Origin of the sequence: Sphingomonas sandaracina (genome assembly GCF_036663695.1) — a bacterium.
GTDB lineage: Bacteria > Pseudomonadota > Alphaproteobacteria > Sphingomonadales > Sphingomonadaceae > Sphingomonas.
Genome location: NZ_JAXOJK010000009.1, coordinates 1 through 56,748, shown reverse-complemented (window position 1 = coordinate 56,748; position 56,748 = coordinate 1). Strand labels below are relative to the sequence as shown.

Here is a 56,748-nt window from a genome sequence, read left to right as displayed (position 1 = left end):
AACGGTGAGACCTTCGGGGCTCGCGTCGCTCGGCTGGTCGTTGACCGACACGGATTGACGTTTCGTATGAGAATAGCTGGTAAGCCAGTCCCTTGCACGATCCATAGACGTGAATATCCGGGCGTTAGGATCTCGAATACGTCCAGCCTGAAGCTTGGCGAACCCGAGCAATGACACCACGGCGGTTCTATCTGCCTGAAGCTGTCCAAGACGCTCGATCATCGAGCGCAGTGCCTCAGTGATATTATGATTTCTGACGAAAGTGTCTCTAATATCGACTATTAACGCTGTTGGCCGGCCGGAAATCTGCAGCAATGCAAGCTCTCTGCGAAACTCTGACTCGAAATCGGAAACCGTAGCGACCGTCCATAGTCCCGTTTGCGTGACGGTCAGCAGCGGTATTTCCGGCTCAAGCTGGAAACTAAACATTCGTCACGCTCCCAGTGTAAGCGGGAGCACTCCAGTGTCTCTCAGCCAACACGGTGTCGTCGTTAGTCGCGTTGATGACGTAGCGTTATATGACTGGAATTAACATTTGGTGAAGCGCCCTATCGGTGCAGCTTAAACGGTGGCGTAAAGTGTCCATCGATTATGCATCGTTCCTCGGCAGCGGTACGCCCGCGATAGTCTCTATTGGCACCGGCTTGCAGTGACCGGACGGCTGACAGGCCCACGCCGAGCGATGCAACGTAACTTTCAAGGCGCATAATCCTGACCCGGTCCCTTGCTGACGACCGGCGGGTAGAGTCTGATCTATGTAGTCGGTCGAGACGGTCGCGTCTAAAAGTGCAACACTGCCGTTGTTCCAAAGGCCGTAGTAGGTCGCGGCGAGGTCCGCGAGCTGGGAAGTGGCGCCGTCACTGGCACCGACCAGCACGTCGGGGCTTGCGAACGCCACGACCTCCGCATCGTCAAGCCGCGGGTAATGGGCAGATCGTGAAAGGCTCATTTCAGGCGGCCTCCCGCCGATCTAGCCATGCCGGCACATCGGTCACTTCTATGCCCTGCGCAGCGTTAAACGTGTGCGCCTTGTCCCAGGCGACCCCGGTATCGCGCGCGAAGGCAAGTTGGTATTTCCGCATTCCGTCGTCCGAGTGTGCCGCGACTTCGGACCGCAGCTGATCCATGTCCCACAATACCCTCTCCACGTCGCGGCCAAGGTGATGCTCCACCATGTCGGCAAGCCGGGTGTAGGAGAACGTATCTCCCGCGACATACACCACCTCGTTCTCGGGGCGCGGTTCATGCGCGAGGATCGCGGCGGTCAGCCTTCCGATATCGTCGGAGGTGGTCACGGTCAGGCGGTTGTCCCAGCTGCCGAGCGCATGGACCTTGCCGTGTTCGAGATCGACCACGCCGAAGGCCGGTTCGAACAGGAAGCTGGTGAACATTCCCGTCGAGACGATGACCCATTGCGTAGCGGTTTGCCCGCGCAGCATGTTGCGCACGTCCGACTGCTCATCGAACACTTCCTGACCGCTGCCCCGGCCGACCACATCGTAATCGACGCCGAACTGCCACGGCACATAGCGTTTTACGCCAGCTTGCAGGACCGCCAAGGTGATCTTGCGCTGCGTGCCGGGACCACCCACGAAGCCGGTGCAGCAGATAACCGTGTCGAACCTGACAAAGATTTCGGCAAGGCCGTCCACCGTTTCCGTCGCAAGGTCGCCGTGAACGATCCGAAGTCCTGTGTCCTCCAACTGCCGGACAACCCGCTCTCCGGCTTCGTTGGCGGGTGGACGGAGAAGGACGCTGATCGATTGGGCGCTTTCCGGGTTCTGCTTCAACAAGCCGCTGATAACAGCGAGTCCCAGTTCTCCCGCGCCAATGACAAGGGTAGCGGCGGAAGGGGTTTTTGTTTCTGGCATCAGGCACTCCATATGATCCTGATGACAAATGAGTCGCAGGGTCGGGATGCTGAAGAAGGCACACGCGTGATACCGCCTGATAATTCAGACTTCGATGCGGTGATTGCCCGCTCGCAAGCGGCCTGCGATGCGGTGAGCGACGATGATGACGGGCTGAAACGGGAAGTGCTTGCCCATGCCGGCAACCGGTGGTCGCTTGGTATCGTCCATGCTCTCGGCGTGGCCGGTACGCTGCGGCATGCCGAACTAGCGCGACGGGTGGAAGGCGTCACGCAGCGTATGTTGACCCGAACCCTACGTCACCTGGAACGCGATGGCCTCATTGTCCGCCGGGACTACGCGGAGGTCCCGCCCCGGGTAGATTACACGCTCACAGCCTTAGGGCGGGGATTGCTCGTGGGAATGATGCCGCTTTGGACATGGATTATCGACAACGCCTCGTCGTTCAGGGCGGCACGCAAGCAGTTCGATCATGACACATCAGACACTATCGATACCGTGGAGGTTGGCGGCCTTCCCGATTAGGAACGGCGATCGAGATAGCGCGAGCGTTCTCAGAATCGATCGGATTTTGGGAATGGTTTTGTCTGGAGGAAAGCGGACCGGCGGCTATTGGGAAGGCAGATGGCGTTAGCGGACGTCGCCTGACGCTGCGGCCTTTCCCGAAAAGGATCGAGTTTCGGGAATGTCCAGGTTGGAGTGGTTAGATTAGACCGCCTTCGCCATGATGCAGCAGGCTGGGAATGACGACGTCCTCCTCGTCGTCAAGGTGACGTTCGATGAGTCCGCCGAGGTGATCGGCGTCCGTCAGGTGAGCATCCAGAGCGAACCGCATCGCATCGCCCCCGAGCGGCAGCGATCTCAGCAGCCGATCCATGCCCGCTCCCCACCGTACCAAGCTTTCGTGGATGACCTCGTGGTCACTCTCCAACAGGTCGAAGCCGCCTTGCATCTGGGTGTCGCGGCGCCGGAAGCGAGGAAACAGGACAGTATCCTCGACCTGGTGGTGGCCCTCGAGATGCTGGTAATGATGGATCGCGAGCGGACGGAATGCCCGGTAGAACACGCTCGCCTCTTCGGGATTGTCGCGGAACGCCGTCGCCAGTCTCAGAAGCTCGCCACCGCTGCCGCGCAGGTCGTCGTGCATGGCGAGCCAGCGCCGCGTCATCGGGCCGCGGCGCTCATGCGCGTCCCAGCCCACACGCGGATAGCGCGGCAGGAGGTGCGCCATGCCACCCGGCAGCGTCCTGCGGGCAGCCAGATCCGTGGATGTCATGCGATCAGGCAAGCTCGTACGCCTGCTCCAGCGCGTGCGCCATAGCCTCCCGCCGCTGCTCGTCGCCCTGAGCCACGCCCTCAGCCGTCACAAATTCCGGCTCGGTGCCGAGGAAGCGAAATACGGCTCGGAGCAACGTCTCGGCATGTTCGAACCCCACCATCGGGGTGTCGGGCCGATAGACGCCGCCGCGGGCGAGCGCGACGATCACGCGCTTGTCGGTGACGAGGCCGACCGGTCCCGTCTCGCCATAGGCAAAGGTCTTGCCCCGCACGCAGATGCGATCAATCCAGGTCTTGAGCTGGCTCGGGATCGAGAAGTTGTAGAAGCCCGCGCCGATCACGACGATGTCGGCGTCAAGAAATGCGCCCAGTTCGTCCGCCTGTTCGAGGCGGGTAAAGGCTTGGAAGTCGAGGTGCGGGACCGGCTGCGCGACAAGATCGCGATAGGTGACGTTGATGCCGGAATGGAGCGCGCGCAGCCTCTCGACAATGGCGGCCGAGATGGCACGGCTCGCAGAATTGTCGCCGAGGATGCTGGAGTCGAGGTGCAGGAGGTTCATAGATCGGTCCCGGTCAGGATTGATGACCTGCACCAGCTATGGCACTGAGAAAGAGGCCACAAGAACGCACACGAACAGGACCAGGTCACATGCATATGACCCACCCGCACGGCATCGGTCCCGACTGCCTGCGGATCAACAGTGTCGTGAGCACGATCGGCGACAAATGGTCGGTGATGATCGTCATGGTGCTGATCGTACGGTCTCACCGCTTCAACGAGATGAAACGGGCGATCGGCGGGATCAGCCAGCAGATGCTCGCGCGCACGCTCCGCGCATTGGAACGCGACGGCCTGATCGCGCGCACGGTGCACGCGACCGTACCGCCGCAGGTCGAATATGCGCTGACCGATCTTGGACGTTCGCTGGCCGAGCCAATCTTGGAGCTCGGCAATTGGGCGCAGATGCATATCGACGAGATAGAGAAAAATCGGGCGAGTTTTGACGGGCGACCTTTGTAGGGCTCTGAAACTGGAAAACACGGGACGACCGCGGCCGCACCAGATCAACCATGGTTGATCGGAAACACCAACGGCTTCCCAAAACCCCGACAGACGAGGTTTCGGGCAGGCCGGGACCACCTACGCAGTGTTGCTCATTTGCATCCGCGCCTGTCGAATATTGCGGGCGGGGGGCATCCCGAACATGCGGCCATACTCGCGCGTGAACTGCGGCACGCTCTCGTAGCCAACGCCGTAGGCGGCGTCGCTGATAGCCTCACCGAGCGCGAGCATCCGTCGCCGCGCCTCGATGAGCCGGAGTTGCTTTTGGAATTGCAGCGGCGACAGCGACGTGATGCTGCGGAAATGGACGTGGAAGGCGGACAGGCTCATACCGGCCGCTTCGGCCAGCGCGTCGACCTTCACGGCCTCGGCATAATGCGTGCGAAGCATGGTAACCGCACGCGCGACCCGCTGGGCGTGGCTATCAGTGACGCCAAGCGCCCGAATTGCACCGCCATGCCGCCCGCTGAGCAGCCAATAGTGCAACTCGCGGCTGAGCTGCGACCCCAGCACTGCCAGCGTGCCGGGGCGATCGAGCAGACGGAGCAGGCGAAACGCCGCGTCGGCGACCTCCGCCTCGGTCGGATCGACCCTGACCGGGCGATCCGCCTCGAACGGAACCGGGCCAATCTCGCCTACCAGACCGCTGATGATGGCGGGATCGAGTTCGAGAACGAGCGAATAATAAGGCACGGTGCGATTGGCGGTCGTGATCTGGCTGACCGTGGGCACGTCGGTGGTGATGATGAGGGAGTCGCCCGCGCCGAAGTCGAAGGTCTGGTTACCCATCGTCACGCGCTTACGGCCTTGCAGCACCAGTGCCACCAGCGGTCGGGACACCGCATATTGCAGCATCGTCGGTGCCGTCTCGCGGAGGATCACTAACCCATCGACAGGGGTAGTCGCAACCCCGCTCCGGTCGGCATGAGCGTCGGCATAGCGTCGGGCATAGTCGAGAAGCTGTTCGGTCATCGATTCCTCAATACGGATGGCACGACTATGCGGCAACGCATGTGGACGATCAGGCAAGTTTTCCAGATGATCGCGCAACACGGCTCGGGCGGATCGATGCATAGGACCGGCAACACCAACCGGAGGCATCCATGACCACCATCTCTCTTGTGACCGGGGGCAGCCGTGGCCTCGGCCGCAACACCGCGATCAGCATCGCTCGCCATGGCGGCGACGTGATCCTCACCTATCATAGCGGCAAGGATAATGCCGATGCCGTCGTCGCCGAGATCGAGGCGCTGGGCCGTAAGGCCGTGGCATTGCAACTCGACACCGGCAACGTCTCGACCTTCCCCGCCTTCATAGACACGCTCCGTGGCACCCTGACCGAGACCTTTGGCCGTGACACGATCGACCATCTGGTCAACAACGCCGGCCATGGTGAGATGGCGGACTTCGCCACTACGACGGAGGAGCAGTTCGACATGCTGTTCGCCGTTCACGTCAAGGGCGTGTTCTTCCTGACCCAGGCGCTGCTGCCGGTGTTGGCCGATGGCGGGCGGATCATCAACTTCTCGTCGGGCCTAACTCGCGTATCGTTCCCCGGCTTCTCGGCCTACTCGGCAGCCAAGGGTGCGGTGGAAGTCCTGACCATCTATATGGCCAAGGAGTTGGGCGCTCGCGGCATCACCGCCAACACAGTCGCCCCCGGCGCGATCGAGACCGACTTCCTGGGCGGCGCGGTGCGTGACATCCCCGACTACAACACGGCGTTCGCCGGCATGACCGCGCTCGGTCGTGTCGGCCTGCCCGACGATATCGGCCCGATGGTCGCAAGCCTGCTCGGTCCCGACAATCGCTGGGTCAACGGTCAGCGCATCGAGGTGTCGGGCGGCCAGACCATCTGACGCCCACCGGCGGGTGCCGTCGTGCGGCACCCGCCCTCCATGTCGGGAGGCAACACCATGCCGAAGCTCATTATCCACTCGCCGGCCGGCACCTTCGATGTGGCCGATCGGCAGCGCGTTGCGGGCGCCCTGACGACGCTGGGCCTCGATTGCGAGGCGCTGCCGTCCTCGCCGATGGTGCGCAGTACCGTGTGGACCTAGTTCGCTGACTATGCGGCCGATGCCGTCTTCATGGGCGACGAACCCGCCCGGTTGCCGGTCGTTACGCTCCAGATATATGTCCTAGCCGGCGGCTTGGACGATGCCGCCAAGCGTAAGCTCATCGAAGCCGCGACCATAATTCTCGACCGACGCCCGGACGGAACGTCGGTCGCGCCGGTGTACGTCGTCATCCACGAAGTTAAGGAAGAAAATTGGGGCTTCTTCGGTAAGCAGGCCGATCTCGCCGCTTTGCGCGCGAGCGCACCCGATGCACCGTCCAATCTGACGTTCGTGCTTTCCCGATAACGAACGGCCAGCGAGACGGCGCAGGCGTTCTCGGAATCGATGCTATTTTGGGAAATGGCTTCGGAAGCACCGCGCGCCACTGCATAATGCATCAGGAACGATAATTACTTGATCGCCGGCACCGCAGCGATCACCACCTTGCCCGCAGCGTCCTTTAAACGGGTCGCGGGTGGTGTGCTGGGATTTGAAGGATATGTACGCCCATTGAAGCTAAGGCGCGCCTCGTAACCGGAAGTGATGCCTCCACCGGCAACCAGCACGCTAATGTCGTGCCACCCATGCGTAACCTTGGGCAACACGCGGACAGGGGGACGGCTAATCGAAATGCTTGCCACTTGCCGATAACCAGTCGTGCTCAACGACAAAACATACAGGGCGCATCCGCCGCTACCGCATAAATCGACTTGCCCGCCAGTTGTTGCCATTGCATAGATCAACGCCTCGGGGCGATCGTCCCCGTTCAGATCTGACAGCGCAACGCTGTAGCGCGACAGCCGATGTTCTAGCACGAACCTCGCGACATCAGGAGGGGCGGTTGCGCTTGCCGTCGGTGCCGTCATCTCCGCAACGCCGCGCAATTTGGCACTCAGCCAAATACTAACCGGTTTGAAGCTGTCTTCGAGTTGTCGGTTCAGCGCATGCGCAGCAGGGGTCCAGCATTGGTACGAACGTGCAGCGCGGTAGACCTTCCCCCCCATTTTCAACGTCAGTGATGGCACACGACCATTACCGACTATCAGATGGTTTTGTTGTGGGTCCCCGTCACATTCGCCGTCAACCAAACCCCGTGTCAGCGCGCTACTATAGGCTGGCTGAATTTTGCGCAATTCGTCTCGGCTGAGCATGCCGTGCTGCGATATGCGTGCATTGGGCTTGGTCGGCGGATACGTATTGGGAAAGGCTGTGACCGTGTACTCGCCAGTCCGCATGTTTAGCACGAGAGATTGGGACGCACCCCATTCCGACACCGCGAGATCCGTGGTGATTACGCCGTCCGTTGCAGCCCTCGCCGGTGTGCTCGCTGCGACGACTGCGAGCAGCACGGCAGATGAGCAAGACAGGTTCCTGTCCCACATAACTATCACCTCGTTCTGCGTCGTGGCATCATGCGATCAAAGGACTCGCGGTCAGGGCTGACGCGATCAATCATACCCGCAAAGATAACAACTATCGCGCAAAACATTACACCAGTGGATGCGTTCACCGACTATCGACATGAAAGCTTTGGCTGCAACCGGCTACGGCCCCCCACAGAATCTTCGAATCATCGACCTGCCGGTGCCAATGGCGGGTCCCGGGCAAATCCAGGTCCGCATCAAGGCGACGACGATCAATCCTACCGACCTGCGGGTCATCACCGGCGAGTATAAGGATATGCTTCCGGTCGAGTTTCCCTACATACAGTCCCCTCGGCCGCGGCTTCCTGACCGGCCAGTCCAAGTCGCCCGACGATCTGGACCAGAGCGACAGTCGTCGCAACCATCCCCGCTTCCAGGGCGACGCATTCCAGAAGAACCTCGACCTCGTCGCCGCGATCGCCGCGATGGCGAGCGACAAGGGCTGCGCTCCAGCCCAGCTGGCGCTCGCCTGGGTGCTGGCGCAAGGTAAGGACATCGTGCCGATCCCCGGAACCAAGCGTCGCAAATATCTCGAAGACAATCTCGGTGCGCTCGATGTGGCGTTGTCCGATGCCGACCTTGCACGCATCGACGAAGTGCTGCCACCGGGCGCCGCGCAGGGGACCCGCTATCCCCAGACCTCCATGGCGAGCATCGACCAGTGAGCGCGCCCTCTTTCGCCGCGATCGCGCCGGGCAGGCTCGCTGTCGTCACGGGCGCCGCCGGCGGCATCGGGCTCGCCGCGTCGCGCGCGTTCGCCAATGCGGGCATGAAGGTTATCCTCGTTGATCGCCCCGGCGCCGTACTTCAAGACGCCGCGAATACAATTGACGGCGCCACTGCGCTGGCGGCCGACGTTTCGGATCGGGCCACAATGACCAAATTGGCGCGCACGGTAGCGGAGCATCATGGCCCTGTGTCGGTACTGATGAATAACGCCGGCGTTGGCTCGGGCGGTGACGTGTTTGCCGATCCGACGGCGTGGGACCTGGTGATCGGGGTCAACCTGCTTGGCGTGTTGCACGGCATACAGGCGTTCGTTCCCGCGATGATCGAGCGCGACGCGCGTGCGGTCGTCATCAACACCGGCTCCAAGCAAGGGATCACCCAGCCGCCGGGCAACACTGCCTACAATGTCAGCAAGGCCGGCGTGAAGGCGCTGACCGAGGGGCTGGCGCACAGCCTGTGCGAGCGCACGGGCGACCGAGTCAGCGCACATCTACTCGTCCCCGGTTTCACCTGGACCGGCATGACTGCGCGTGGCGCCACCCAACATTCCGCCCCAAAACCCGACGCAGCATGGACGCCGGAGCAGGTCGTGGCGCTGCTGTTCGAGCGGGTCGCGGCAGGTAATTTCTACATCCTGTGCCCGGACAATGAGACCACGCCCGAACAGGATGCGAAGCGTATCGCTTGGGCGGCCGGCGACCTGATCGAGAACCGTCCGGCGTTGTCGCGGTGGCATCCCGACGGGAAGAATGCATTTGCGCGGTTCATGCAAGACTGATCGCCTTTACTGACCGGCCGTCGCTTTCCTGAACCGGTCGGAATTTGCTAGCCGACGAACGCATACTGCAATTCACGCGGAACCCCCTGCCCGTTTCTCAAACCCGATCGCCAAAACAGCTCCCCTATCGAAAGGCCGACGATGCTTCGTCCCACTCTGATCGGTTTCGCCCTGGTATCGCTCGCGGGGTGCGGCTCGTCCGCCACGACCCCGACGCCCGAAGCGCAGCCGGCTGCCCCGCCGGTAAATTATGGCGCGTCGACGCCGGCCAAGGTCAAGCCGTTTAAGGCGACACCGGTCGCGACCTTCGACACCCCCTGGGCGCTCGCGTTCCTACCTGACCGCACGATGCTCGTCACCGAGAAGCCCGGTCACCTTTGGCTGGTTTAACCAGCCCGCCCGGGTGAGCAGATCGATGGCATCGTTGACGCGCCGTGATGATGTGGCATCCAGCTGCTCGCGATCGTCACCGATCAGTGCGCGCATCTGCTGGGGGACGAAAACCATGTCGATGAACCGACCCGCAATGTCCGATGCTCGCTCGATCCGGTCCGGCGTAGCGTCTGCCCCGGCGATCGCCTGAGCGACGCACGCGATGCCGCCATCGCGGCCGATCCGGTCCACCAACCGGGCAAGATCGGGCATCCGGTGCGCGGTGGTGACGACGACACGCATCAGGGCGACCGCCTCTGGCGTCAACGCATGCTCGAGCAGGCTATGGCCCACCGCGCGCAGCCGATCCTGGACGGACAGATGCCACGGCACCACGCCTGACGGCACCAGCGTGTGATCCACCATCCGCCGCACCACGGCCGCGAAGAGCTCCTCCTTGTTGGCATAGCGGGCGTAGAGGCTCGCCTTCCCCGCCCCCGCCAGCACCACGACCTGATCGCAGCTCGTTGCGTCGAATCCCAGCCGGAGGAAAAGGTCCGTGGCGGCGTCGAGGATCCGGCGATCAACATCGCCGGCCTGGTCGGCGGATGGTCGACCACCGCGTCGCCGCTTTGCTGGATCACGCTTCATGTCGGTACGCATTTGCATCACGCAACCACATAGGGCATTGGCCCGTCAAATAGAACTGAACGGTGTAGTTCAGTTATCTGTATGAAGGTTGGTCATGGCTGCAACGACACAAGGTAGTGCTGTAAACGACGGCACGCAGCGGACGATCGCGTTGGCGGGTGCCACGGGCGATCTTGGCGGACGCGTGCTGTTGGCGCTGGTCCGGCGTGGTGTGACGGTGCGTGCGCTAGTCCGTAGCGGCACCCCGGCCGCGGCGCAGGATGCCGTGCGCGCCCGGGGCGGCACGCCGGTCGCGGTCGATTTCTCCGATAACGCTGCGCTTGCGGCTGCGCTTGGTGGTGCAGAATGCGTCGTCTCGGTCCTGAACGGACTGGAGCCGGTTATTCTCGATCTCCAGGGCGGCCTCCTCGATGCGGCGGTAGCGGCGGGCGTACCCCGTTTCATCCCGTCCGACTTCTCGCTCGATTTCACGAAGACCCGCCCCGGCGAAAATCGCAACATGGACCTTCGGCGCCGCTTCATGGCGCGCGTCGATGCGGCGCCGATCCGCGCGACCTCGATCCTCAACGGTGCCTTCGCCGACCTGTTGACCGGCGAAGCGCCGATCGTGCTGCCGCGCTTCCGTCGCATCCTTTACTGGGGTGACGCGGATCAGCCGCTGGACTTCACGACCAAGGACGATGTCGCGGACTATGCTGCCGACGTGGCGCTCGATACCGATGCGCCTCAATTCCTGCGGATCGCCGGCGACGTCGTGTCCCCACGCGACCTGGCGATCCTGATGACGCGGCTGGAAGGTCGCCGATGGAAGCCGTTCCGTGCGGGTGGGCTCGGGCGTCTCTCGGCGCTAATCCGCATGGCGCGCGCGCTGTCGCCGGCCACCGATGAGCCGTTCCCGGCCTGGCAGGGCATGCAATATGTTCGCGACATGTCGAGCGGGCGGGGCAAGCTCTCTCCCCTCGACAACAATCGCTACGGCAAGACCGACTGGACGCGAGCCGAAGCCGTCCTCGCCCCGACACTCTGATCGCATCTCCGGAGTCCTACGATGAGCGACGCCATTCAACCGTTCCCAATCCACGTCCCTCAAGCCGTGCTCGACGATCTGGCCGATCGTCTCGCCCGCACCCGCTGGCCGGATGCCGGCACAGTGCAGGACGGTTCGCAGGGGCCACAATCGGACCGCATCCGCACGCTGACGGAACGATGGCAGGGTGGTTACGACTGGCGTGAGACTGAAGCGCTCCTCAACGGCTGGGGCAGCAGCCGCACTGTGATCGACGGGCTCGGCATCCACTTCCTCCATGTCCCCTCCCCCGAACCGGACGCGACACCGCTGCTCCTGACGCACGGCTGGCCGGGATCGGTGCTGGAGTTCCGCGACGTGATCGGCCCGCTCAGCGATCCGCGCGCTCATGGCGGCGACGCGTCGGACGCCTTCCACCTCGTCATTCCCGCGCTGCCTGGCTTTGGCTTCTCCGACAAGCCGACCGAGCCCGGTTGGGGCGTCGGCCGTACCGCGTCGGCGTGGGGTGAACTAATGCAGCGGCTCGGCTATGGCGATCGCTGGATGGCGCAAGGCGGGGACTGGGGTGCTGCGGTCACGACGGCGCTATCGCATATGCGTGTGCCGGGTCTCGTCGGTATCCACCTCAATATGGTGATGTTTCAGCCGACACCCGAGGAACAGGCGAATGCTACGCCGGCCGAGCAGCAGATGCTGGACGATGCCGCACGCTATGACCGTGACTATTCGGGGTACATGAAGCTACAGTGCACACGCCCGAAGTCGCTTGCCTTCGCGATCGCGGACTCGCCTGTCGGACTGGCAGGCTGGATATATGCGCTGTTCCAGGATGTGTCGGACAGCGGCGGGCAACCCGAACGCGTCATTCCGCTCGACCATCTGATCGACGACATCATGCTGTACTGGCTGCCGAACGCCGGGCCCAGTTCGGCACGCTTCTACTGGGAGGCGGCGCAGGAGATGGCGAAAGGGATGCCGAGAGCGCCAGTGCCGCTACCGGCCGGTGTCAGCATGTTCCCCGGCGAGCAGGTACGGCTGTCCCGCCGTTGGGCGGAGGCGCGCTTTGCCGATCTGCGCTATTTCGGAGAGGCCGCGAGCGGCGGGCATTTCGCGGCAATGGAGAACGCCGAAACGTTCGTGGAGCATGTCCGCGCGACGTTCCGGGTCACATAGCGCCCGATGATGCGTGGCCCTTTGTGGCAGCATACCAGCGCACGCGAGAGGTCACGCCGTTCGGCAATTGCCGAAGTAAGACCTCGGACTGGGTTGGAAGAAGTCTAGCAGTTCACGACCGCGAGGACCCAACTGCCGACGCTCGTGACGGCTTCTAGGCTTCCCACATTAGGACATTCGTTCACCTCGTCATACCTGCGCCGGCTGGCTCGCAAAGCGAGTGCGGGTACACGTCCGTACTCCACGAGGCGCTAGCCTTGACGTGGTGATGGACGAGAATGTGGCGGCACTGCGCACGGCCGAGGGCTGGGGGACGACCGTGATGGAAGGCAACGCGACGCGCAACGCCGCCCTGGAAGCCGCCCGTCTGGCGAGTACGCGTGCACTTATCGTCTCCGCCGGACGCGACGACACGTCGATCGTGATCGTCCTGACGGCGCGGCGGATCGCGCCCGAGCTGCCGATCAGCGTCGTGATCCGGTCCGAGGACAATGAAGCGATCGCGTATCAGGCGGGCGCGACCGTCGTCATCAATCCTGCCAGTTTCGCCGGCCTGCTGCTCGCTGGTTCCACTCACGGTCCGCATATCGCGAGCTACATGACCGACCTCGCGGCCACTGGCGGCCGGGTCGCGCTGCACGAGCGCACCGTGACCGCTGACGAGGTCGGCAAGCCGCTTGCCGGAATCACGACGGGGCTAGCCACCGCATCTATCGCGGGGAACGGGATTTCGGCTTCTGGGAACCTGAAGCGCGCCGCCTGCAGGCGGGCGATCTGATCGTCGAAGTTGTCCCTCGCCACTGATACGCCGAAACCCCGGATCAGTGCCGCTGTCGCTTCGTCTTGCTCGGTAACGCTGCACAATGCAGGACTACCGGCATGAATGGCGAATATCTGGCAGGCCGAGGTGTCTACATCCTGGGTCAGATTACGAAGCGGATCTGGTTTCGGGCGTCGCTGTTCAGCGTTGCGGCGATCCTGACGGCACTCGTCGCCGGCTGGGTGGCACCGTTCATTCCCTACGAACTAAGCCTGACGGTCGGCGGCAAAGCCGTCGACAATATTCTGACGATCCTGGCATCGAGCATGCTGGCCGTCACGACCTTTGCGCTGTCCGCCTCGGTGAGCGCTTATGGATCTGCGGCAAGCACCGTGACGCCGCGCGCGACCCAGTTGCTGGTCGACGATCGCTTCACGCAGAACGCCTTGTCGACGTTCGTCGGCACGTTCCTGTTCAGCATCGTCGGCATCATCGCCCTCACGACCGGGCTGTACGGTGCGGAAGGACGCGTCGTCCTGTTCTTCGCTACGATCGTGATTGTCGCGGTCATCGCCATCACGCTGCTGCGCTGGATCCAGCACCTCTCGAGCTTCGGACGGGTTCGGGATACGATCGAACGGGTCGAAACGGTTGCCCGGCGCGCGATGCAGGCCTGGGCCGAGGCGCCGCATCTCGGTGCCCAACCCCCGGTCGCCATCCCTACTGGATTATTGTCGGTATACCCGGCGGACACCGGCTATGTCGCGCACATCGACGTGGCCGGACTGGCGCGTATCGCAGACCGATATGGACTGACTGTCCATGTCGCCGAACTTCCGGGCGCCTTCGTTTATCCGGAACGGCCGGTGGCGCACGTCTCGGGGACGGTCGACGACAAGACGCGCATGGCGATCGAAAAGACCTTCTCGATCCTGCCCGATAGGGGGTTCGAACAGGATCCCCGCTTCGGCCTGATCGTCCTGTCCGAAATCGCTTCGCGGGCATTGTCCCCTGCGGTCAATGATCCGGGAACCGCTATCCGCGTGCTGGGTGCCGGACACCGAACGTTGGCGGACTTCGTGGATACCGAGCGGGGCGCAAAGGCGGGCGTTCATCTTCGCGTGCACGCGCCCGCTCTTACGGTCGATGATATGTTCGACGACTTCTTCCGCCCGATCGCCCGTGACGGGGCGTCCGTTGTCGAGGTGCAGTTGCGTCTTCGTGCGACGCTCAGCAGCCTGGCTGCACACGCGCCTTACGTTTTTGGCAAGATAGCTCGCGATCATGCAGACGCCGCGACATTGCGCGCCGACGATGCCCTCTCGTTCGAAGGCGATCGTGCGGCATTGCGCATGAGCGGCTTTTAGTCGGGCTTCGCCCACCTATCGGGTTATTCGGACACAGGTACGATGCGATAGCATGCGCGGGTGTTCGTGGGTTCCTGCGGACAGGTTTTGCGCTGGTCGGGCCGCCAGCGGAAAAATCTGTGTCCGGAGAATTTGATCATGAGCCGAACGCGCTCTGCAATGCCCAGTTCAATTCGCCGCTTCCTCGAAAGCCAGTCCTCGGCGGGACTGGTGCTTATGGGGGCCGCGGCTCTGGCCCTCATAATCGCCAACTCTCCCCTGGGGTCGAACTACGAAACCATTCTTCACGTGTATGTCGGGCCGCTGTCGGTCGGGCACTGGATCAACGACGCGCTGATGGCTGTGTTCTTCCTGCTCGTCGGCCTGGAAATCAAGCGCGAGATGCTGGATGGTCAGCTTTCGACCTGGCCGCGCCGTGTTCTGCCGGGGATCGCCGCGGCTGGCGGCATGATGGTCCCCGCCTTGGTGTATCTCGCGCTAAACCGCGGTCCGACGGCGGCGGGTTGGGCCATTCCAGCTGCCACGGACATCGCGTTCGCACTTGGCGTGATCGCACTTCTAGGCAACCGGGTTCCCGCGTCGCTCCGGGTATTTCTGGCGGCACTCGCGATCATCGACGACCTTGGCGCCGTCATAATCATCGCCGTGTTTTATACGGCAAAACTGTCGCTACCGGACCTGGCCGGGGCTGCGGTAGCGATCGCCGTCCTGATAAGCTTCAATCGCTTCGGCGTACGCCGCCTGACGCCATATCTGCTGGTGGGCGCGGTGCTTTGGGTCCTTGTGTTCCGTTCGGGCATTCATGTGACCCTCGCAGGCGTGGTGCTCGCGTTGACGATACCCATGCAGTGCACCCCCGGTCGCCCGGACGGGGATTCCGATAGTCCGCTGCACAGGCTCGAGCATGCGCTGCACCTGCCAGTCGGTTTCATGGTCGTGCCAATATTCGGGCTGGCCAACGCCGGCGTTGCGGTGCTTGCTCTGCCCGCCAAAGCCCTGGTCGCACCCGTCACGCTCGGCGTCGCGCTGGGATTGCTGATGGGGAAAGTCACAGGCGTCTTCGGCTTTGCCATGCTGGCTGTTCGTCTCGACCTGGCCGATATGCCGGCGCACGCAGGCAAGCGGCAGCTGCTCGCGGTCGCACTGCTCTGCGGGATCGGCTTCACGATGAGCATCTTCATCACCTTGCTGGCGTTCCCGGGCAGCCAGATCCTGCAGTCGGAAGCGAAGCTTGGCGTGCTGACCGGCTCGTTCGTCTCGGGCCTTCTGGGCTACGCACTGCTGCGCAGCGTCGGTCCCGCGCGGCCGAAGGCCGATCCGGCGGTCTAGAACGGGAAGACAATGCGGATCGCGGCCACTGCAACGGCGCAGGTGATGATGTTGAGCGGCAGGCCGACGCGGACGAAATCCATATAGCGGTAGCCTGCCATCTGGTAGACGATGACGTTGGTCTGATAGCCGAACGGTGTCGCAAAGGCCGCGCTCGCCGCCATCATCACCGCGACCAGAAACGGACGCGGGCTGACCGACAGGCTGTCCGCCAGCGCCACCGCGATCGGCGTCACCAACACCGCGACGGTGGCGTTCGACAGCAGTTCGGTGAGCACCATGGTGACGACGTAGAGTACGACCAGCGCGATTAGCGGGTCCAGACCATGGACGCTCGCGATCAGCGTCTCGGAAATGCCGGCGGCCAGGCCGCTTTCCTCCATCGCGGTGCCGATCACGACCATACCGGCGATAAGCACCAATATCTCGGGCTTCAGGCCGTGATACGCCTCGTCCGCGCTGATGACGCGCAACAGGATGAGAAGCACCGCACCCGCGAACGCCGTGGCGGCAATCGGCGCGATCCCTGCCGCGGCGAGCGCGATCGCGACGCCGAAGACGGCCAGCGCCGCGATCGCCTTGCGCGGCTGGAGCGGGCGATGCTCCGCGAACACGCCCGCATCGCCGACCGACGCACTGGCAATGCGGGTCGTGTCGACCGCAGCAGGTCCGCCCTCCGGCACCTCGTCCGCGTGGCGCCCCCCGAGCAGGCGATTGCTGAAGAGGAAAAGATAGAGCCCGCCGACGATCGCCATCGGCAGGCCGACCGGCGTCACTTCGAAGATGCCGAAGCGTGGCTGCCCGGCGACGCTCGCCATGTCGTCGACCAGCAGGTTGGTCGAGGTGCCGATCAGCGTGCAGCAGCCGGTCAGGATGGTGACGTAGGAGAGCGGGATAAGGTAGCGCTTCGGGCTCTGGCCAAGCGCCATCGCAACGTCGCGCACCACAGGCGCGCCGAGAACGACGATCGGCGTCGAGTTCAGGAAGCAGGACACACTGCCGATCATCGACAGGAGCAGCCAGATGCCCGCGGTGCCGAGCCTGCGGCACATCGCAACGGCGCGCTCGATCGCGCGGTCGAGCAGGCCGGACAGCTCGAGCGCGTAGGCGATGACGAAGAGCGAGGCGAGCGCGACGATTGCCGGGCTGGCGAAAGCACCCTGCATCGCGACCGGGCGGACGACGCCCGCCATCAGCAGCACCGCGGCGCCGGCGAGCGCGACGACGTCGGCGCGCACCTTGTCCCAGACAAGGGCTGCGACGACCGCAACGAGGACGGCAAGCGTCAGGATCTGGTCGAACGGCATGGCAGCGAATGCGTCGGACGGGGCGCGCGCTGTGTCAACGTCCGGGTCTGCGCTTTCGGTGTGGAGCGGCGAGCGATTATCGCTATCGTGCCGTCATGCGCGAACCCAGCCCCCGATCCAGTCGTCTCGCCTTGGGTGGTGGCTTGGCCGCAGCGATTGCAGTGGGCACGGCGGGGTTCCTGCTCGGCCGGGAAAGCGTGCCACTGTCGGTACCGGTCGCCGCCGTAGCCCCCAAGACGATCACGCCTGCCCCGTCGCCACAACCCACCGAAGCCGCAGCGACGGTGCTCGGCCGCGCCGACCTGCTGGCGTTGGCAAATGCCGCCGCCGACGCGTTCGCATCCGGCAAGGCGGTGCCCGGTGACGTCGGTTCGGCGGCGGGGCGGCAGTTCGACCTCGTGCTGCCGTTCGGCTGCGCTGGTCCGAACGATCCCGCCGCGACCGCGATGGGGTGGCAATATGACGCCGGCACGGGCACGCTGCGCGTCTCGGTGACGCCGGTCACTTGGAGCGGTGCGGACTGGCACGTCCGCCAGGGGGACGAAGCGGCGACCGCGACCGGTTTCTGGATCAATCGCCCCTGGTCGAGCAACGAGCGCTGCCCTGAGCGTGTCGGCGAAGCCGCGCCCACCGGCACTGAGCCGGTAACGCTGCCCGGCCAGGCGTTGGCGATCGCAACGTTCGGCGCGAATGGTGCGCTTGGCCATGAGGGACGCGCCTTCGAAACGGTGCAACGGGTGCCCGAGTTCGATGGATCGCTGGGCTTCCGCCTGCGTATTACCGGCCGGCTGAACCGCGCGGTATCCGGCGGGCCCGTGCGCTGCGTACAACCCGCTAGCGTAGAACAGCGACCGATCTGCGTGATTGCTGCGACTATGGACGAGGTTCGGATAGAGAACCCCGCGACCCGGGTGACGTTAGCGACCTGGACGGTCGGCCGCCCCAGTTGATGTGGCCGGCGACGCTATCCAGCTCAACCTAACGATACGTGCAATCGCGCTACCAAGGCCGGCGGCGATAGGGGAAGCTTCAATAGCAAAGACCCAAACCCGGTCGCTCTCGACCTGATTGGTTCCAAAAAACGACGTCCGTTCATCTTCCTCCTTCACGCGTTATCGGAGCGAGAACAGCGAAAAGGCGCGGCCTTCGGTATGATGGCCTTTGCGCCGCGAAGTGCCGTATAACAAATCGATGCAGTCTAATTGCCAATCAGATCATTGATCGGAAAAGGGGCCGCGACCTGAATATAATCGCAAACGAGATCGCGGACGCTATGGGGTCAATCGGTGTATTTCACCCTCCTGCAGTATCGAACCGGCTTCGGCTGGCATACCAACCATGCGGAAGTGGTTTCCGACCGGATCGGTTGAAGCGTTAGAAGAAGCATACGTCGTTGCGTCCTGCCCTAGCAAAGAACGGAGATTGCGATGATCGGCGCAGAACGAGTGCTTTCACAGGCCCCTCACCGTACCATGGGCAGGCCGGCAGCGCGCTGACGCCACCGGCCTGTCGATAGTTACTGCGGATCGCGGCTCATGCTGCCGAACCCATTGCCCGAAGCCGAGCCCGAGACGCTACCGGCAAGCGACCCTGTTGCATCGTTGCGAGCATTCGAAGCCGCATCGTGTGCGCTGCCGACCGCTTCACCCGCCCGGCCGCGGGCGGCGCCCACGGCGCTGCCTGCCACCTCCCGCGCCGTGCCAGCCGCAGCCGACGCGCGATCGCGTGCCTGCCTGACCGCACGCGTCGCTGTATCGCGCGCACCACCGAGCGACGAGCGAACCTGATCGGTCCCGACGAGTTGCGCGTCGGCCTTCGCGCTGCGATCGACGCTGGCGCTGCCCGAGTTGCCCAGGTTTCCCGCCAGCGCGCCGCCATTCGCGTCATTCGCCCCGATCGCCGCGCCGGTGCTGCGCGTCACCATGCCGGCTAGACCGGCATCTGCTGCCACCTTGCCCGATTTCGAATTGACCGACTTGTCGCCCCTGACGCTGCCCGAGCCATCGATGCTGTTGGTGACGCCGCCTGTGACCGAGCCGAGCGTGCCGCTCGCCGTGCCCGAGCCGCCGAGCGTGTTGGTTACCGCCCCCCCGAGGCTGCCGGTCGCACCGCTCAGAACACCACCTGTACCACCACCGAGCAGCTGCGCGCTCGCCGGCATCGCCGCGCCCAGCAGCAGCGTGGCAATACCGATCCGCATGACCTGGTTCATCGTCTTTCTCCTTCTATCGCGACCAGCATTGTCCAGCTGGTCTCAGGAGAGCAACGACACCGCCCATCCGATTCATCCCCAGCAGATCGAATTATTTCAGCCCCATCGCGCTCGGCTCAGTGCGGCAGCTGCCACAGACGATCCCGTGCCCCAGCTTTCCGCTGCCCGGCTGCGCCTCGCTCGTCAGCGCCGCCACGCTCCCGCGCGCGGCCAACCGCGCAGTGACGAGCGGCGCAGCGAATGACGTGCCGCGCAACGCTTCCCAGCCGCCGCCGGGCAACGCGCCGACCATCTCCGCGCCGGGCGCGGCGAAATCAAGATGAGTGGGCCGTCCCGCCTCGATCAACGCGCGTCCTTTGCGGTCAACCCCCGTGACCGAGACGACGCCCGAATAGGACGCCGGAAACTGCGGAGGTGCCGCCGGGCCATCGTTGCCGACTGCCGCGACTACCGACACTCCCTTCGCAGTCAGCGCCTTCACCGCCGCCGCTAGCAACGGATTGGGTGGCCCCACGAGGCTGACGTTGATCACCTTTGCACCCCGCGCCGCCAGCCACCCCATGGCGCGCACGATCGCCGTAGCCGAGCCGTTCGCAGCCGAACCGCCGTAGACGTCGGCCACCAGCAGCGAGGCCCCCGTCGCTGCCCCGCGAAATGCCCCTGCCGAGCCGACCAGCAGCGACGCGACCGCCGTGCCATGCCCGGTCGGCTTCGGTGCGCCGCCGAACCCACGCTGCTCGATCTTCGCACCGGCAAACGCCGGGTGACTGCCGACGCCGCCATCGATCAGCCCGATAACGGCTCCGCCGGTGCCGCCCGCGGCGAGCCGTCCGTCGATGGGCGCCAGCGCGGCTCCGGCGGGCTGATAGACATGATCGAGCGCATACGCCCCCTCGCGATCCGCCGCCTGCAGCCGGGCGAGCGCCTTGCGTGCGCGTTCCTGTGTCGGCACCGCGAACAGCGTGATCTCCAACCCCAGCTCCTCGATCCGCTCGCCGCCGATGACACGGAACCCCGCCTGCTGCGCCGCCGCCAGCGAGGCCGATGACAGGCCGATCCCCAGCAGCGCGCTGCGCCGCACCGGCTCGCCCTCGTCGTCGACGTCAAGCGTGTCGCGGTTCTGCCGCACCAGTTGCCGCAGCCGGTCGCGGCGCTGCACCAAGAGGCTCGATGGGGAGGCGTTGCTCACGGTCGATTGAATTCGGGCGAGCGGCGCCTGCACGATCGTTATCGGGTCGCCCTGTGCACGGCCCGGCAGCGGCCCGGTCACGCTGCCCAGCGGCTGCCCCAGCGCGCGCTCCACCCCGCCACCGAGCAATTGTGCCGAGAGCGGCGTCGCAACGCCGGTCGACAGTACCGCCGACGCCAGAAAGGATGTGAACACCAATCTATGCATGCGCTTTCCTTTTCATCGCTATGATTGGATGAAACGAGCCGCAGGCGTCGTTTCATCCGCATGGGCAAGGGACGAGCCATTGGACGCATTCGAACGCGAGCTCGCAAGCGTGATGCCGCGCCTTCGTCGCTTCGCGCACGGCCTGTCGCGCGATGCCACCGATGCTGACGATCTGGTGCAGGCCGCCGCCGAGCGCATGCTGCGATCGCGGACGCAACTGCAACCCGGTACCAGCCTCGTCGCCTGGGCCTATCGCATCACGCGCAACCTGTGGATCGACACCGCGCGGGCACGACAGCGCCAGACTAAAATACTGGCGCCGGAGGAACAAGGGCTCGGCGTCGGCATGGCCGGCGCGGCGGAGGCCATGGTGGAACTGACCTATCTGATGCGCGCCATGGGCCGCCTGCCCGACGAACAGCGCGAAGCGGTGGCGCTCGTGATGCTCGAGGGGCTGGGTTATGCCGAGGCGGCGGCGGTGCTGGGCATACCCGCGGGCACGCTGACCAGCCGGTTGGTGCGCGGGCGCCAGGCGCTGCTCACCATGCTGGAGGATTGAACGATGGCCGATACTGACGAGGCGCGGATCATCGCCTGGCTCGACGGCGAGCTCACGTCCGCCGAGGCCGATGCGGTAGCGGCAGACGTCGCCGCCTGCGCCGATCTTGCGACGCTCGCGGAGCGCCACCGCCGCCTGCGCGCCCGGTTCGCCGCGGCGTTCGATCCGCTCGCCCTGGCGCCTACCCCGCAGGTGATCTCGCTGGCCGACGAACGGGCTGGGCGGGCAACGAAGCCGCAGCCTCGCCGATGGTGGATTCCCACCGGCGCGATCGCCGCGGGCTTGGCGATCGTCGTGGCGTTGTCGCAGTTTGCAGCGGGCAAGAGCGGTCGCCAGGACGATACGCTGGCGCCGCAGGTCGCACAGGCGCTCGACAGCCAGCTCTCGGGTGATACCGGCGCAGTGCGGGTCGCGCTCTCGTTCCGGGATCAAAGCGGCGCATATTGTCGAGTCTTCGCGGGTGAGGCGCAATCCGGCATCGCCTGCCGTGCGAAAGCCGGCTGGCGTCTCCGCGAGACTGCGCCAGCCATCGGCAACTCCACCGACTATCGCATGGCCAGCAGCGCGCACGACACGATGGCCGCGGTGGAGACGATGATCGCCGGCGATCCGCTCGACCGGGCGGGAGAAAAGCGCGCGCGGGCCAGCGACTGGCGCTAGGCGAACGCGGATGACTATTAGCGAATAGATGCACCGACGCGAAATCACGATAGGACAACGGGCTCGGACGCTATCGTATATCCGGCCCACAGTATCGGTCTTCACGCGTTATCGTTGCAGGATCGAATAGCGCATCAACCAGCGGTGTGCGATTTACCCCCTCCAAGGTCGACAAGACCCAAGAGACGACTTTCGCGGCCGTTTAGACATTTCCGAAGAACGGACATCCGTTCACTTTTATAGCTCGCAGGCGTCACCACTCGGATCAGCGTTTGCAATCCCGTCACCCGGAAACGGCGTACGACGTCGCTTGCCGGCTCGGCACTCAGGCCAGCAAGCGAGCAACGTCAGTCGATCAAGCGTCAGCGATCGCCGAGAAGTCCATCGCGGCGAGGTCCGTGAGCAGATCAGGCCCCGTCGGCTCCCATCCAAGGCGCGCGCGCGTCCAGCCATTCGATGCGATCATGTCGAGTGCCGCGAACGGTGCCATCCAGCCGAAATAGCGCTGGACCTCGTCGGCTGCGACCGACCGGACGGGTAGCCCGGTTCCCTTCCCGATCGCCTCGGCGATGGCGCGTGCCGTGACGCCCTCCTCAACCGACGCATTGTAACGAGCGCCGGGCTCGCCTTTTTCCAGTGCGAGGACGTAAAGCTTTGCCACGTCGCTGACGTGTGCTGCGGACCAGCGTGTCTGTCCCTCGCCGAGATACGCCGCCGCTCCCGCCCGACGCGCCTCGGTTACCAGCGGGGTGATCAGCCCAGCCTTGGTGGTATCGTGCACCTGCGGCAGTCGGATGGTGCGCACGTCGATGCGGCGCGCAATCAGCGCCGCGCCAGCCAGCTCGGTCGCGATCCGCGGATTGGCGTGGCGCGGGTTGAGCACGTCCTCCGTCGCCGGGCCGCCGTCGAGCGGCGTGCCGATGCCGACGCCCGACGTGATGAGGATCGGCTTATGCGTCCCCGCCAGCGCCTCACCCATCGCGGCGATGTTACGTTCGTCCTTCTTGGTGTTCTCAAAGAAGGACGCGAAATTGTGGTCGAACGCGCAGTGGATCACCGCGTCGGCCGCCGCAGCGCCTCTCGCGAGCGTCTCGGGCTGTTCCAGGTCGCCGCAATGGACTTCGACGCCTGCCGCTTTGAGGCGCCGGGCACCGGTGTCGGAACGGGTGAGGCCAAGCACTTGATGACCGCGATTGCGTAGCTCTTGAATGACGTGCGAGCCGATGAAGCCGGTTGCGCCGGTTAGAAACACACGCATGGGGAATCTCCTTGTTGCCAAGGAAACGTATCAAGATCCGTACGACCGTGTTAAAGTGGTGATCTTATCGTGGTATAAAGTGTAACAGGATTAATTATCGCCAGCGAGGCGCCAAACCCGCTCGGAACCTATCTGCGGGACCGTCGAACCCGGCTCGACCCGGTGGCATTCGGGTTCGGTAGCGGGCGGCGGCGTACCCCGGGGCTGCGCCGCGAAGAGGTGGCAAGCCGAGCCAACATAAGCCCGACATGGTACACGTGGCTGGAACAAGGTCGTGGTGGCGCGCCATCAGCCGACGTGCTCGACCGCATCGCCAAGGGCTTGATGCTTACTGAGCCGGAACGCGAGCATATTTACATGCTTGGCCTCGGCCGTCTGCCCGAGGCGCGCTACCAACCGGTCGACGGCATCAGCCCCCGGCTTCAGCGCGTGCTCGATGGAATGGCGCTGAGCCCTGCGATCATCAAGACCGCGATGTGGGACGTCGTGGGCTGGAACCGGGCAGCCGCGCTGTTGCTGACCGACTATGCCAAGCTGCCGCGTGAAGGTCGGAACATCCTGCGCCTGATGTTCGGCAGTGACCATGTCCGCGCCCGGAACGAGGATTGGGACGGCATCGCCCGCTACGTCGTCGGTGCGTTCCGCGCCGACGTTGTGCGGGCGGGCGCGAACAACAGCACGGCAACGGCTGACCTGGTCGCCGAACTGTCCCGGATCAGCCCCGAGTTCGAAGCACTGTGGCGAGACAACGATGTGGTCGCTCACACCGAGGGGGTGAAGCGCATCCATCACCCCGATGCCGGACTGCTCGCCATGGAGTTTTCCTCGTTCGCCGTCGAAGGGCGGCCCGAACTTGGAATGATCATCTACAACCCCGCATCGTCGGCGGATGCAGAGCGACTGCGCGCCCTGTTAGACGCTCGCAGTGACTGATGAAGATCGACCGGACTTGGCTCTGTCGAATCGACCCACAACCCGTCGTTCGCGGGGCCATCGCAGTCTCCCAACTTCCGCCACTTGTTCATCTCGTTAGACGGCAGCTTTCCGCGACGGGATCAGCTGTCTGCACGTCCTGAAAAAGGGAGAGATGCGGTCTGGCTGCTCTCGGAGGACAGCAGCAAAAGCAGATGTCCCGGGGTCAAGCCATGCGCGCTGCCATCGGCCTCTCGTCATGCCGAAGCGTAAGAACCTCAACCCCATCATTGGTAACCGCAACCGTATGCTCGAATTGGGCCGACAGCTTTCGATCGTTGGTCACGACCGTCCAACCGTCTTCCTGCGTAGAGACTTTCCGGGTGCCTTGGTTGACCATGGGTTCGATCGTGAACACCATGCCTTCGCGCAGCCGCACCCCCGTTCCCGGACGCCCGAAGTTCATGACTTGCGGCTCCTCGTGCATCTCGCGACCGATGCCATGCCCGCAAAATTCGCGCACAACCGAGTAGCCGTGCTTTTTGGCGTGACGCTCGATTGCAAAGCCGATGTCGCCAGTATGAGCGCCGGGTCGAACCTGGCCGATGCCCTTCCACATTGCTTCCTGCGCAACGCGTACCAGCCGCTTCGCAGCGGACGGCGCGTCGCCAACCAGATACGTCTTGCTTGAATCCGCGATGAAGCCGTTCTTCTCCAGCGTGATGTCGAGATTGATGATGTCGCCATCGCGAACGATCTCGTCGTCCTTCGGCACGCCGTGGCAAACGACATGATTGATCGAACAGTTCAGGACAAACTTGAAGCCGTACTGCCCTTTGCTCGCAGGGCGTGCCGCGAGGTCAACGGTGATGAAGTCCTCGACTAGATCGTTGATCTGCAGCGTCGACATTCCGTCCAGGTCCTGCCCGTCGAGCATCTCGAAGACCGAGGCTAGCAGTTTGCCGGAGACGCGCATGAGCGCAAGTTCGTCAGAGGTCTTCACCATGTCAGGCAGCTTTCGCTTCGATCAGGTGAACATGAACGGTGGCCAACTGTGCCTTGACGATTTCGTTGAACGACAGGGTCGGGTTCGTTTCGGCAAGCATACCGATCTTCATCCAGAACTCAACTTGCCCATTGATGGAGCGGCACATCACGGCGCTGGCTTTGCGAGCTTCTTCGTGTAGCGCGTCGTCAATCTTCACAATGCCCATAACCGCACCTTCGTACCGACCATACGAAGCATATACGTATCGCATGCTGCATGGTCAATTTGACGTGGTGAACGAACGACCGAATAGGGCCGCCGTTGGCTGGGATAGACAAGCCGTTTTGGGGGACGTGCCCATGCTCCACGGTTTCCGGCCAGACCCATACCCGGCCATGGGGAGCGAACTTTCAGCTTCCCATCAGCAGACTTTCGTTCATGTCGGTGTGGCACTACTCCGGGGGGGCAGGCCGCACCTCAGAAGGCGCAAAGATCGGGACTTATCGGTGACTCCCGAAACGTACCTTGACTGACGCCTTTTGGAAGCTGTCGCGATAACAGACGAGCTTCTGATTTGCGCGATATTGCATGGCATCAACCGCAAGGTGCGTGCTCTCGCGGTCGCGCCAGCGACAGTTGCTCCCGCAGAGTGGCCTTGGTGACTGGTCCCCGCCGCCTGGCGCGGGCTCGCCAAACTCTCCGAAAAGTTCAAACGCTCGGCGGTCTGCTACGATCGAACTCAATTTTGAATGTACCGTCGGCCTTTAAGACATAAGAGCAATGATGCCAGTCCTCCTGACCCTCTTTGCGCATGTCAAACCTCAGTGCAGATAGAGCATCGTTGACTGATCGGTTCACAGAACGCTCACCTTCAACGCCATCTACAAGCTCACCGTTCTTTACAATATCATACCGCGTATTCAGCCAATCGTCGTGAACCTCTGCCACGACTCTTACTTCAGATACCGAATCACTTAGCATAGTTGAAATTGCGACGCCGATGCTCTCTAACTGACGGCTACTTTCCATTGCGAATTACCTCCCATTCGTAAATTGCCTAGCCTCGACCTTCCCGTTTATCGAGTACGTCACTTCGATGAACGATGGACGGTTCGATCCATTGGGGTATGTGAGATCTATCTTTGCGTGAACGTCGCTCCCGCCCCGGGCAGCGGTTGCTAGCGTGTTCTCCATCTGCTTCCAAGAGCGTTGGTTGAGCACTCCGTCCATGGGGACCAGATTGATGGCATCGCCGGCGCCGTGAAAAATCGAGGCGAAGAGATGTCCGCCCTGATCCGTCCGCGCGGCGCTGCGGGCGTTCAACGTCATGCAGGCCCGCATCCGCGAGGGCGTCCGCGATCGCACGCAGGTGCTCGCGGCAATCGCGCACGACCTGCAGACGCCGCTAACGCGGCTGCGGCTGCGGCTGCGGCTGGAGCAGGTTGCCGATACGGAATTGCGCGACCGACTGACCGCCGACCTTGCCGCGACGCAGCGCTTGGTCCGCGAAGGCCTGGACCTCGCGCGCGCCGGCGAAAGCCGCGAGCCCTTTTCACAGGTGGACATCGATTCGCTGATCTCCAGCCTGGTCGAGGATAGCGCCGAGTTCGGCGCGCCTGTGACGTTCGTCGGCGGATGCAGTGCAACCGTGCGCGTCAAGCCGGACGCGCTTGCCCGGTGCCTCGGCAACCTTGTCGAGAACGCGCTCAAATATGGTGGAGACGCAGAGCTTGCCTGCGCCCGGCAGGGCGGCGCGATCATCGTAACCGTGCGCGACCATGGCTCGGGCATTCCATCGGACGCCATGGCAGCGATGTTCCAACCCTTCCAACGTGGCGACCAAAGCCGCTCACGCATTACCGGCGGAACAGGCATCGGCCTGACCATTGCGCAGGCACAAGCGAATACCTTCGGAGGCGTGGTCACGCTGGCCAATCACCCCAAGGGCGGCTTGATCGCGACCGTCACCTTTGTGAATGCCTGATCGCGGAAAGTGCAACCGCCGGCGCTGGCTTGCCATTGGTTGCGGACAATTCCGTAGGAGTTGAAGACCCACAAGCAGACACTCGCGGGCTCCTTCGGCCTTCCCAACTTCGGCCGTTTGTTCATGTAGGCATATCGTCGCCGACCGGGCCGCATGGACCGCAAGAATTTGGGACGACGCCGTCTTTCGAATAGACGGCGGTGACTGTTGGCTTCTGATGAACGGCCATTCGCAAAGCCTCAGAAATCGGCCCAGCAAGCCTGCAAGCAAGCAACGTTGCCGGTTTGGAACTCATGCCGAAAAGGCGTCGTCGTTCACCTGACGAAAAACCCTCGTAGTGAGGTTGTCGCACACTTTCCCATTCCGACAGGGTATCTCGTACAATCATGAGAAGAATGGAGCACTAGCGACACCACGTACGCCTCACCTCTGCTGCCTTTGCGGCGGGCCGCGTCGAAAACATGTGTTTTCCGACAGTGGGGGGGCCGTTGTTTTGCTGAAGGTTCCAATCGGGAATGGCGGATCGGCGTAGATGGATCGGCATTCAACAGATAAAGATCCCCACAACGACGGGGTAGACGGATATGAACACGGCACTGGGCATGACGCGCCGTAATATGATGGGTAGCGCGGTGGCCGCAGGGCTGATGGCCTCGCCACTGGCCGCTGCAGTGCAGTTCGATCGGCGCAAGCGTGGGTTCGATATAATGCGAGACGACGGCGGCGTGGTGTCCGTGTTCGTCGACGCGGACGATCTAGCCGGCGTTCGTCGTGCCGCGGGCGATCTGGCTGCGGATATCGGTCGCGTAACCGGCACCGCGGCGCAGGTCGTCGGCGACCGTGCGCATCTGCCTGCGCGGATCATCTTGGTCGGGTCGATCGGCCATAGCCCGCTGATCGACCAGTTGATCGCCAGCGGCAAACTCGACGTCGCCGGTATCCGCGGCAAATGGGAATCGTTCGTTGTCGAGACGATCGCCGACCCACTGCCGGGCGTCGCCGAGGCGCTGGTGATCGTCGGCAGCGACAAGCGCGGCGCGATCTATGGCGCGTATGATTTGTCGCGAATGATCGGCGTGTCGCCTTGGTATTGGTGGGCGGACGTGCCAGTCGTCCGTCAGGCGCATTTGAGCGTAGCGCATGGCCGCTACGTGCAGGGATCGCCCGCGGTGAAGTATCGCGGCATCTTCCTCAACGACGAGGCACCGTGCCTGTCGGGCTGGACCACCGAGAAGTTCGGTGGGATGAACGCGCATTTCTACGGCAAGCTGTTCGAATTGCTGCTGCGGCTGCGTGCCAATTACCTGTGGCCGGCTATGTGGAACAACGCGTTCGCGATCGACGATCCGGCCAATGCGCCGCTCGCCGAGGACTACGGCATCGTGATGGGCACGTCGCATCACGAACCGATGATGCGCGCGCACAAGGAATGGACCGACAACCGCAAGGACTATGGCAACGGCGCATGGAACTATGCGACCAACGGGCCTGCGGTTTCCAAGTTCTTCCGCGAGGGGATCGTACGCAATCGCGGCAACGAGGTCGTCGTGACGATCGGGATGCGCGGCGACGGCGATGTCGCGCTGGAGAGCACAGGTGGTCTCCAGTCCGACGTCAAATTGCTCGAAGGCATCATCACCGACCAGCGCCGGATCATCGCGTCGGGCATGGGCGAACCCGCCGAACAGGTGCCGCAGGTGTGGGTGCTCTTCACCGAAGTCTATAAATATTACGATGCCGGGCTAAAGATCCCCGACGACGTGACGCTGATGCTGGCGGACGACAATGTCGGCAATCTGCGCCGTCTGCCGACGCCTGCCGAGCGCGGCCGCAAGGGCGGCTTCGGCGTGTATTTCCACATGGACATGCACGGCGGGCCGTTCGCCTATCAATGGATCAATTCGAACCCGCTGCCCAAGATCTGGGAGCAGATGAACCTCGCCAACCAGTACGGCGCGAACGAGATGTGGATTGCCAATGTCGGCGACCTGAAGCCGCTCGAACTGCCGATCGAGTTCTTCCTCGCGATGGCGTGGAATCCCGCCGATGTGGCCAAGGACAAGATCGCCGACTGGACGCGCGCCTGGGCGGAACGCCAGTTCGGGCCGGACCATGCCACCGAGATCGCGTTCCTCGCGGCGCGCTACGCGAAATACAACGGGATGCGCAAACCCGAGCAGTTGCGGCCCGACACGTTCAGCCTCGAACATTACCGCGAGGCGGAGCGCATGTGCGAGGCGTGGAGCGATCTCGTCCGTCGCGCCAATGCGGTCGACGCCGCGCTGCGCCCCGACCAGCGCGACGCGTTCTATCAGCTCGTGCTTTACCCGGTCCGTGCGTGTGCCAACCTGACCCTGATGTACGTCGCGGCGGCGCGCAACGCGCGGTTCGCCGAGCAAGCGCGCGCCAGTACAAAGGCCGAGGCGGACGAGGTCAGGCGGCGTTTCAAATACGACCACGAACTGCGCGACACCTACAATCACGTGCTGGCCGGCGGCAAATGGAACCACATGATGGACCAGACGCACATCGGCTATTTCGACTGGTATCCGCCCGAGTCCGACATCATGCCCGCGGTCGCCGATCTAGACCTCGACGGCGTGACCGGCTTCGGCATCAGCGTCGACGGGGACAGCCGCGGATGGCCGGGCTATTACCTGCCCCCCACGTTGCCGACGCTCGACAGCATCACGCGGCTGCCGACCTATCTCGACGTGTTCCCGCGCGGGTTGGCCGAAGCACCGGTGACCGTCACCGCGGATCAGCCCTGGGTGACGATCCGCGAAGGCAAAGCGTTCAGCGCATCGCCGCGTGACAAGCGGTTCTGGATCGATGTCGACTGGGCAAAGGCACCGGTAGGCAAGGCAAAGGCGACGATCGCGGTCAAGGGCGACACGACGATCACCGTGCGGCTGGATGCGGTTCGCGCCACGACGCAGCAGGAGAAGGACGCGCGCGGTGCGTTCGGTGGGCTTGCCGGCGCCTTCGCGCTGCCCGTTGCCGAGTTTACGCGGTCGGTCACCGTCGGCAATGTGCGCTGGGACACGATCCCCGATTTCGGTCGGGTCGAGACGGCGATGTCGATCTTCCCCGTCGATGCGCCCTCCTTCGCGGACCCGACGCGCGCACCGCGTCTGGAGTATCCGATTTTCCTGGCGGCAGCGGGCAAGTACCGCGTTGATGTTGTGACCGGCCCGACGCTGGAGGTCATCCCCGGACGCAGGCTGAGCGTTGCGGTTTGGCTCGACGATCAGCGGCCCGAGATCGGTACGGTCTTCACAGCCGAAGACGGTCCGTCGCAGGATTTCCTCGGTGCCAAGCACGCGGTCAACACCGCCGACAACGCGCGGACAATGCGGTTCACGATCGCGGCGGATCGCCCTGGCCGCCACATCCTGACCGTCGCGATGATCGATCCGACGATGGTGGTGCAGGCAATCGCGATTGCGAATGACGATCCCAAGACGTCGTATTTCGGACCACCGATGATCGACACGCGCCCTGCGAAACTTGGACGACCGGTATCGCCCTGGGCAATCGTTCGGTCATGACGCTCATCCGCGCGCGCCTATTCATAGGCGCCCCCGCCTCGTGTCGGTTAGCGCCGGCAGCCTTCCGTTAAGCTGGCTGTCCGTTTCCCTCACCTCAACCCAGACATTCCCGAAACTGGTCGACTCTGGGAACGCCGATGCCGTCTCGCCCGCTGCCCAATCGAGAAAGCCATCGCTTTGAGATAACAACCACCGCAGCCTGCAGCTAAACGAGGCGATCAAGGCCCGCTGCCACTGTAGGCTAATAGCTCGCCAGCTTGATCTTCAGCACCTGCGGCAATGTCGTGAGATTGAGGCCGCTACCGGTCTGATCGCCGTTCCAGACGCGGTCGAAGATCCATCGACCATCTTGGAAATGCCCTTCCTCGACCCTGGCGAGCATAAACCTTTCGTCCTTTGCCGAGCCGAACCGGACGCGGACGCGGTGCCCGACGAGGAGGAACTCGTTCGCCGACAATTGCGCAATCACCGCGCCGCCATCCGGGACTGCACGATCGGGTACCGGGTCGGCCTTGCCTAGCCAGCTGTCGCCGACCGTTCCCATCTGCCACTCGCCATAGGTAAGTGTCGCGGTCCAGTGACCGCCAAGCTGCAAAGTTTCGGGTTTGCGATCGTCGGCCTCGCCCGCCCCCCAGACCTTGTTCTCGAACGAGATTCTGGCCCATTCTCGCGCCATCGGGGCAAATTGACGGTAATGGACCGCAAAATTGTCGACGGTTTGCGCGTTCACGACCCTTGCCCCTAGCGGGTAGTTCGAGAAGCCTGAGTAATCCAAACCGAATGGCGCAAAGCCGATGCCCTGCCGGCCAAGGACGTCGTAGAAGTGCCGAGCATAGCCTTTGTCGCTGCCGATTTCGGGAACGAACAAGGCATTGTCCGCACGTCCGTACTGGTCCAGGGTTTTGCGAACCCTTGCGCTATCACGGTCATAAATATCCGGCGCGATGGCATCGATAGTGGGCGCTGCGGTCTTCCAGACGTCCAGAACGTTCCAAGTCGGTCCGCCCGAGGAGTAGGTAAACGGATCCTGGTATTTGAAAGGATCTCGCAATGCGGCGTTGACGTACATCGGCAGCGGCAGCGTGCGCTTGCCGGCTGCTGCGACCTCGTCGACGTACCGAGCGATATGCCAAGCGTGAAAATATTCGTCGGCGTCCTTGTCGAATGCTTCACGCCAGGTGCCGGGCTTGGCGTGCATCGCCTTGACCAACTCGGCCGGTGCCGGCTGGTTAAACAGCCGCTGCGCCGTGGGTGAGAAATCCCGCACCGCGCTGTACGTGCCGGTCTCATTTTCGACCTGGACCATGATGACGCTATGGTCCTGATCGACGGCTTTCAGGTGCTGCATGAGTGCCACGAATGCGCGCTTGTCCGCCTCCAGCGTTGCCCGGAAATGCGGCGAGAGCGAGTTCTTCATCTCGCCTTTCGCGTTAATGACACGCGGAAAGCGTGCGTTGTTCAGCTTCACCCATTCCGGGGCGTAGTCTGGGTTGTTGTTCTTCCAAGTACCGAACCACAGGAGGACCAGCCTGACGTCGTTGGCCCGCGCCTGCTTCAACAACTCGTCGACGAAGGAGAAATCGAATTTCCCCTCGATCGGCTCAATCTGCTCCCAAGCGACCGGCATTTCCAACGTGTTGGCGTGGGCAGCCTTTATGGCGGGCCACACCGTCAAGAGTTGAGACGGGTAATTTGCCGAATTGTTGGCCTGAACGCCAAGCATAAGGAACGGTGCACCGTCGACCATCAGCGCGTGCCGGCCTTCCTTCTCAACGAGTTGTGGAAGCTCACTCGCCGTCGCGGTGCTGGCCATTGCGATGGTCGCGAGCAGTACCACGGGCGAAATCCGCTTCATGATACCCAGCATCGTCATCTCCCCGTTGACGCCGTTACCCATACGACCTTGCCGCACGATATCATCCATCTAGGGTGACTTTCGGTAAGGAGCCATAGGCAGGTGCTGGCGATGAATTCTCTTGATGGGGACCATCGGGAAGATGCCCACCTTCTTGATTCCCGATCCTAATCGGGAATGCCTCCCCGGTCGCAGCCCGCGCTATGCGATCCTTGAATGTACGGCAGACAGGTGATTTCTGACGGCAGCCTCTCACGCGCCGGGAAACGCCGTCGCCAACCCGGATTAGCAGCTATCGTGTGGTTCTGGTTAGGTCAGGGAATGATCGACTGGGTACGATACGGCTCAAGGAAGGGCGTCAGCAGCGCCAGCAGGGCGTCGGGTGTTTCTTCGGGTACAAAGTGACCGCAACCCGGGATCACGGCGCAGTGAACATCATCAGCGACACGGCGAAGCTGCTCCTCTACCGCCCCAGCGCACGCCAGCTCACCCGCAAAGCCGAGCACGGGCATCATCAGTTTGGTCTTCATCCGTTCGCGATTAGCAGGGATGTCGTCGTCGATTGCGCGGTAGTAGTCGAAGCTCGCCCGTAGCGTTCGGCGATCGCGCTTGATGAGGTCGATGTAGAAGCTACGGATGTCGATCGGGATCGGGTTAGGCACTGCAATCTTAGTGAACTGATAGTCGAAGAAAATCTCCTCACGACCAACCACTAGTTCCTCGTTGATCCCGCGCACGCGACAAAAATTGTTATGCCAAAGGAAATCGCTTGTCTGCCGGTCGTCAGAGATCAGCGGCGGAGATACAGCGACGCCCGGGATGATCGCCTCGCCGAGTGCGATCCGGTCGATGCGCTCGGGCTGGTCCGCCGCCATCGCGTAGCCGACCCACATGCCGCAATCATGACCAACCATCGCAAACCGTTCGTGGCCGAGCGTCGTCATGAGTCCGAAGAGGTCGCGTCCCAGCGTTCCCTTGTCGTAGCCATCCTCTGGCTTGTCCGAGATGCCGAGCCCGCGCGGGTCGGGTACGACGAGAGTAAAATGTTTTGCCAGAGGCAGCATCACGTCGCGCCAGATGTACCAGTTCTGCGGCCAACCGCCGAGGAGGAGCAATGGAGGACCTTCTCCCCCGATCACCGCGTGAAGCGCTACCTCCCCTGTCGGCGCCTGGTAGCTTTCGAATACGTCGTCGAAGCCGGACGGTAAGCTGGGCACTCCGTGGACGGAGCCAAACCCGGTGACGGTCGGAAAGGGCAAGCGGGTCATGCAATACGATCCTTATCTTTAGCGATCGATATAGACTAGCGTATTGCGTTCTAGCGTCAAGCTGTGTTTAGTGATCGCTATGGATAAGCCACGACAGCGCCGCTCCGCGGGTCCGCGCAGCTTCAATCGCAATCAGGCAGTCGAGACAGCGATGCGTCTGTTCTGGCGGCACGGGTATGAAGGCGTCTCGGTTGCCGACCTGACAAGCGCGATCGGTATTGCTCCACCCAGCCTGTACGCCGCGTTCGGGAGTAAGGCGGGTCTCTACCGCGAAGCACTCGACCTCTACGCCGGTCTTCCCGGTGCGCTGGACGGCATGGAAGGTGCCGAGACCCTCGGGCAGGCGGTGACGGGGCTACTCGATGCCGCCATTCGGGCCGTCACGGCCGAGCATCGTGGTTGCATGATCTCGACCGGCTTGGTCGAAGGCGCGACCGAGCAACAGGATCTCGCACGCGAGCTGGGCGATCGACGACGCGCGCTCCGCGGCCGCATAGCCGACGCCTTGTCCCGATGGGTCGAGAGATCCGAGGCAGAGCGGCTCGCTGCCTACCTTTCTGCCGTACAGCAGGGGATGTCCGTGCAGGCACGAGACGGCGCAACAGCGGAAGAATTATCGCGCATCGCCGACGAAACCGTTGCCGGCATCGTTGCCAGAAAGGTGAAGCACGTTTCGTGACCCTCATCGACGCTGCTAGATGTGATGCTTGCAGGTAGCATGGAGATAGCAAGGCACTCGCCTAGGACGCACCGTACTTTCTCAAAATACCATCAATTTTGAGAACGCCCACGCCTTCTCACTAGCCGGGCCGTTTTCGGGAAAGCTCGGCTGAGTGTCGGGTGCTCATAGGTGCAACTCATGGGTACAAGCTGGAAGATCAGGCCATTCCGATTACCGGACTCGTCAACGAACGCGCATGCCGTTGAGAAGCAGGTCCACCAGGTGAGCAACGCGCGACGCTGGTGCACTGTCCTTTTCGACCGCCATGGATATCGCACTCACCACACAGATGATGTCGTCGAAGCTGGCGTCCTCACGAATGACACCGGCCTCCTGCGTGCGCCGAAGCAGTCGCTGCCCCTCCGCGGTAATGGCAGTACAGCCGGATGTCCCGTGTTGGATGACAGTTCCTAACGAAGCGGCAAGGCTCTGGTAGACGCTTGTGTTCATCGCGAGATCCCCAAGAAAGCGGCGCATCGCCTCTCCGGGATCATGATCCGCGTCGCGCGCGCGGCTCGTCTCTGCGACAGACATAAATCGCTCGTCGCTGGTGGCCGCCAACAGCGCCTCGCGCGTCGGAAAGCGGCGATAGAGTGTTCCGATCCCAACGTTCGCCCGCTTGGCCACGTCCTCCAGCGGGATGCCTGCACCGCGTTCCAGGAATAACGCCTCTGCCGCAACGAGGATGCGTTGGCGGTTCCGTTCCGCGTCGACACGTAGGCCAGCCTCGATCAATTTTACTTCCCCTTGCTAAGTGGAGGAATCCTCCATATCTGAAGTGGAAGAATCCTCCACTTGTACGAAAAGGTAATATGATGGCGAAGCGGTTCGAAGGCAAGGTCGTGGTAATTACGGGTGGTAGTGACGGCATCGGGTTGGCAACCGCACAGCTTTTTGCGGAAGAGGGCGCTCTGGTGTACATCACCGCGCGGCGTCAGGCGTTGCTCGATCGAGCCGTCAGCCAGATCGGTCACGGCGCAGTCGGTGTACAAGGCGACGTCACGAACCTTGCCGACCTTGCGAAGCTCTACGAGCGCGTCGAGCGTGACCACGGCAGGGTTGATGTTGTGTTCGCCAATGCCGGCATGCACCAGCCCGTCCCCCTTGAAGCGATCGACGAAGCGCATTTCGATTCAACGTTCGGCCTCAACGTGAAAGGTCTGGTCTTCACGGTGCAGAAAGCACTGCCGTTGATGACGGAGGGGGGTGCGATTGTCCTCAATGGCTCGATTGCGGGCTCCAAGGCATATCCGGGCCAGTCGCTCTACAATGCCAGCAAGGCCGCGGTCCGCTCGTTTGGGCGGAGTTGGACCAACGATCTGAAAGAACGCGGCATCCGTGTGAACGTCGTCTCCCCAGGTGCAACGGAAACACCTCTGATCCGGAGCTATTTCGACACTACACCCGGAGCTGAAGAAGCGGTCATCAAGGGAGTTCCGCTTGGGCGCCTGGGACGCCTCGAAGATGTCGCGAATGCCGTCCTTTTCCTGTCGTCGAACGAAAGCAGCTTCGTCGCGGGCCACGAACTCTTCGTGGATGGCGGTGTCGCGGCGGTTTGATCGTGAACAGAAATTCCAGACGCGGTTGGCGCAGGGATGGATGGATGGCCCTGCGCCTGGGATCATGGCGTTCCGGGCCATCTATTCTACCGGATGCGGAGGCCCGCTCTGCATCTATTCCGGTAGCATGCTCGCGATCAGTTCGTTGGTCTTTCCGTCACGTTCGGCAAAGCGGAACGGCTCAACGCTCTCAACAATAATTTCCTCTGACGGTGGCTGCTGATCGAACAAGGCCATCACTTCGTCGGCGAAGTCATCCAAGGGCACGCTGTAGGGTGAGTCCTTGAGGGTCGGCGTCAAGGCCGTCGCAACCTGCGGCGGTACGATCTCGATCACCTCGACCTTACCCTTCAGGAGGGCGCGCAGAGAAGCAGTGTAGGAATGAACAGCGGCTTTTGTCGCGCTGTATGTCGACGACGGAGCATAAGGTACGAAAGCCAGGCCTGACGACACGTTAACGATCGCCGCGTTTTGCTTGATTTTTAGGTGCTCGATGAAGGCGTCAATTATCCGGATTGGTCCGAGTAAGTTGGTAGCGATCATGGCTTCAGCGTCGGACAGGTCTCGCGCGCTGGTTGGATCCTCTGCGAAGGAGGCACCGGCGTTGTTGACCAGCACGTTGAGGTCGGGATGCTCGCTGATGATACGATGTGCGACAGCTTCGATCGACGCAGGATCGGCAACGTCGAGGACGTAGGAGGCCATCCCGGTGCGGCCGGCGACCGTTTCATCCAGCGGCCCCGCTTTGCGGCCAACGACAATGACCGTGTTGCCCAGATCATGCCAACGATGCGCCAGCGCTCTTCCGATTCCCGATCCACCGCCGGTTATTAGAATGGTGTTTCCCTGCTTCTGCATCGTGGTTTCCAGGATCGTTGGTAACGACGCATATTGCGCCAGGAGACAGGAAGATGGGGTCCGCCGATCGCGCGATAAAGCTATGGTGACGGGAAGAACCATCCCATATTCGGGATGGCATGGATCTGAACGCACTCCGTAATACGCTGTCGATCATCAAGCATGGAGGCCCCAGAAGGTGACATTCGGCGTCGCTTTCCGTCTTGCCAACTGCGGACATCCGTTCAGCTGCGCTAACAGAGCGAAATTGCTTGAGCTATCTTCGTCGTCGTGCCGCTCTGCGGCAAATGCAAGTTCGACGGGCGTTCCGTAGACTGTAACTAGGGGGATGCACTTGCGCGGTCTGGATTTCAGCTCTTGGCAGAGCCTACTCGCCACCATCCTCGGGCTGACGCTGGTTACGCTGTTGGGGGTTGGCATCCGTCTGCTCACCCAAATGACGTTCCAGCAGCGCCGTGAACGCATGAACCGGCAGATCAACGAGCGTCTCAAGACGCTTATCGCCGCCTATAAGGTCCTCGGCGGCTCGTTCACGGGGGACCTAACCGTCGATCCGGCCCACCGGCGTGACCTGCGGCGTCGGGAGCAGGGCAGCGTCGCAGAGGAGCCGATGGCCGCATTGGACCTCAGTGCGGAAGGCGCGGTGCGGTCGGACCGCACGCGCCGGATTCGCGACGCGGTCGAGGCCGCGCTGTCCGACATCATCCTGCTCGGTACCGAGGAGCATGTCCGGCTCGCGGACAGGGCGGTTCGCGAGCTGGTCGCGGGCCACCCGGTCCACACGCACGAGCTGGTCGTGTCGCTTCGTGCGTTCGTGCGCGATGCGCTCGACCTCGACCCGATCCCGGCCGACCTGACCATCGCGATGCAGGGACCCACGCGTCCCGCGCCGTCGGGCGGCAGAGGTGGTAGCAGCAAAGACGATGCTGGCCGGAGCGGCGGCGGTGGTGGTGGGGGCATGGGTGGCGGCGGGGTTGGAGTCGGCAGCATGGGTAACGATGTCCCTGGCGACGATCCACACCACGTCGCGGCGCGAAACGCGGAGCGATAGGCTAGCCTCCTCGATCTCAGTCGTGCCTGACCCATAATCGGCCATTCGCGCCCCCCTCCCCGCTTCCCTACTTCAGACATTCATTCGACTTCGCGCCGGCAGCTTTTGGCGTCTGATATCCCGTTATGAACGCCGTCATGAGAGGAGAACGGCGGTCTGCTTTGAGGGTCAAGCTATCGATACCGGCCGTTCCTTCACGGGGTCAAAGACCACCGCTCTGCACGACCTTCGATCCAGTCATGAGGCAGTTGCGCCTCAAAATCCGGCTTGCGGGTCTACCAGCGAGTTGCATGACTGCCGAAGCAAAGGCGCCTGCAGACCCGCCACGTCGCCTCGCTGTCGATTGTCTGGAGCTCCGATCCAGAAAACTTCCGTTTCCGCTACGGAATCTGGTGCTGTCATAGACGTGAAACTTAACCCTCGTATCGCAATGCGTACCGAACAAAGACCAATTTTGTTCAGCGTTCCGACTGCCGATGGCCAGCGGAAACATCAAAGCCGCGCGCCATCGTATCCGTAGGGGAAATCATGTTTATCTTCACTGGTGCCGCCTCGTGCGGTCGCCGGCGCGTGGGCGCGTCGTCTGCGCTCGCACTCGCCACAATGCTGGTCGCCGGCACGCCGGTTATCGCGCAAACCGTACCACAGAACCAGACGCCCGTCTCCGATGCGTCGGCTGACGGCGTGCAAGACATCGTCGTGACGGCACAGCGCCGTCCCGAAGCCGCACAAACCGTGTCGGCCGCGCTTACCGTGATCGGTGGTGGCGAACTCGATAAGCGCAACGTTTATAATGTCACCGACTTGGAGAACAGCGTTCCCAGCCTCGAGATCGATAGCCAGTTCGGCGGCGGCCAGCCACAGTTCCGCATCCGCGGCGTCGGCGGCACTGATTACGCCGCGAACAATACCGGTACCGTCGGCGTCTACGTCGACGAGGTAGCCTATCCCTATGGTTCGATGACGCAGGGCGCGTTGTTCGACATCGCGCGCGCCGAGGTGCTGCGCGGCCCGCAGGGCACGCTTTATGGGCGTAACTCGACCGGCGGCGCGATCAACATCATCACCAACGCACCGACCAAGGTGCCGAGCGCCGGGATCGACGCATATTATGGCAGCTATAACGAGACGAGCGTCGAGGGGTTCGTGTCGGGACCGCTGGCCAGCACGCTGAGCGCGCGTCTAGCTTTCTCGGTCAACGAAGGCGGCGCCTGGCAGTATAATCGGGACACTGGCGAGAAGCTCGGTGCCAAGGACCAGCAATCGGGTCGCCTGAAACTGCGCTGGGAGCCGAGCGCCGCCACCATCATCGATTTTTCTGGACACTATGTGCGCGACAAGTCCGATGGTGCGGGCCTGCAGCTGCTCAACGATTTCCAGAGTCACAATTACGCGCCGCTCGGCAAGGCCTACCTGGCCGACACCAATCCGCGCGTCACCGGCTGGGGCATCTCGCCCTATTTCGCCAAGCTGATCGGCGTCGGCACCAACGCCAAGCCGTTTCGCAACAACGAAGGCTATGGCGCGAGCCTGCGCACCCAGACCGATATGGGCTGGGCCACGCTGACCGCGATCTTGGCGCACGAATCGTTTAAGCGCCGCGAGTTCAACGACTGGGACGCGACCGCCTCTAACGAAGCCGGCACCTATTTCTTCAATGACATCAAGACGACGTCGGGTGAGATCCGGCTGGCGTCGAACGGCGACGGCCCGTTCAGCTGGCTCGGCGGGCTTTACCACGCCAACGAAACGATCAGCGGCGGCTTCTACTCCGACTTTTCGGAAGCCTCGACGCTGAAGAACTACTACAGCACGACCTACGACCAGAAGGTGCAGACCACGGCGATCTTCGGCAATGTCGAGCAGTATATCACACCTAAGCTGAAGATCTCGGGTGGCGCGCGATACGAATATGAGACGCGTGCGCTTGATGATTTCGTGTCGGCGGTGATCTATCCGACCTATCGCCTGGCCGCGGCCGCCAGCCCGCGCCGCGACATGCGCGAATGGTCGGGCAAGACGGCGATCGACTGGGCGATGATGCGTGACGTCCACAGCTATGCCAGCATTTCACGCGGGGTGAAGTCGGGCGGGTTCACGACGTACAACAGTGGCAACCCGCTGCAAGCCGAGCCGTATGACCCGGAAACGCTGGTCGCCTATGAAGTAGGGCTGAAATCAGACCTGTTCGATCGCAAGGTGCGGCTGAACCTGGCCGGTTTCTATTACGATTATCGCAACCAGCAACTCCAGGGCATTCTCTATACTGAAACGTCGCGCGTCGGACGGATCGTCAACGTGCCCAAATCGCACATCTACGGCGTAGAAGGCGAATTGACGCTGGCGCCGGTGCGCGGACTGAACATTTCGCAGTCGCTCGCCTACAAATATGGCGAGTATGACGAATATGCCGCGCCTGACTCCGCGACGCTGAATGCGGACGGCACCTATTCCAATATCACCTATGTCGATCACGCCGGTGAGCGGCTCCCCTTGCCAAAGCTCGATTACAAGGGCTCTGTGTCATACAGCTTCCCAGTGCTCGGTTGGCAGGTTGAGCCCGAGTTCAACTATAATTATCGTTCGTCGCGGTTCAGCACGTCCGACGCGTCTGTGATCCCGTCATACTGGCTGGCAAACGCCAACTTCACGATCTCGCCACCGAACTCCGCGCTGAAGGTTACGCTCTGGGCGCATAACGTGTTCGACGCGTATATCGAGGAAACGCGCAACCGCTTCATTACCGCACGGACCGTGTCGGTCCATCCGCCGCGCACCGTCGGCGTACGCGCCAGCTACCGCTACTGAGCACTTGGCGCGGGGGCAGGTCCGTCCGCGCCGATGCCTTCCAGCACAAGGTTTCCCCAAATGACTTTTCCCTCGTTCGACCGCCGGCGTTTCCTGGCTGGAGCCGCGATCGGCGCGCCCGCGCTGTTGCTACACGGCCGCGCCTTTGCCGCGACCGATCCATTTTCGCTCGGCGTGGCGAGCGGCGAGCCCGAGCCTGACGGCTTCGTGATCTGGACGCGCATCGCGCCCAACCCGCTTGCCGAGGATGGCCTGGGTGGTAACGTCGCCCCGATGCCCGTACGCTGGGAGGTATCCACCGACGACGCGTTCCGTCACATCGTCGTGCGCGGCGAGGCGGTGGCACAGCCAGCGCTCGCGTCCGCCGTCCATGTCGAGGTCGCCGGGCTGAAGCCCGATCGCCCCTATTGGTATCGCTTCCTCGCCGCCGGCACGCAGAGCCCGGTCGGCCGCGCCTGGACGGCGCCCGCGATCACGGCGTCACCCGCCGCGGTTCGCTTCACCGCTGCCACCTGCTCACACTGGGAAATGGGCTATTTCTCCGCCTATCGCCACATGGCCGCCGAGGAGGACAGCCGCTTCACGCTGTTTCTGGGCGATTACATCTATGAGGACAGCGCTTCGCCCGAACGCTTGAAACAGGCCGTGCGGTCCTACGGCATGGGCCCGGCGCAGACGCTCGCCGACTATCGTCGCCGTTACGCGCTGCATCGGACCGACAGAGATCTCCAGCGTCTCCACGCCGCAGCGCCATGCATCGCGACATGGGACGATCACGAGGTGCAGAACGATTATTCGGGCATCTGGTCGCAGGACCCGGCGTTCACGCCCGCGCAGTTCGTCCTGCGCCGCCTGACCGCGTACCGCGCCTTTTGCGAGAACATGCCGGTCCGGCTGTCGCGGGTGATGCGCGGCGACACGTTCCGGCTCAACCGTCGCTTCCGCTGGGGCGATCTGGCGCAGTTCGACGTGCTCGACGGTCGTCAGTTTCGCTCGCCGCCCGCCTGCATCGACGGGCAGAAGACGCGTCGCGGCCATATGGCGCCGATCAGCTGCGCCGATCTCGCAGATCCGTCACGCACCTTTCTTGGCTTCGAGCAGGAGCGCTGGCTGTACGACGGCTGGGCGAAGAGCGCGGCGCACTGGAACCTGCTCGTCCAGAACCTGCTGGTCGCGCCGCTCGTGGTAGAGGGCAGCCCCGAGCCGCTCATCTGGACCGACACATGGAACGGCTTCGGCGGGGCGCGAACGCGCCTGCTCGATGCTATGGTCGAGACGAAGCTGTCCAATCCGGTGACGCTGGCGGGCGATTACCATTCGTTCTGGTGCAACGACCTGCGCCAGCGCTTCGACCGGCCCAGCGATCCGGCGGTGGCGGCGGAGATCGTTGTCAGTTCGATTACCTCGAACGGTCCGCCCGATGCCGGCATCCGTGCCGCGCTGCCGGCGAACCCGCACATTCGCTATTTCGACGCGACGCATCGCGGCTATCTGAGCGTCGATCTGCACCGCGACCGGATGGACGCGCGCTGCATGGCGATCAGCGATCGCGCCGATCGGGCCGCCACGGTCGGACTACTGCACGCGGTGTCCGTCGAGGCGGGGAGACCGGGCGTGGCCTGAACCGGCGGCGCTTTACCTGAGCAATCGGCAGAAAGCGTATGCGATTTATTGTTGCTTTGACCGGATCGTTACCCAAATGAATGGTCAACCGCTTCTGGGAGAACTCAGAGTAGCTAGAATGTCGGATCTTGGGCGTTAACCGAGAGAACGCCCTCGGCGGGTAGAACCCACAAGTGGACGTTCAACCCGCGATCGTCGCTTTCCGAAAGCGGATGCTCGGTCAGCTTCGCGGTAGCTATCCGTGTTCAGAGCGGTTCCACCACCCGCCGCCAAGCGACTGAAACAAGGCTGCGGTGTCGGCGTATAGCGTCGCCCGTGCCTGCAGGACGGCAATGCTCGATTGCCAATAGGCCTGTTCTGCGTTGAGCACCTGAAACGGCGCGATTGCCCCCAAGCGCGCTTGGTCCCGGGCGATGGCGAGGCTGTCGGCCGCGGCTCGTCCGGATCGCTCGGCAGCGCGCAGGTTGTCGCTGTCCGTAGCGATGGCGGCCAGCGCGTCGGATACGTTCTGGAACGCCGCCAGCACGGCACTGCGGTAATGGGCCTTGGCTTGGTCATAAGCGGCTTCGGCCGCGTGCTGCCGGTGGCGCAAGGCCCCGCCGTCGAACAGCGGCGCGGTCACCCCGCCGACGACGCTCCACAGGACGTTCGCCGGCGCGAGCAGGGTCGCAAAATTGGTCGATGACCCACCGGCACTGCCGCCAAGCGTGATGGCGGGAAGCCGGGCGGCGATGGCCACACCCACTTGTGCGCCCGCGGCATGCAGATCGGCTTCGGCGGCCCGCACATCCGGCCGCTGATCGACCAGCCGGGCGGGCAGGCTGAGCGGCAGATGGGATGGAAGCGTGAGGCTCGCGAGATCGAGACGCGGCTGTTCGACCCCAGGCATCTGCCCGGCGAGCGCCGCGATCTGATCGCGCTGCTGCGCCAGTTGCTTCTGCAGCGGGGGCAGCGATTGCTCGGTCTGGGCGAGCAAGGTCTGCTGGGCGGCGACATCGGCGCGCGCGACATCGCCGAGTTGCAAGCGACCGCGCAGAATGTCGAGGATATGCACCTGAGCCGCGATGGTCTTTTCGGTCGCCACGATCTGCTCGCGCAGCGAGGCCTCTGTGATCGCTGCGACGACGACGGTCGAGGTCAGCGTGAGATAGGCCGCCTCGGTCTGGAACCGCTGTGCTTCTGCGTCGGCTGCACTGCTCTCGGCCTGGCGGCGAATGCCACCGAAGACATCGAGCGTGTATCCGACGTTAAGCTGCGCTGTGGTCAGCGTATAAAGGTTGCTGTTCGACTGCAGCGGCGAGGCCAGCACGCCGGGATTTCGCGATCGCGTCGTTGCGGCATTCGCCCCGACGCTTGGCAGGAAGGCACCACGATCCGCCTTGGCCAATTCCTGCGCCTGACGCAGTGCCGCGCGGGCACCGGCGAGATCGGGGTTGCCGGCGATCGCTCGCCGGACGAGTGTGTCGAGCGCCGGCGAATGGAACAGGGTCCACCAGTCCGCCGGAATGTCGGCACCGGGAACGACCGTCTGGAGTCCGCCGGGCTGCGCACCCGGCAGGTTCGCATAGGCGGCGTCGGCAGGCGCGCTGGGTCGCTGGAAGCCGGGGCCGACCGCGCAACCGGCGAGCAGCAGACAGCCGAGCGACACGCCGGCGCTGAGGGCGGAAATCATGCGCATCGGATCATACTTCCGTTTCGCGTAGTGGCGCACCCTGCGGTTGCTGGTTCTGGCGCTGGGTCTGGCGTTCGCTCCGGCGGGAGACGGCGCGCTCGATCACGAAATACAGCGTCGGCACGACGAACAGGGTCAAGGCGGTCGCGACGATCAGGCCGCCGACCACCACAGTCGCCAATCCTCGCTGCACGTCGCTGCCAACGCCGGTATTGAGCGCCGCCGGCAGCATCCCGATGGTGGCGACGGTTGCGGTCATCAGCACCGGACGCAGCCGTTCGCGCGCGCCCATCATGACGGCCCCCAGCAACCCTTCGCCATCGACGCGGCGGGTGTTGAGGTTCGAAACCATGATGATCGCGTTCTGGATCGCGACGCCGAACAAGGCGATGAAGCCGACCGACGATGCGACGTTGAGCGTCGCCCCGGTCAGGTGCAGCGCCACCAGTCCGCCCAGCGTCGCCAGCGGTACCACGCCCAGGATCAGCAGCACCTGTCGCAACAGCGCGAACTGCACGTAGAGCAGGAGCGCCATCGCGCCGAACATGATGCCCAGAATGACGCCAAGCCTGCTCTCCGCGCGCGCCTGATTCTCGAACTGGCCACCCCATTCGAGATGGTAGGCGGCATGATCGAACGTGACCTGGCGCGCGATGTTGGCTTGCGCATCGTGCAGGAACGAGGTCAGGTCGCGGTCGCGATAATCGAGCTTCACGGTCAGATGGCGGTGGCCCATCTCGCGCGTGATCGTGCTCTCGCCGGACTTCAGTGAAACATGCGCGACCGCGGAAAGCGGCACCTGCGCGCCGCTCGCCGTGGTGATCGGCAGGGTGCCGATTTCGGCGATGGTGCTGCGCGTGGCGGCGGGGAAGCGCACCGCGATATCGTAGCGCCGATCGCCGACATACAGCTTATCGATGCCCTCGCCGCCGATTCCGGTCTGGATCAGATCGGCGACATCGCCCGCGTTGACGCCGAGCCGCGCTGCGGCCGCGCGATCGACCTGCACCACCAGTTGCGGCAGCGGCGGCTCCTGGTCGAGCGCGACATCGGCGGAGCCTGGCGTCTTGTTCAGCACGCCGACGACCGCGTTGCCGATCCGGCGCAGTTCGTGGAAATCCTCACCATAGATTTTGATGACCAGTTCGCTGTGCGCACCTGCCATCTTGTCGTAGACACCGTCGATCATCGGCTGGCTGAAGCCGATGTTGAAGCCGGGCATCGTCTTGAATTTTGCATCCATGCGGCGGATCAGATCGGCTTTGGTCTCGCCGGAGGGCCAGGTGCCATACGGGTGCAGACCGACGCTTGCCTCGATATGCGAGGGCGTGAAGGGATCGGTGCCGTCATCGTTGCGACCAAGCTGGGTCACGATGTAGGAGGTCTCGGGGAAGCTGCGGACCGCGCGGCGCAGTTCGCCCGCCATTTCCTTGCCCTTCTCCAGCGATATGCCGCTGGGCAGCTGGACCTGTAGCCAGATCGAGCCTTCGTCGAGCGGGGGCAGGAATTCGCGGCCGACGGTCGCGCCAAGGAGCAGAACCGCCAGCGCAGCGGCGATGGCAATGCCATAGATGATGACCGGGAGATCGAGGCAGCGGCGCAGTACCACCACGTAGCCGCGATCGATCCAGGCCAGCACCGGGTTATGGAAGCTTTTGGTCGGTTTGCGAAAGGCGATATAGGCAAGGCCCGGCACCAGCGTCAGCGATACCAGCAGCGCGCCGAGCAGCGCATAGCCTACGGTGAACGCCATCGGCGTGAACAGCTTCGCTTCGATCCGTTGGAACGCGAACAGTGGCAGATAGGCGGTGACGATGATGATCGTCGCGAAGAAGATCGGACGGCCGACCTGAACCGCGGCATCGGTCGCGTCGGCAAGCGTAAGCGGCTCCTCGGGCCGTGCTTCACGCCGCCGGAGCAGCGATTCCATCATCACGATGGCGCCATCGACGATGATGCCGAAATCGATCGCGCCGAGCGACAGCAAATTGGCCGGCACATGCGTCAGGTGCATCAGAATGAACGCGATCAGCATGGCGAGCGGAATGACGATCGCGACGATCAGGGCGCTGCGCGCGCTGCCGAGAAACAGGATCAGCACGATCAGGACCAGGCCGACGCCCTCGAACACGGTGTGCGACACTTTGTCGACGGTGGTGTGGACGAGATCTGAACGGTCGAGATAGGGAACGATCTTTACGCCCCTGCGGGCCAGCTGGGTATTCAGCGTGATCACCCTGGCATGGACATCGTCCATCACCCGCGAGGGGTTCTCGCCGCGGAGCAGGGTCACGATCCCCTCGACAGCATCGCCGTGCCGGTCCTTGCCGAGGATTCCGTGCCGCTCGACCTGGCTCAGTCGTACCTTGCCGAGATCGCGGACCAGCACCGGCGACCCGCCCTTCTGGGTGACGACGACGCTGCCGAGATCGGTCAGATCGTGCAACGCGCCCACGCCGCGCACGACATAGCCCTGCTCGCCACGCGTAATGACGCTGCCGCCAGTGCTGTGATTGTTGGCGGTGATCGCATCCTCGACCGACTTCAGCGAGAGACCGAAGCGCTGCAACTGGACCGGATCCAGCTCGACTTCGTACTGCGTGGTGATGCCACCGAAATTGTTGACGCCGGCAACGCCCTGGATCTGTCCCAGTGCCGGGATGATTTCCCATTGCTGGATTTCGGACAGCTCGCGCTGACCCAGCGTGTCGGACTCGAGCGTGTAGCGATAGATTTCGCCGATGGGCGAGGTCAGCGCGTCGAGCCCCGGCGTGATGCCCGTCGGCAGGGTGACGCCCGTGATGCGTTCCTGGATCCGCTGGCGCGACCAGTAATCTTCCGATCCGTCGCGGAAGACGAGCGTGATGAGCGACAGGCCGAAGGTACTCTTGGACCGCATGATCGCCAGGCCCGGCGTGCCGTTGAGCGCACGCTCGATCGGCACGGTGATCTGCTGCTCCACTTCCTCGGCCGCGAGCCCGGGGGCCTGGGTAATGACCTGCGAGCTGACGTCGGCGATGTCGGGATAGGCTTCGATCGACAACTGCCGCCACGAATACCAGCCGTAGACGGCGATGAAGACCGCGATGAACATCACGATCGTGCGCCGCGCGATGGCGAGCCGAATGAACCGATCAATCATCGAGCAACACACCACCCTTGGCGATAACCCGCTGGCCACTGATCAGGCCACCGGTGATCGTCGTGCGGCCACCTTGTTCCGCGCCGGTTTCCACCACGCGGCGTATGAAGGTCCACGGACTTACCTCGACATAAACCGTCGTCGCGTCATCGTGCAGAAGCAGCGCGGTGGTCGGCACGCTCGGCGCGATTTTGGCGGGCGGGGTGAAACCGACGGTGGCGAACATCCCCGGTTTGAAGCGCCCGGCCGCATTGGCGACCGCGATCCGGACCTTGGTACGCCGGGTATCGGAATCGAGCATCGGCGCGATCGACTGCACCCGTCCGGCGATGGTTTCCCCGGGAAAAGCGCTGAAGGTGATGCTGACCGGCTGGCCTGCGCGGACCGCCCCCAGATCGCTCTCGGCGACATTCGCCGTGACCCAGACCGTACCGATGTTGGCAACGGTCATCAGCGCTGCGGTCGGATCGGTCCAGAAGGCACCGGGTGCGGCGGCAAGGTCGGTCACGACGCCGGAGGACGGCGCGGTCAGCGCGAGGCCACCGCCCCGAACCGAAGCGGATGCCCCAACCTGACGCAGTCGCGAACTCGCGCGCGCCGCCTCTGCCTGAGCTGCGGCATAGTCGGCCTGCGCTTGCTGGACGTCCTTGTCCGCGGCACCGCCGATCGCCTTCACGCCCTGCGCGCGTGCACGGGCGGCGGTCGTCAATCGCAATTGGGTCCGCGCACGCGCATCGTCGGCGAGTGCCGCGGAAAGATCGGGTGACGCGAGTTCGGCCAGCATCTGCCCGGCGCGGACATGATCGCCGAGCCGCACCCCGAGTTTTACGATCCGGCCCGAGAGCGGGGTCAGGACGTGGTTCTGCCCGGCCGGGTCAGCTTCGACGACGGCAGGCGAGACGATCTGCCGAGCGATGTCGGCTTCGCCCACCGAAGCAATCGCGATCCGCGATCGCAGCGGCGAACTTTTGGGGATGACCACCCGGTCGCCTTGCATGACGAAGGCCGACGCTTCGGGAGGCACCAGGGGAGCCTTTGCGCTGCACCCCGTCAACCACGCCGCACATGCAAGGATTGCGGGTCCGAAGGCCACGCACTGCGCGGTCCGGCCCAAGCGTGCTGAACGCACCGTTACAAAGCCGATCGGCATCACGCGCCCTTTGGTCAGTTTCGTCATTGCGCCAACCAATGCGTTTCGAATGTTCGAAAAGGCAGGATAGTCAGCGATTGCCCGATAGGTTGGCCAGCCCGAGGGCGCGATATTCCATTGGGAAAGCCGACCTATACGAAGGTATATCGAACCCTCGCTTCCGATTGGATCGGGGGCCGCCGAGTTCTATGCTGTGCGACGATCACACCGACGATCCGGGGATCGCTGCGGATGATCGCAGTCATGGAGGCACAGAACACATGCCGGAAGCGCCACCGACACAGCCGACAGGCCGGGCCTGGACGTTTGGCGGGGCCTGGGCCTTCGGGGGGCTGGGCCGGTCGCTTCGGTTTCCGGCGATCCGGGTTGGGGCGATGGCGGTGCTGATGGCTGCCATCTTCGTTTCCGACACGCTGACGGACCTGGAAATCGCCACCGCGGTCTTTTACAGCGCGGTGATCCTGCTCGCCGTCGGTCGCTTCCGCAGCCGCCACGTCGTAGGTCTCGCGGCGATTTGCATGATGCTGACCCTGGCCAGTTTCCTGCTGACGAAATCGGGCTCCCGGGACGCCGGCGTCGTCAATCTCGCGATCAGCCTGTCGACGATCGCCATTACGACCTATCTGGCGCTGAAAGTGGTCAGGGCGGAAGACGTTGCGCACGAAGCTCGCGCGCAGATGATCCGCGTGGCGCGGGTGACCGGTCTCGGCGCGCTCGCCTCCTCTATTGCGCATGAGGTCAATCAGCCGCTCGCGGCGATCGTCACCAGTGGCGATACCGCCCTCCGCTGGCTGGGCTCCGCTCCGCCGAACCTCGACCGGTCGCGGGCAGCGATCGAACGGATCGTCGCCGACGCGAGCCGCGCCAGCACCATCATCTCCCGCATCCGCGATCACGCCCGCGGCGCTCCGCCGGTTTTCCAACCCGTCCGCATCGACGAGGTGATCGAGGAAGCCATCGCGCTGTCACGAAGCGTTCTTGAACGAGAGGACATCACGCTCAACCTTGCGCTCGCCGCTCATTTGCCGGACGTGTTGGGTGACCGTGTCCAACTGCAACAAGTCATCTGCAACCTGATATTGAATGCGATCGAAGCGATGACGAACGTCGAGCCGCACACGCGAACGCTGTCGCTCGCCGCGGTGTCGGACGCGAGCGGCGACATCGAGGTGTCGGCAAGCGATACCGGAAGCGGCATCCAGGAGGAGCATCTGGCACAGCTGTTCGATGCGTTCTGGACGACCAAGGGCAGTGGCACGGGGATCGGCTTGACGATCAGCCGAACCATCGTGGAGGCGCATGGCGGTGCGATCTGGGTGGACCGTATGAAACCGAACGGCGCGAGATTCCATGTCCGGCTGCCGGCCCAGGCAGCGACTGGCGCATGACCGCAAAAAAGGGCCCGAACCAAGACCCGCCGATCGTCTACATCCTCGATGACGACAGTTCGGTTCGGGCGGCACTTGAGGATTTGCTCGCGTCCGTGGGATTGACGGCGAGAGCGTTCGGATCAACCCGCGCGTTTCTTGATGCCGACCGGCCCAATGTGCCGAGCTGCTTGATATTGGACGTTCGTATGCCAGGCCAGAGCGGCATGGAGTTCCACGGACAAATGGTGGGCCGAGGCATCCGTATCCCGGTGATCTTCATTACCGGTCACGGTGATATTGCCATGTCCGTGCGTGCAATGAAGGCTGGCGCGATCGAATTTCTATCCAAGCCGTTTGCCAATCAGGACTTGCTGGATGCAATCCACCGCGGGATCGAGCTTGATCGAAACAGGCTGTCGGACGAGCGGCATGTGCAGGATGTTCAGCGACGTTATAGCCAACTGAACGATGGTGAGCAGGCGGTAATGGCGCTGGTGGTTCAAGGTTCTCTCAACAAGCAGATCGCGGGGGAGCTCGGTGTCAGCGAGATCACAATTAAAGTCCGGCGACGCCAGGCTATGTTGAAGATGGGCGCGACGTCGCTGCCGGAACTCGTGCGGATGTCCGATATGGTGGACGCAGCCAGCCGAGGGGGCGTTTGATCAACCCGCATGTAACCTCAGCAAGGTAACAGCTTGTACCGGCCGCCCGGTTTGGCAAACTGCTACAGCGTAATCTTCGCGCCAAATCACAGCATGCAGAGTTCGACGGTACGACTGCGGGCGCCTCCGACGCCATGCCGGCACCCGATGCGACCCTAGCAACGGATATATCGGGATCGTCGCTGGTAAAGATCATCTCGACGGCACGGCTCAGTCAGACTGGAGGATGTTCTGCTAACCGTGCCTCATCGGATGAGGGCCGCAAGACGGCACTTTGAAGCCGCAGGGCGCACGCTTCCACCCTGAACGATGCTGCTTCGTCAACCTCGTGCGCGAACCTGTGAGCAAGTCGATACGCATAGGGACGCGCATGCAGAGCGCCGCGGCCTCGGAGCCTGTTCCGCCGGATATGGCCAGGAAGCGGCCTCTTCCACCGTGAAACCGATCCTGGTGTGTCGCGCCGGGCGGATTATAGATCAGGACCGGTGTGTTGGACACCAGCGGAGCACCACCCGCCGACGACATATAGCGACCGGCAAGCACCAGAACAAAATGCGCTTCATCATGGCTGTTTCGCTGAACTTCCTCCTCGGGCGAGTTCGCGTTCTATACATCGAAGCTAAAGCCTCCGGCCTGCCGCCCTCGGGCCGCTGCCCAACAATCCGTTTTTGTCCGTCTGAGAACAATTTGAGGAGTTTGAACGAACTGCGATCAGCGCGCCATTCAAACGGCAGGGCTTAGCGTACGTTTTTGAACACCCTCTCACCGGTCCCCTACTCAATCGACGAGATGCTGAAGAAGATGTGGAAGCTAAGGGACGCTCCGGGACACCCAATTCATCTTCAAGGCGATGTTTCACTATTTTGAGTGCGCCCGGCCCTGACCAGCGGAGGGCGCGGGTGCGCAGGCGCTTGCCAGCGCGTGCGGTGCCGAAGGGGCGTCCGACAGTGACGGAGGCGGCGCCGCGCGTCCCCAGTCCGAAGGCGCGGAGCCCATCGTCAATATCAGCGTGCCGCCATCGGCGATCTCCCCGTGCCGGAACCAGGCGCTGTGCAAGGGGCGGCCGTTCAGCTCGGCCGAGACCACATAGCGACCGAGCCCGGTCGGATCGAAATTGCGGGCAATGATCCGCAACATCTTGCCATTCCCTAAGGCGAGGCTGGCATCGGGAAAACTCGGCGTGCCGATCAGATACACGTCCTGTCCAGCCAACGGGTAGAAACCAAGCGACTGAAACACGAACCAGCTCGACATAGCGCCGGAATCCTCAGGCCCCGGCAGGCCGCCGCGGGTGTCGAGAAAGCCCTTTTCGAGATACTCTGCCACACGGTCCGCGGTCTTGTCGGGCCTGCCGGCCCAGAGATACAGCATCGGGATCAGGAATCCCGGCTCGTTGGTCATGTCGAAATGGAGATGATCGAACGTCGTGTCGAGCCGCTTCACAAAGGCTTCGGGGCCGCCCGATATCGTGATCAGCCGGCGCACATCCTGCGGCGCGTAAAGCGAATAGGTCCAAGGATCCCCTTCATACATGAAGGCAGGCCATTCGCCGCGCACGGTCCAGTCGGGCACCGCCCAGCTTCCATCGGCGTTACGCGGCCGCAGGAAGCCGGCGACGCCTTCCCGCGTCAGCTCGGGGTCCCAAAGGTTCAACCAATTGGAGGCCTGGGCCGCGAACCGACGCGCCCTCACCGTGTCGCCGAGTCCGCACGCCACCTCGGCGATGGCGAAGTCGTTATAGGCATATTCTACCGTCCGCGAGCCTGAACGGGGATTGGCCTCGCTGACATAGCCCTTGGTGAGATAGTCGGGCAGGCCGCCCCGCCCCTCCTGCTCGTCGCGTGCAGGCGAAACCGTCGCGTCCTTGAGCATCGCCTCGTACGCGGCGCGATAGTCGATGCCCTTCAGCCCCTTAACGTAAGCGTCCGCCACCAGCACGTTGGCGTTGCTGCCGCCCTGGGTACGGCCATTGCTCTCGCCGCTGCGGCCGTCGGGCATCCAGCCGGTGTGGCGATAGATGTCAATCAGCGACCGGATCATGTCACGCTCGCGATCGGGCGCGATCAGCGTAAGCAGCGGGCCGGTAGTCCGGAACGTGTCCCATATGGTGTAGAAGTCGTCGTAATGCGGCGCGTTCGACCGCCAGACCGGGTTTTCGCCGTTATGATCCGACGGCATTAGCATGGAATGGTAGAGCGCGGTGTAGAACTGACGCCGCTTGGAGGCGCTGCCACCGGTGATCCGCACCGGTTCGAGCGCCTGTTGCCACAGCGTCCGCGTGCGGGCGCGGGCTGTATCGAACTGCCAAGCGGGCGGCTCGCTCAAGACATTGCGGCGTGCCTGGCCCATGCTGACGAACGAGAGGCCTACCTTGGCCTGCACCACCTGCCCCGCCCGACCGGGAAAATCCAGAGTCGCACCGAACGGTTGGTCGGCGTCGATCGAGGCGTTCCGGGCCGCACTGATCCCCCCTGCCGTCCAGGTCCGTTGACCGGAGGAGGGCACGTCGGTGACGATGTCGAAATAGACGCGGTACTCGCCACCGTTGTTCCAGCCGCCCTCGTAACGGCCGACGCCGCGAATCTCATGATCCGACACGACCGCAATCGAGCCGCCGAGAAAGCGCTGACTCTCGGTCCCACGCCCTTTGGTCAGGATCCGATCGAGCCGGACGGTCAGATGCGCCTCCTCCGGTCCGGAGAAGGTGTAACGGTGAAAGCCCACCCGGCGCGACGCCGTCAGCTCCGCACGCGCACCGTAACGGGTCAGCGTCGCAGCATAATAGCCGGGCTCGTTGCTTTCGTCCGTCCGGGGTGAGGCGATATCGGCGGGGTTGAGAGCCCCGGTGACGGGAGCGACCAGGATGTTGCCATATTTGCCCGCCGCGCCGCTGAGATGAAGGTGGCTGAAGCCGACGATGTTGCCCGAGGTGCGATAGCCGAATTTCGATGGCACGCCGTCGAAGCTGACCATGTCCGGCCCGACCTTGACCATGCCGAAGGGCGCGGTGGCACCGACGAACACCTGGCCGTACCAATCTGATCCGATGAACGGGTCGACTTCGGAGACGAGGTCCGGACTACTGGCGGGCTCGGCAGTAACCGCTGCAGGCGTGGTTGACTGAGCGTGGATGACCGATGCCGCCACCACCGCAGTGCCGAAAAAGCGCGAGCGGCGGCCGCCCATGGGAGAGGCCGTGAGTGTCATTGTCCCAACTCCGTTGCGGTGTTGGCCCTAGCGAGATCCGTGGCGGTGCTCACCACGCCCGCCCGGCAATCAGGCGGACCTCGGCAGAACATTGTTCAGCGGCCGGCGCCGGAGCGCGGGTCCGCAGTGCCGCCAGCTCCGCGCGTGCGGTATCAAGATCGTGCCGATAATCGGCCGAGCCATGCAGCGCCGCCACGTAGGAGGCGGCCGTCATGTAACCGGCTTGGACTGCCGACACCGAATGCGATCCACAGATCGCGCGACTCTCGCCGTAGGCACGCCCCCTAGCCAGGATGCCCGTGGCGCGATCGGGCAGTAGCTCGGTCAGGACGAGCGCCGTCGTCCAGCCTGCCGTGGTGTGGCCAGAAGGGTAATCGCCATCCGCCGCGAGATGATCGGTTTCCGGCTCGCAGATCGGCAGACCGGTGCCAACATACGGGCGGCGGCGATGATAATGATCCTTCGGCCCCTGCACGAAGCCTGCACCGGTGGCGGCCATCCGGACGAACAAATGCGCCGTTGCAGGGATGTCCGACGGCTTGAGCAGCATGCCGATCGCGCAACTGAAATGATCCAGCATCGCCTGGAGCGAGCCGTTGACGTCTGCCGTCGCCATGACCCAGCGCGGCGAGCCCTTGAGGGCGCGGGTCCGACGGAAGACGGCTGCGTCGGCAGCTGCGAGAGGCGACCGATCAGCCGGCGGCTGCGGCAGGATGCGGGTCGCATCCGGCAATGCCGATGCAGGAAGGTAGGGCTTGAACCCGGCAGCGGACATTCCGCCCGCCCCGCGCGGCGCGAGCAACGTCATCGGTGCCGCCTCGGCGCGTTGCCAGTCGGCGTCGGCGATGCGTTCGACCGGCAGGCCGCCGCACTTGCCGCTGGCGCGCACCGGATTGCATATTGTCGCGAGGTGATCCGGCAGGCGGACCGCGAAGCCGCCAGAGAAGCGCGGATCCGGCCAGAGATAGTCGGTGGACACCATCTGCGCGCCCGAGCGCAACGCGGCGTCACGGTGGCCCGTGTCGTTGCTGCGCGCCTGCACCGTGTCGGAGTCCGCGCGGGTGCGTACCAGAAAGCCCGCGCGCACGTCGGCCGCGATCCGCCCGCTCTGCTTCACCGGATCGTTGAGCGTCAGATAGGCCGCAGCGGGTGACTGCTCATCGGTGTTGATGAAGGCGACCCGCCCCTCCAACGAACCGCGGTTGCCGCGATAGATCGCGACCTTCTCTGGGCTCTCGTCGAGCGCGAACAGGATGTGCCCACGCGACGCGCCGAGCGTCGGCCAATTGTTGTGCAGCACCGCGTCGCGTAATGTTGGATAGCGGCCCTGTACGTCGTTCGGCGTGACCAGCTTCGATGGCGGCAGTACCTCGCGGATCTCGGTGTCGAACGCGTCGAAAGCCGGCCCGTCAAACGGCAGCAGTGGCACGCCGCCGGGCGCGGCGCGTCCGTCCTTGGCGTTGACGAGGATGGTTATCGGCGTGTGGCGTGGATGCGCGTCCGACCATTGCCGGATGACACCGAGGCATTGCTTAAAGGTGAGGCAGCTCGAACGGAAGTCGAAGTCCGGAACGTGTAGCACCTTGAAGCCTGGCTGCTGCATCGCAGCCGTCCAGCTCGGATCGAGCGGCATGTGGGTCAGCGCGGCGACCTCGGGATGGGTGTAGCGGCCGCCCTGCGGATCATAGACCACATCGATTTCAAGCTGGCGCGCGCCGGCGTCCAGTTCCGCGGTTAACGTCTTGTGGGCATAATCGAGCCCGGCCGCGCCCGTCGGGTTGACGGCGGCGATGACCGCGTAATCGGCAGGTGGGATCGCCTGCTTGTAGCTGTTGTGCGTTCCCACCGTGAACAGGTCGTTGAGGCGAAGGTGCCGATCCATCCACGGCTCCGCGCAGTCCGGTCCCGCCGCCGACGCCATGGCCGCATCGAGGTGGCAGGCCGGCGGCGCGGCGTGGGAGACCTTCACGGCGGCAGCTGTGACGAGCGCCGATGCCAGCAGGCCGGCTGTGAGCGAGAGATTGCGCATGGTCGGTGCCCTCGGGAAAAATTGCGAGACGGGCCTGGAGTTTCAGGTCGAAGTTTAAGAAGACGGGGTTCGACAGCGCCACCATGTTGTCGCTCAGCGCCATGGAGTTGGGCATCTGCGGATAGGGAGTCTGCGGCCCTTTCACCATTACCCTATAATATATACGGTCCTGCACTGCCGGCGTGTCGGCGAAGCTTGCCGATCCGGTCGCCGGGTCCGTGTTGTACGAGCCCATATCCTGGCCGTTCTTGACCACCTTGACGCGGTAGGACGCCCCCTTGATGCCGCCGCCCACCAGCCTGGCCTGGAACGTCACGGGCCTGTCGGTCGGCTTCGCATATCGCCCATCATCATGTCCGGCTTGGCGCCTGCCGGTCTTACGCGATCGCCGGAGTACTCGCCAACGCGCCGGTGAACAACGCGACGGCAAGCGCCGCGCCGGAAACGGACGTACAGGTCATTGCAGGCTCCCAATGATTAACGAGACAGGGCGCCTATGATAGTGTTCGATATCATTTTCATGACAGCGCTGACGCGCAAATGTCACGAACGGCGGCCGCTGCTAAGGTACCTGGTACACGAGATAGAGATCGACGTCCTCTTCCTTGAGCATCTCGTCGATCGAGTAGGCGAACTCCACCGACAGCCGCATGCGCCGCAGCAGCAGCGTCCGGTCAACGTGCGGGAAACAGCGTGCGTAGGGTGCTATTCCGCCCCGTGCCGGATCGCCCTGGCGTACGTAAGAGTGACTTTCGTGTGCCGGGCTGCCTAAACTTATATTGAGGCCCGTTTTTATCTGACGGCGCGAGGACGTGGTGGACGCGGTCGGCGTGTCAGTTTCGACCTTCTGTCGGCATTATCCGGCTAGGGGCAGAAGCGCACAGGGTTACAAAGAGCACTGACAGGACGTGCTAGCGGCGGCAAGGAGCGGCTGGGGCGCACAACACAGATGGGCGAGCGTAGCTTGCGGAGGCTTCTTATTATCGGCGCAAGTTCGGTTACGAAGGTTGCGGCGCGTGACCCCGATAAAGCCGGCGCATGGCTGGCCGGCATGCTGGCTCGCA

49 protein-coding genes and 2 pseudogenes are annotated in these 56,748 nt (G+C 63.5%); 27 read left to right on the top strand and 24 right to left on the bottom strand.

The window, feature by feature from the left end; all coding sequences use genetic code 11:
- Positions 1-429: hypothetical protein (locus tag U1707_RS18345; protein WP_332801499.1), on the bottom strand; the 429-nt coding region annotated here is incomplete at its 3' end.
- 521 nt (positions 430-950) lie between these two features.
- On the bottom strand, positions 951-1,871 hold the full coding sequence (locus U1707_RS18340; protein ID WP_332801498.1) for an aromatic alcohol reductase: 921 nt from the start codon (positions 1,869-1,871) through the stop codon (positions 951-953).
- A 12-nt stretch (positions 1,872-1,883) separates the two neighbouring features.
- Here U1707_RS18340 and U1707_RS18335 point away from each other — a divergent pair, with 12 nt between their 5' ends.
- Positions 1,884-2,396 (top strand): winged helix-turn-helix transcriptional regulator, encoded by a 513-nt coding sequence (locus U1707_RS18335; RefSeq protein ID WP_332801497.1) that lies wholly within the window; start codon positions 1,884-1,886, stop codon positions 2,394-2,396.
- Positions 2,397-2,574: 178 nt separating this feature from the next.
- On the opposite strand, the gene U1707_RS18330 is transcribed toward U1707_RS18335, so the two are convergent.
- Both U1707_RS18330 and U1707_RS18325 read right to left on the bottom strand, forming a co-directional pair.
- On the bottom strand, positions 2,575-3,159 hold the full coding sequence (locus tag U1707_RS18330) for a hemerythrin domain-containing protein (protein ID WP_332801496.1): 585 nt from the start codon (positions 3,157-3,159) through the stop codon (positions 2,575-2,577).
- Entirely contained in the window at positions 3,152-3,709 is a 558-nt protein-coding gene (locus U1707_RS18325) for an FMN-dependent NADH-azoreductase (protein WP_332801495.1), read from the bottom strand. The genes U1707_RS18330 and U1707_RS18325 overlap by 8 nt, the downstream gene beginning before the upstream one ends.
- Positions 3,710-3,798: 89 nt before the next feature.
- Between U1707_RS18325 and U1707_RS18320 the strand changes: the two genes are divergently transcribed.
- Positions 3,799-4,170 carry a winged helix-turn-helix transcriptional regulator gene (locus U1707_RS18320; protein WP_332801494.1) on the top strand — a complete coding sequence of 124 codons (372 nt, stop codon included), beginning with the start codon at positions 3,799-3,801 and terminating at the stop codon, positions 4,168-4,170.
- Between the two features lie 120 nt (positions 4,171-4,290).
- On the opposite strand, the gene U1707_RS18315 is transcribed toward U1707_RS18320, so the two are convergent.
- Entirely contained in the window at positions 4,291-5,184 is an 894-nt protein-coding gene (locus U1707_RS18315; protein ID WP_332801493.1) for an AraC family transcriptional regulator, read from the bottom strand.
- Positions 5,185-5,315: 131 nt separating this feature from the next.
- Between U1707_RS18315 and U1707_RS18310 the strand changes: the two genes are divergently transcribed.
- Genes U1707_RS18310 through U1707_RS18300 form a run of 3 tightly spaced genes read left to right on the top strand, consistent with a single transcriptional unit; the run spans position 5,316 to position 6,578 of the window.
- Complete coding sequence (locus tag U1707_RS18310) at positions 5,316-6,071, top strand: SDR family oxidoreductase (protein ID WP_332801492.1); 756 nt, start codon at positions 5,316-5,318, stop codon at positions 6,069-6,071.
- A gap of 57 nt (positions 6,072-6,128) precedes the next feature.
- The gene (locus U1707_RS18305; RefSeq protein ID WP_332801491.1) at positions 6,129-6,272 is read left to right on the top strand and encodes a hypothetical protein; all 144 of its coding nucleotides are present in this window, start codon (positions 6,129-6,131) and stop codon (positions 6,270-6,272) included.
- Between the two features lie 30 nt (positions 6,273-6,302).
- Positions 6,303-6,578 carry a tautomerase family protein gene (locus U1707_RS18300; RefSeq protein WP_332801490.1) on the top strand — a complete coding sequence of 92 codons (276 nt, stop codon included), beginning with the start codon at positions 6,303-6,305 and terminating at the stop codon, positions 6,576-6,578.
- Positions 6,579-6,682: 104 nt separating this feature from the next.
- Here U1707_RS18300 and U1707_RS18295 read toward each other — a convergent pair whose 3' ends face one another.
- On the bottom strand, positions 6,683-7,654 hold the full coding sequence (locus U1707_RS18295; protein WP_332801489.1) for a COG3650 family protein: 972 nt from the start codon (positions 7,652-7,654) through the stop codon (positions 6,683-6,685).
- 152 nt (positions 7,655-7,806) lie between these two features.
- Here U1707_RS18295 and U1707_RS18290 point away from each other — a divergent pair, with 152 nt between their 5' ends.
- The 3 genes from U1707_RS18290 (at position 7,807) to U1707_RS18280 (ending at position 9,593) form a co-directional block, all read left to right on the top strand.
- Positions 7,807-8,361, top strand: coding sequence for an aldo/keto reductase (locus U1707_RS18290; protein ID WP_332801502.1), 555 nt, complete (start codon positions 7,807-7,809; stop codon positions 8,359-8,361).
- A complete protein-coding gene (locus tag U1707_RS18285; protein ID WP_332801488.1) occupies positions 8,358-9,203 on the top strand; it encodes an SDR family NAD(P)-dependent oxidoreductase in 846 nt (281 codons plus the stop codon). Before U1707_RS18290 ends, U1707_RS18285 begins: the two co-directional genes overlap by 4 nt.
- Positions 9,204-9,344: 141 nt before the next feature.
- Complete coding sequence (locus tag U1707_RS18280; RefSeq protein ID WP_332801487.1) at positions 9,345-9,593, top strand: PQQ-dependent sugar dehydrogenase; 249 nt, start codon at positions 9,345-9,347, stop codon at positions 9,591-9,593.
- Here U1707_RS18280 and U1707_RS18275 read toward each other — a convergent pair.
- Positions 9,537-10,226, bottom strand: coding sequence for a TetR/AcrR family transcriptional regulator (locus U1707_RS18275; RefSeq protein ID WP_332801486.1), 690 nt, complete (start codon positions 10,224-10,226; stop codon positions 9,537-9,539). The two genes, U1707_RS18280 and U1707_RS18275, sit on opposite strands and share 57 nt — an antisense overlap.
- Before the next feature lie 94 nt (positions 10,227-10,320).
- Between U1707_RS18275 and U1707_RS18270 the strand changes: the two genes are divergently transcribed.
- The 5 genes and pseudogenes from U1707_RS18270 (at position 10,321) to nhaA (ending at position 15,882) form a co-directional block, all read left to right on the top strand.
- Positions 10,321-11,253 carry an NmrA family NAD(P)-binding protein gene (locus U1707_RS18270; RefSeq protein ID WP_332801485.1) on the top strand — a complete coding sequence of 311 codons (933 nt, stop codon included), beginning with the start codon at positions 10,321-10,323 and terminating at the stop codon, positions 11,251-11,253.
- A 21-nt stretch (positions 11,254-11,274) separates the two neighbouring features.
- Complete coding sequence (locus tag U1707_RS18265) at positions 11,275-12,426, top strand: epoxide hydrolase family protein (RefSeq protein ID WP_332801484.1); 1,152 nt, start codon at positions 11,275-11,277, stop codon at positions 12,424-12,426.
- A 262-nt stretch (positions 12,427-12,688) separates the two neighbouring features.
- Positions 12,689-13,230, top strand: a pseudogene (locus U1707_RS18260) (potassium channel family protein); the annotation flags it as partial.
- Positions 13,231-13,305: 75 nt separating this feature from the next.
- Positions 13,306-14,553 carry a DUF2254 domain-containing protein gene (locus U1707_RS18255; protein ID WP_332801483.1) on the top strand — a complete coding sequence of 416 codons (1,248 nt, stop codon included), beginning with the start codon at positions 13,306-13,308 and terminating at the stop codon, positions 14,551-14,553.
- A 138-nt stretch (positions 14,554-14,691) separates the two neighbouring features.
- A complete protein-coding gene (nhaA, locus tag U1707_RS18250) occupies positions 14,692-15,882 on the top strand; it encodes a Na+/H+ antiporter NhaA (RefSeq protein ID WP_443025732.1) in 1,191 nt (396 codons plus the stop codon).
- On the opposite strand, the gene U1707_RS18245 is transcribed toward nhaA, so the two are convergent.
- Complete coding sequence (locus U1707_RS18245; RefSeq protein WP_332801482.1) at positions 15,879-17,189, bottom strand: SLC13 family permease; 1,311 nt, start codon at positions 17,187-17,189, stop codon at positions 15,879-15,881. The two genes, nhaA and U1707_RS18245, sit on opposite strands and share 4 nt — an antisense overlap.
- 143 nt (positions 17,190-17,332) lie before the next feature.
- Between U1707_RS18245 and U1707_RS18240 the strand changes: the two genes are divergently transcribed.
- On the top strand, positions 17,333-18,139 hold the full coding sequence (locus tag U1707_RS18240; protein ID WP_332801481.1) for a hypothetical protein: 807 nt from the start codon (positions 17,333-17,335) through the stop codon (positions 18,137-18,139).
- Between the two features lie 566 nt (positions 18,140-18,705).
- Here the strand turns inward: U1707_RS18240 and U1707_RS18235 are convergent.
- Together U1707_RS18235 and U1707_RS18230 are read right to left on the bottom strand one after the other, a co-directional pair.
- Positions 18,706-19,401, bottom strand: a complete 696-nt coding sequence (locus U1707_RS18235; protein WP_332801480.1) for a hypothetical protein — start codon at positions 19,399-19,401, stop codon at positions 18,706-18,708.
- 91 nt (positions 19,402-19,492) lie between these two features.
- Positions 19,493-20,797: a S8 family serine peptidase gene (locus tag U1707_RS18230; RefSeq protein ID WP_332801479.1), complete on the bottom strand. Its 1,305-nt coding sequence runs from the start codon at positions 20,795-20,797 to the stop codon at positions 19,493-19,495.
- Positions 20,798-20,825: 28 nt separating this feature from the next.
- On the opposite strand from U1707_RS18230, the gene U1707_RS18225 reads away from it, so the two are divergent.
- Positions 20,826-21,356 (top strand): RNA polymerase sigma factor, encoded by a 531-nt coding sequence (locus U1707_RS18225; RefSeq protein WP_332801478.1) that lies wholly within the window; start codon positions 20,826-20,828, stop codon positions 21,354-21,356.
- A 3-nt stretch (positions 21,357-21,359) separates the two neighbouring features.
- A complete protein-coding gene (locus tag U1707_RS18220) occupies positions 21,360-22,016 on the top strand; it encodes a hypothetical protein (RefSeq protein WP_332801477.1) in 657 nt (218 codons plus the stop codon).
- A gap of 355 nt (positions 22,017-22,371) precedes the next feature.
- Here U1707_RS18220 and U1707_RS18215 read toward each other — a convergent pair whose 3' ends face one another.
- Positions 22,372-23,274 carry an SDR family oxidoreductase gene (locus tag U1707_RS18215; protein WP_332801476.1) on the bottom strand — a complete coding sequence of 301 codons (903 nt, stop codon included), beginning with the start codon at positions 23,272-23,274 and terminating at the stop codon, positions 22,372-22,374.
- 96 nt (positions 23,275-23,370) lie between these two features.
- Here U1707_RS18215 and U1707_RS18210 point away from each other — a divergent pair, with 96 nt between their 5' ends.
- The gene (locus U1707_RS18210; RefSeq protein WP_332801500.1) at positions 23,371-24,207 is read left to right on the top strand and encodes a helix-turn-helix transcriptional regulator; all 837 of its coding nucleotides are present in this window, start codon (positions 23,371-23,373) and stop codon (positions 24,205-24,207) included.
- A 205-nt stretch (positions 24,208-24,412) separates the two neighbouring features.
- Here U1707_RS18210 and map read toward each other — a convergent pair whose 3' ends face one another.
- From map to U1707_RS19080, 4 genes are all read right to left on the bottom strand, one after another.
- Positions 24,413-25,192, bottom strand: a complete 780-nt coding sequence (map, locus tag U1707_RS18205; protein WP_332801475.1) for a type I methionyl aminopeptidase — start codon at positions 25,190-25,192, stop codon at positions 24,413-24,415.
- 1 nt (position 25,193) lies between these two features.
- Positions 25,194-25,400: a ParD-like family protein gene (locus U1707_RS18200; RefSeq protein ID WP_332801474.1), complete on the bottom strand. Its 207-nt coding sequence runs from the start codon at positions 25,398-25,400 to the stop codon at positions 25,194-25,196.
- A 482-nt stretch (positions 25,401-25,882) separates the two neighbouring features.
- Positions 25,883-26,203, bottom strand: a complete 321-nt coding sequence (locus tag U1707_RS18195; protein ID WP_332801473.1) for an antitoxin YezG family protein — start codon at positions 26,201-26,203, stop codon at positions 25,883-25,885.
- Positions 26,204-26,209: 6 nt separating this feature from the next.
- Complete coding sequence (locus U1707_RS19080; RefSeq protein ID WP_443025730.1) at positions 26,210-26,503, bottom strand: DNA/RNA non-specific endonuclease; 294 nt, start codon at positions 26,501-26,503, stop codon at positions 26,210-26,212.
- Here U1707_RS19080 and U1707_RS18190 point away from each other — a divergent pair.
- Positions 26,502-27,158 (top strand): sensor histidine kinase, encoded by a 657-nt coding sequence (locus tag U1707_RS18190; RefSeq protein ID WP_332801472.1) that lies wholly within the window; start codon positions 26,502-26,504, stop codon positions 27,156-27,158. The two genes, U1707_RS19080 and U1707_RS18190, sit on opposite strands and share 2 nt — an antisense overlap.
- Before the next feature lie 602 nt (positions 27,159-27,760).
- Complete coding sequence (locus U1707_RS18185; protein ID WP_332801471.1) at positions 27,761-30,709, top strand: glycosyl hydrolase 115 family protein; 2,949 nt, start codon at positions 27,761-27,763, stop codon at positions 30,707-30,709.
- Positions 30,710-30,950: 241 nt separating this feature from the next.
- Here U1707_RS18185 and U1707_RS18180 read toward each other — a convergent pair whose 3' ends face one another.
- On the bottom strand, positions 30,951-32,633 hold the full coding sequence (locus tag U1707_RS18180; protein ID WP_332801470.1) for a DUF5597 domain-containing protein: 1,683 nt from the start codon (positions 32,631-32,633) through the stop codon (positions 30,951-30,953).
- 245 nt (positions 32,634-32,878) lie between these two features.
- A complete protein-coding gene (locus tag U1707_RS18175) occupies positions 32,879-33,832 on the bottom strand; it encodes an alpha/beta fold hydrolase (RefSeq protein WP_332801469.1) in 954 nt (317 codons plus the stop codon).
- A 79-nt stretch (positions 33,833-33,911) separates the two neighbouring features.
- Here U1707_RS18175 and U1707_RS18170 point away from each other — a divergent pair, with 79 nt between their 5' ends.
- Positions 33,912-34,511 carry a TetR/AcrR family transcriptional regulator gene (locus U1707_RS18170; RefSeq protein ID WP_332801468.1) on the top strand — a complete coding sequence of 200 codons (600 nt, stop codon included), beginning with the start codon at positions 33,912-33,914 and terminating at the stop codon, positions 34,509-34,511.
- Between the two features lie 225 nt (positions 34,512-34,736).
- Here the strand turns inward: U1707_RS18170 and U1707_RS18165 are convergent, their stop codons facing one another.
- Positions 34,737-35,288 carry a TetR/AcrR family transcriptional regulator gene (locus U1707_RS18165; RefSeq protein ID WP_332801467.1) on the bottom strand — a complete coding sequence of 184 codons (552 nt, stop codon included), beginning with the start codon at positions 35,286-35,288 and terminating at the stop codon, positions 34,737-34,739.
- Positions 35,289-35,368: 80 nt separating this feature from the next.
- Between U1707_RS18165 and U1707_RS18160 the strand changes: the two genes are divergently transcribed.
- Positions 35,369-36,112 carry an SDR family NAD(P)-dependent oxidoreductase gene (locus tag U1707_RS18160; protein WP_332801466.1) on the top strand — a complete coding sequence of 248 codons (744 nt, stop codon included), beginning with the start codon at positions 35,369-35,371 and terminating at the stop codon, positions 36,110-36,112.
- A gap of 114 nt (positions 36,113-36,226) precedes the next feature.
- Here the strand turns inward: U1707_RS18160 and U1707_RS18155 are convergent, their stop codons facing one another.
- Positions 36,227-36,970, bottom strand: coding sequence for an SDR family oxidoreductase (locus tag U1707_RS18155; protein WP_332801465.1), 744 nt, complete (start codon positions 36,968-36,970; stop codon positions 36,227-36,229).
- 328 nt (positions 36,971-37,298) lie between these two features.
- Here U1707_RS18155 and U1707_RS18150 point away from each other — a divergent pair, with 328 nt between their 5' ends.
- The 3 genes from U1707_RS18150 to U1707_RS18140 all read left to right on the top strand — a co-directional run bounded on the left by U1707_RS18150 (position 37,299) and on the right by U1707_RS18140 (position 42,452).
- The gene (locus tag U1707_RS18150) at positions 37,299-38,021 is read left to right on the top strand and encodes a hypothetical protein (RefSeq protein ID WP_332801464.1); all 723 of its coding nucleotides are present in this window, start codon (positions 37,299-37,301) and stop codon (positions 38,019-38,021) included.
- A 528-nt stretch (positions 38,022-38,549) separates the two neighbouring features.
- Entirely contained in the window at positions 38,550-40,829 is a 2,280-nt protein-coding gene (locus U1707_RS18145) for a TonB-dependent receptor (protein ID WP_332801463.1), read from the top strand.
- Between the two features lie 60 nt (positions 40,830-40,889).
- Positions 40,890-42,452: an alkaline phosphatase D family protein gene (locus U1707_RS18140; protein ID WP_332801462.1), complete on the top strand. Its 1,563-nt coding sequence runs from the start codon at positions 40,890-40,892 to the stop codon at positions 42,450-42,452.
- A 235-nt stretch (positions 42,453-42,687) separates the two neighbouring features.
- Here the strand turns inward: U1707_RS18140 and U1707_RS18135 are convergent, their stop codons facing one another.
- The 3 genes from U1707_RS18135 to U1707_RS18125 are packed head-to-tail and all read right to left on the bottom strand — an operon-like array spanning position 42,688 to position 48,290.
- Positions 42,688-44,130 carry an efflux transporter outer membrane subunit gene (locus tag U1707_RS18135; RefSeq protein ID WP_332801461.1) on the bottom strand — a complete coding sequence of 481 codons (1,443 nt, stop codon included), beginning with the start codon at positions 44,128-44,130 and terminating at the stop codon, positions 42,688-42,690.
- Positions 44,131-44,134: 4 nt separating this feature from the next.
- Positions 44,135-47,266: an efflux RND transporter permease subunit gene (locus tag U1707_RS18130; protein ID WP_332801460.1), complete on the bottom strand. Its 3,132-nt coding sequence runs from the start codon at positions 47,264-47,266 to the stop codon at positions 44,135-44,137.
- Entirely contained in the window at positions 47,259-48,290 is a 1,032-nt protein-coding gene (locus U1707_RS18125) for an efflux RND transporter periplasmic adaptor subunit (protein ID WP_332801459.1), read from the bottom strand. The genes U1707_RS18130 and U1707_RS18125 overlap by 8 nt, the downstream gene beginning before the upstream one ends.
- A gap of 500 nt (positions 48,291-48,790) precedes the next feature.
- Here U1707_RS18125 and U1707_RS18120 point away from each other — a divergent pair, with 500 nt between their 5' ends.
- Entirely contained in the window at positions 48,791-49,804 is a 1,014-nt protein-coding gene (locus tag U1707_RS18120; RefSeq protein ID WP_332801458.1) for a sensor histidine kinase, read from the top strand.
- Positions 49,801-50,448 (top strand): response regulator transcription factor, encoded by a 648-nt coding sequence (locus tag U1707_RS18115; RefSeq protein WP_332801457.1) that lies wholly within the window; start codon positions 49,801-49,803, stop codon positions 50,446-50,448. The genes U1707_RS18120 and U1707_RS18115 overlap by 4 nt, the downstream gene beginning before the upstream one ends.
- Positions 50,449-51,306: 858 nt before the next feature.
- Here U1707_RS18115 and U1707_RS18110 read toward each other — a convergent pair.
- Together U1707_RS18110 and U1707_RS18105 are read right to left on the bottom strand one after the other, a co-directional pair.
- Entirely contained in the window at positions 51,307-53,655 is a 2,349-nt protein-coding gene (locus tag U1707_RS18110; RefSeq protein WP_332801456.1) for a GH92 family glycosyl hydrolase, read from the bottom strand.
- Between the two features lie 49 nt (positions 53,656-53,704).
- Entirely contained in the window at positions 53,705-55,684 is a 1,980-nt protein-coding gene (locus tag U1707_RS18105; RefSeq protein WP_332801455.1) for a Ca2+-dependent phosphoinositide-specific phospholipase C, read from the bottom strand.
- Positions 55,685-56,594: 910 nt separating this feature from the next.
- On the opposite strand from U1707_RS18105, the pseudogene U1707_RS18100 reads away from it, so the two are divergent.
- Positions 56,595-56,748, top strand: a pseudogene (locus U1707_RS18100) (IS110 family transposase); the annotation flags it as partial.

Bases quoted from the DNA above. Each gene is read 5' to 3' on its own strand.
- U1707_RS18235 (WP_332801480.1), bottom strand. From the start codon at position 19,401: ATGAACCAGGTCATGCGGATCGGTATTGCCACGCTGCTGCTGGGCGCG.
- U1707_RS18325 (WP_332801495.1), bottom strand. From the start codon at position 3,709: ATGAACCTCCTGCACCTCGACTCCAGCATCCTCGGCGACAATTCTGCG.
- U1707_RS18170 (WP_332801468.1), top strand. From the start codon at position 33,912: ATGGATAAGCCACGACAGCGCCGCTCCGCGGGTCCGCGCAGCTTCAAT.
- U1707_RS18335 (WP_332801497.1), top strand. From the start codon at position 1,884: ATGATCCTGATGACAAATGAGTCGCAGGGTCGGGATGCTGAAGAAGGC.
- U1707_RS18315 (WP_332801493.1), bottom strand. From the start codon at position 5,184: ATGACCGAACAGCTTCTCGACTATGCCCGACGCTATGCCGACGCTCAT.
- U1707_RS18275 (WP_332801486.1), bottom strand. From the start codon at position 10,226: ATGAAGCGTGATCCAGCAAAGCGGCGACGCGGTGGTCGACCATCCGCC.
- U1707_RS18150 (WP_332801464.1), top strand. From the start codon at position 37,299: ATGCACTTGCGCGGTCTGGATTTCAGCTCTTGGCAGAGCCTACTCGCC.
- U1707_RS18295 (WP_332801489.1), bottom strand. From the start codon at position 7,654: ATGTGGGACAGGAACCTGTCTTGCTCATCTGCCGTGCTGCTCGCAGTC.
- U1707_RS18225 (WP_332801478.1), top strand. From the start codon at position 20,826: ATGAAACGAGCCGCAGGCGTCGTTTCATCCGCATGGGCAAGGGACGAG.
- U1707_RS18180 (WP_332801470.1), bottom strand. From the start codon at position 32,633: ATGGATGATATCGTGCGGCAAGGTCGTATGGGTAACGGCGTCAACGGG.
- U1707_RS19080 (WP_443025730.1), bottom strand. From the start codon at position 26,503: ATGACGTTGAACGCCCGCAGCGCCGCGCGGACGGATCAGGGCGGACAT.
- U1707_RS18185 (WP_332801471.1), top strand. From the start codon at position 27,761: ATGACGCGCCGTAATATGATGGGTAGCGCGGTGGCCGCAGGGCTGATG.
- U1707_RS18135 (WP_332801461.1), bottom strand. From the start codon at position 44,130: ATGCGCATGATTTCCGCCCTCAGCGCCGGCGTGTCGCTCGGCTGTCTG.
- U1707_RS18220 (WP_332801477.1), top strand. From the start codon at position 21,360: ATGGCCGATACTGACGAGGCGCGGATCATCGCCTGGCTCGACGGCGAG.
- nhaA (WP_443025732.1), top strand. From the start codon at position 14,692: ATGAGCCGAACGCGCTCTGCAATGCCCAGTTCAATTCGCCGCTTCCTC.
- U1707_RS18130 (WP_332801460.1), bottom strand. From the start codon at position 47,266: ATGATTGATCGGTTCATTCGGCTCGCCATCGCGCGGCGCACGATCGTG.
- U1707_RS18195 (WP_332801473.1), bottom strand. From the start codon at position 26,203: ATGGAAAGTAGCCGTCAGTTAGAGAGCATCGGCGTCGCAATTTCAACT.
- U1707_RS18140 (WP_332801462.1), top strand. From the start codon at position 40,890: ATGACTTTTCCCTCGTTCGACCGCCGGCGTTTCCTGGCTGGAGCCGCG.
- U1707_RS18115 (WP_332801457.1), top strand. From the start codon at position 49,801: ATGACCGCAAAAAAGGGCCCGAACCAAGACCCGCCGATCGTCTACATC.
- U1707_RS18155 (WP_332801465.1), bottom strand. From the start codon at position 36,970: ATGCAGAAGCAGGGAAACACCATTCTAATAACCGGCGGTGGATCGGGA.
- U1707_RS18305 (WP_332801491.1), top strand. From the start codon at position 6,129: ATGCCGAAGCTCATTATCCACTCGCCGGCCGGCACCTTCGATGTGGCC.
- U1707_RS18105 (WP_332801455.1), bottom strand. From the start codon at position 55,684: ATGCGCAATCTCTCGCTCACAGCCGGCCTGCTGGCATCGGCGCTCGTC.
- U1707_RS18190 (WP_332801472.1), top strand. From the start codon at position 26,502: ATGCAGGCCCGCATCCGCGAGGGCGTCCGCGATCGCACGCAGGTGCTC.
- U1707_RS18110 (WP_332801456.1), bottom strand. From the start codon at position 53,655: ATGACACTCACGGCCTCTCCCATGGGCGGCCGCCGCTCGCGCTTTTTC.
- U1707_RS18215 (WP_332801476.1), bottom strand. From the start codon at position 23,274: ATGCGTGTGTTTCTAACCGGCGCAACCGGCTTCATCGGCTCGCACGTC.
- U1707_RS18255 (WP_332801483.1), top strand. From the start codon at position 13,306: ATGAATGGCGAATATCTGGCAGGCCGAGGTGTCTACATCCTGGGTCAG.
- U1707_RS18310 (WP_332801492.1), top strand. From the start codon at position 5,316: ATGACCACCATCTCTCTTGTGACCGGGGGCAGCCGTGGCCTCGGCCGC.
- U1707_RS18270 (WP_332801485.1), top strand. From the start codon at position 10,321: ATGGCTGCAACGACACAAGGTAGTGCTGTAAACGACGGCACGCAGCGG.
- U1707_RS18245 (WP_332801482.1), bottom strand. From the start codon at position 17,189: ATGCCGTTCGACCAGATCCTGACGCTTGCCGTCCTCGTTGCGGTCGTC.
- U1707_RS18120 (WP_332801458.1), top strand. From the start codon at position 48,791: ATGGCGGTGCTGATGGCTGCCATCTTCGTTTCCGACACGCTGACGGAC.
- U1707_RS18230 (WP_332801479.1), bottom strand. From the start codon at position 20,797: ATGCATAGATTGGTGTTCACATCCTTTCTGGCGTCGGCGGTACTGTCG.
- U1707_RS18265 (WP_332801484.1), top strand. From the start codon at position 11,275: ATGAGCGACGCCATTCAACCGTTCCCAATCCACGTCCCTCAAGCCGTG.
- U1707_RS18300 (WP_332801490.1), top strand. From the start codon at position 6,303: ATGGGCGACGAACCCGCCCGGTTGCCGGTCGTTACGCTCCAGATATAT.
- U1707_RS18280 (WP_332801487.1), top strand. From the start codon at position 9,345: ATGCTTCGTCCCACTCTGATCGGTTTCGCCCTGGTATCGCTCGCGGGG.
- U1707_RS18200 (WP_332801474.1), bottom strand. From the start codon at position 25,400: ATGGGCATTGTGAAGATTGACGACGCGCTACACGAAGAAGCTCGCAAA.
- U1707_RS18340 (WP_332801498.1), bottom strand. From the start codon at position 1,871: ATGCCAGAAACAAAAACCCCTTCCGCCGCTACCCTTGTCATTGGCGCG.
- U1707_RS18320 (WP_332801494.1), top strand. From the start codon at position 3,799: ATGCATATGACCCACCCGCACGGCATCGGTCCCGACTGCCTGCGGATC.
- U1707_RS18175 (WP_332801469.1), bottom strand. From the start codon at position 33,832: ATGACCCGCTTGCCCTTTCCGACCGTCACCGGGTTTGGCTCCGTCCAC.
- U1707_RS18160 (WP_332801466.1), top strand. From the start codon at position 35,369: ATGGCGAAGCGGTTCGAAGGCAAGGTCGTGGTAATTACGGGTGGTAGT.
- U1707_RS18145 (WP_332801463.1), top strand. From the start codon at position 38,550: ATGTTTATCTTCACTGGTGCCGCCTCGTGCGGTCGCCGGCGCGTGGGC.
- map (WP_332801475.1), bottom strand. From the start codon at position 25,192: ATGGTGAAGACCTCTGACGAACTTGCGCTCATGCGCGTCTCCGGCAAA.